Below are 55,081 nucleotides of genomic sequence, written 5' to 3'. Positions count from 1 at the left end.
GTCTTGTCGTCGTCCATCAGGCCCTTGGTCTCCGCCTTGAAGATCCGCAGGGCACGGCCGCTCCCCCGGGCCAGCTCGGGGAGCTTGGAGGCGCCGAAGAGGAGGACGATGACAGCCAGGATGAGCAGCAGCTCGGTCGGGCCGAGACCGGCGATCTGCGGGTTCAGGTTCATGTCATTCCTCGTGGGTGCGGGTGCGACCTTGCCATGCTACTGCTCGGGGCGTCGTACAGGGCGAGGGCGTCCCCCGCCGCCTGTCGACATGTCCAAACCAGGTCGGGCGGCCCCAGCACGTCGGCGTGCGGTGCGAGGCGCAGCGCGAGCCGCACCAGCCACCGCGGGTCGCCCACGCGGAGGTCGACCTCGAGCAGACCCTCCCCGACGTGGCGCACCTCCTCGACGGGGTAGTACTCCGGGACCCAGTGGGCACCGGGGCGCAGCCGCAGGGTGGCCAGCCTGCCCTCGCGGGCGTGGGCGAAGAGCGCCTCGGAGAGGTCGGTGGGCGCCTCGTCGTGGGCATCGGCGGGCTCCTCGAGGACCTCGAGCGCGTGGATCCGGTCGAGGCGGAAGACGCGTCGGCCCTCGGCCGAGCGGCACCACGCCTCGAGGTAGTCGAAGCCGCCCTGCGTCCAGAGCCGGACCGGGTCCACCACCCGTTCGCCCGCCTCGTCCCGGGTGGGGACCCAGTAGGTGAGCCGGACCTGGCGGCCCTCGGCCACGGCCCGCTCGAGCGTCGTCCGCACCTCGGCCGCCTCGGGGTCGGTCCCGTCGAGCTCGACCTGGCGGTGGGCGCTGCCGTCGGCCGCCGCCTGCTCCAGCTTGGCGAGGGTCCGGTCGACGACCTCGCGGGTCGCGCCGGGCGAGCTGTCCCGGACGGCGCGCAGCGCCACGATCAGCGCCGTGGCCTCGGTGGGGGTCAGGCGCAGCGGACGGGAGAGGTAGTCGGCGTTGGAGACCCGGATGACGCCGTCGGCGTCCTCGCCCTCGAGGGCGTCGAGGTCGACGTCGATGAGGTCGTCGGGGTAGCCGCCGGGGAGCCCGCACATGAGCAGCACCTTGAGGTCGCGCACCACCTGCTGCGTGGTGGTGCCCAGCGCCTCGGCGGCGTCCTCGAGGCGGACCGAGCCCCTCGCGTGGAGCAGCGGGACCAGGGTGAGGAGGCGCGCCACCTGCTCACGGGCGCCGGTGCCGGCCGAGCTCATGGCGTCCCCTCCCCAGCGCCGGCCAGCGCGGTGAGCCTGTCCCGGACGTCGTCCACCAGCGCCGCCGGGGCCTCGACGAAGGCGTCGGCGCCGCAGGTCAGGACCTCGTCGGCCACCGTCCGACCGTGCCCGTGCACGGTGAGCCGGTCCCACGTCGTACGACGGTCGGGGCCCGGCACGTCCGCCTCGACCTGGACGGCCATCCGGCGCAGGGCGTGCCCGGCGCCGGCCCGGACCAGCAGCGTGGCCACCTCGTGGTCGGGCGGGGAGACGAGCCGCAGGGCGACGGCCCGGATGTCGGTGCCGTCAGGGACCTCGTAGGCCCCGGGCTCCCCGACGAGTCGCGCGGCCCCCTCGACGCGGGAGAGACGAAAGACGCGCTCCTCGCCGCGGTCGGTGTCGAACCCGACGGCGTACCAGCGCCCGGAGTGCCGGACCACCCCCCAGGGCTGCAGGTGGCGGGTCGTCGCGGAGCCCTCGCCCGGCCGGCGGTAGCCGAAGACCACCGGACGCCGCTCCTGGGTCGCCAGCCAGAACGTGTCGAAGGCCGGCTCGTCGGCGCCGATGCGCGGCTCCACCACGTCCAGGGCGCCCACGTCGACCGGGACGTCGGCCGCGGCCAGCTTGCGGAGCGCCTCGGTGGTGGCGTCGGCGAGCGTGGCGTGCTGCCAGACCTTGCCGGCCAGGCCGACGACCGCGGCCTCGTCGGCGTCGAGGCTGATCTCGGGCAGCGCGAGCTCGTCGGGACGGATGCGGTAGCCCACCTCGTCGACGAAGTAGGCGTCCAGGGTGCCGACCTCGACCGGCACGCCGAGGCTGCGCAGCTCCTCCTTGTCACGGTCGAACATCCGCTCGAACGCTTCCTCCCCCTGGTCGGGGTAGAGGATCTCGCGGATCCGGGACTTGGGGACGAAGCGCTGCTGCACCAGCAGCATGATGAGCAGGTTGAGCAGGCGCTCGCTCTTCCGGCCGGCCAACGTCGTCCCGTCCCCTCAGGCCCCGGTCAGACGGCCGCGAGGATGTCGACGACGAAGTAGAGGGTGTCGGTCCCCTTGATCCCCGCGTCGGGGTTGCCCTTCTTCCCGTAACCCAGGGCCGGCGGGATCGCCACGACCACGCGCGACCCGACGGTCTCGCCGACCAGGGACTGGTCCCAGCCGTCGACGACGGCGCCGACGCCGATCTCGAACGACGTGGGCTCGCCGCGCGAGTAGGACTCGTCGAACGGCTCGTCGCCCCCGTAGACCTGGCCCAGGTAGTTGACGTAGATGGTCTGGCCCTTCTCGACGACCGGGCCGTCGCCCTTGACCGTCTTGGTCACCCAGAGCTTGCCGTTGTTCTCGGGCGTGCCCTCGAAGTCGAAGCCGGTGACCTTGCCGCCCTCTTCGACGATCGCGGGGGCCCACTTGGCGGGCTCCCGCTCCTCGCCCTGGGGGCCGGTGGGGACCTTGCTGAGGAGCTCGGTCACGAAGAGCACGCTGTCCTTGTTGCCGATGCCCAGCTGGGGGTTGCCGCCCTCGCCGTAGGCGTCCTCGGCCGAGGCCGCGACCGCCACCGTGGAACCGACCTTCTGGCCCAGCAGGCCGGCCTGCAGGCCGGGCAGCAGGGTGTCGTTGAGCGAGATGACCTGCGGCTGCTCCATCTCGTAGGAGTTGTAGACCTCCTTCTCGTCGTAGCCGTTGCCGATCCAGATGTGGGCCAGGACGCTGTCGCCGGTCTTCGTCTCGTCGCCCTCGCCGTCCACGAGGACCTCGGTCTCGACCTCGTCGGGGTCCAGCTGGCCCTCCCACTCGACCTTCGGGGCCTTCCCCGAATCGGCCGAGATGCTCACCGACTCGATGCCGGCACCGGAGCCGCCCTCCTCGCCGGAGTCACTGCCGCAGGCAGCGAGGGTGAGCAGGCTGAGGGCGACCGTGGAGGCGGCCAGGGCACGACGAGGCACGAGGTTCAACTTTCGCGTGGGGACGACGGAGCGCGGCCACCCTATCCGGGGGACCTGAGAATTCCCCGCCGCCACTCACATGCCGTCGATGAGCCGCTGCACCCGCTCGTCGTGGGCGCGGAACGGGTCCTTGCAGAGCACCGTCCGCTGCGCCTGGTCGTTGAGCTTGAGGTGCACCCAGTCCACGGTGAAGTCGCGGCGGCGCTCCTGCGCGGTCCGGATGAACTCGCCGCGCAGCCGCGCCCGCGTGTTCTGCGGCGGGACCGACTTCGCCTCGAAGATCTTCAGGTCGTTGGTGACCCGCGCGACGGCTCCGCGCTTCTCCAGCAGGTAGTAGAGGCCCCGGCCGCGGTGGATGTCGTGGTACGCCAGGTCGAGCTGGGCCACCCGGGCGTGCCCCAGGGGCAGCCCGTGCTTGTGCCGGTAGCGGTCGATCAGCTTCCACTTGATCACCCAGTCGAGCTCGCGGTCGACGAGGCCCAGGTCCTCCGACTCCACGGCCTTCAGGCCCCGCTCCCACAGGTCGAGCGTCCGCTCGATCAGCGGCGTCGAGATGCCGCGCCTGTCCACGAACTCGCGCGCCTTGCCGAGGTACTCCGCCTGGATCTCCAGGGCGCTGGCCTCCCGGCCGTTGGCCAGGCGCACCTTGCGGCGGCCGGTCATGTCGTGGGAGATCTCGCGGATGGCCCGGATCGGGTTCTCCATGGTGAGGTCGCGCATCACCACGCCCTCCTCGATCATCCGCAGGACGAGGTCGCAGGAGGCCACCTTGAGCATCGTGGTGGTCTCGCTCATGTTGGAGTCGCCGACGATCACGTGGAGGCGCCGGTACTTCTCGGCGTCGGCGTGGGGTTCGTCGCGGGTGTTGATGATGGGCCGGCTCCGCGTGGTCGCGCTGGAGACGCCCTCCCAGATGTGCTCGGCGCGCTGGGAGACGGAGTACGACGCCCCCCGCGGGGTCTGGCTGACCTTGCCCGCCCCGACGAGGATCTGGCGGGTCACCAGGAACGGGATCAGCACGTCGGCGAGGCGGGAGAACTCGCCCGCACGCCCGACGAGGTAGTTCTCGTGGCAGCCGTAGGAGTTGCCGGCGGAGTCGGTGTTGTTCTTGAACAGGTAGATGTCGCCGGAGATGCCCTCGTCGTGCAACCGCTGCTCGGCGTCCAGGAGGAGCCCCTCGAGCACCCGCTCCCCCGCCTTGTCGTGGGTGACGAGCTCGGTGACGTCGTCGCACTCGGGCGTGGCGTACTCGGGGTGGCTGCCCACGTCGAGGTAGAGCCGGGCGCCGTTGCGCAGGAAGACGTTGCTGCTGCGACCCCAGGAGACCACCTTGCGGAAGAGGTAGCGGGCGACCTCGTCGGGGCTGAGGCGGCGCTGGCCCTTGAACGTGCACGTGACGCCGTACTCGTTCTCGATCCCGAAGATCCGACGGTCCATGGACCCACCCTAGGGCCCACCCGGTGGAGCGAGGGGCGAACGCGCGGGGTGGCTCAGGGTCCGTCGAGGGAGCCGAGCACCTGGTGGAGCTCGCGCACCCGCTCCTCGGGGACGTCCTCGGGCAGGCCGGCGTAGAACGACAGGACGTAGGTGACGGTGTCGTCGGGGGCGTAGTAGAAGTAGCTGACGCTCAGCTCCCCGGCGTCGGCGCGCACGACCTGTGCCGGCAGGGTGCGCCCACCCACGACGACCTCGCCGTCCTGGACGACCTCGTCCGCCTCCTCGCTGCGCTCGGCCATCAGCTCCTCGGGCGAGCGTCCGGCCTCGCCCTGGACGGCGAGGTCGAAGCCGGCGTCCTCGGTCTCGCTGACCGCCTGGACGGGTGCGACCATCTCGTAGGACCGCGGCACCCGCCACGTGAGCCGACCCGGGACCCCCTCGAGCCGGACCCGCTGCGGGGGGCCGAGCAGGTCGTCGCCGGGGTCGTCCGGCGAACCCGGCCACGGCCAGGCGACGGCCGTGCCGGACGCCGTCTCCGGCGCGGACCCGTCGGCCCCGCCCCCCTGCGCGGGGGCGGTGGCCTCGCCGGACGCCGTGCCCCCGCCCTCGTCCGAGGACCCGCCGCACCCGGCGAGCACACCCAGCACCGCGCACAGCAGCAGCGGGACGGCCCCGCGTCCGTGGCGTCCTGCGGTCATCTTCGTCCTCCTCGGTGTCACGGCTCGACCGACGTCTCCGCGCGGGCGGTCCGCCCCGGTCCGAGCTCGGCATCGCCACAGGCCGCACCCAGCCTGCTGATCGTCCTGTTGGTGGCGGGGTCCTCGGGGTCGATGCAGACCGCGTGGGTCGTGTCCCCCGGCTTCCAGTCGCGGTCGTTCACGAACCCCGTGCTCTCCCACCACCGTCCGTCGGCGGAGTAGCGGAAGGTGATCTCGTGGCCCCGGGTGCTGCCGACCGCGCTGCGCCGGGAGTCCACCACGAACCCGGTGACCTCCTGGGTCAGCCCCGAGTCGTCGCCGGTCTCACCGCCCCCGCGGGCGAGGAGGGCGACGGCCCCGAGGGCGATGCCGAAGGTCACCGCGAGGACGACGGCGAAGGCCAGGCAGCCCTTCACGGCTCCTGCCCGGCACGGACCTCGATGCTGCCGAGCACCGCACGCTCGGTGTCGCGTCCGGCGTCGGAGTCGTCGACGGTGAGCTGGAGGACGTGCATCAGGGCGCCGTCCGTGGTGACCACGACGGTGGTGCGGACGTCGAGGCCGTGCACGGTCCCGGTGACCCGACCGGCGCGGTGGGCGCGGGCACCCGCCACCGGCACGAGCAGGTCCCGTTCCACCTCGTGGTCGGCCTCCCCGTCCAGCCGTCCCACCGCCTGGGCGAGCTCCCAGGTCAGGTGGTGGCTGACCCCGGTGGCGTCCCCCAGCTGCGTCGTCCGGGCTGCCACGGAGAGGTTGAGCAGGGGCTGGCCGTCCCCGACCCACTGCCACATCCGTCCGTGCCGGCCCGAGAACCGGCGCATCCCCTCCGCGGGGGCCGCCAGCCTCACGGGCCCCAGGTCGACCGGGACCACGACGGGGGCGACGGGGCCGACGTGATGCCCGGTCATCGCAGCTCCTTCGGGTCCATGCGGATCACGAAGTCCTGGTCGTAGGGTCGCACCCACACCTGCTGCGCCGTCTCCACGGAGCCGCCGTACCGCACCTCGGCCTCGGCGATCTTCAGGTCGACCTCGTGTTCTCCGCTGGCGATGTCGACGGTGCCCGTGGTCCGCACGATCACCTGCCCGTGGTCGAGCGCCAGGCCGGCGGCCCGGTCGAGGTCGCCGCCCCGCATGGCCGCGTCGAACTCGTCGAAGTGCCGGCTGTCACGGCTCATCTTGACCTCGACGTCCACGCCTCCGCCGGTGGTGGAGTTCTGCACCGGGATCCCCAGCTTCTCGGTGGCGTAGCCGGCACCGACCTTGCCCGAGAGCGTCACGTCCTGGGTGGCCCCGTGCCGGTCGATCCGCGCCTCGGCCGCGAGCTCGGCGCTCGCGCTCCAGTCGGTGCCCTTGCGCCCGACCTCCGCCTCGACGCTGGCGGCGAACTTCACGCCGTACTCCTCCTTCACCCAGTCGTAGTACCCGTCGACGCGACCGCTGCCCTCGCCCCGGGCCCACTCCGCGTCGAACTCGAGCTCGCCCTTGGCGTACATCCCCGTCTTGAAGCTGGTGACGTCCTGCTCCTGGATGTAGTCGGCGACGTTCTTGGCCACGGCGTAGGGCGCCTTCGGCAGGTCGGTCCACCCGAGGTCGAGGGCCCGGTCGTCGAGCCCGTCGAGGAACGCCCGTGCCTCCTCGGCCGACCCGAAGGTCAGCTCGAGGTCGGTGGTGAGACCGGCGGACGCGTCCACCTCGGCGCCGCCGATCTCGATCTCGCGGCCGAGGCCGCCCTCCAGCTGCAGGACCATGACGACCTTGCCGTCCGCCATCACGCGGTAGGTCGCGCGCGCCGCCCCCTCGAGCTCCCAGGAGGCCAGCTCCCCCTCGGCCTCGAGGAAGAACTGGAGGGTCTCCAGCGCCACGTCCTGGCCGTAGCGCTCCGCGATCTCGCGGGGCGTCAGGTGCTCCAGCGCGCTGGGCAGCTGGCTGACCGCGTCGTCGAGCGACCCGCTGCCGCCCTCCACCTCTCCCGCGACGGCGGCGTCGAGGGCTCGCGCGAGGTCCGCATCGGCGGTCGCCGCCTTGTCCAGGGCGGCACTGATGTCGTCCGCGATCACCTGCATCGCGCCCTCCGCCGCGGTCACGTCGGCGGGGGTGTCGTAGGTCGCCGGGTCGGTGATGCGCCCCGACTGCCGGTCGACCTTGAACCCCTTCGCCTCGGCCGCGTCCAGCGCCTGGCGCAGCGCGCTCCTGGCAGCCTCGATCTCGTTCTGCGCGAAGTCCACCGAGGCGGCCACCTTGCTGACCTCGGCGACGAGGTCCAGCAGCCGCAGCCGGAGCTTCTCGTGGGAGTCGCGGGCCGACTCGCCCGCCTGGCCCATCCACGAGTAGGGGGGTCGGGAGTCCCAGACCTCGTCCTGCAGGTCGGTCAGCTCGCGGCGTTGCCCGACGAGCGAGGTGACGACGCCGTCGAGCCTTCCCGGCTGCCACGACAGGAGCCTGGCGATGGTGACCACGACTACCTCATCTCCGGCTCGAAGCGACGGCGGGCCATCCGGTACTGCTGGTCCGCCAGGTGGTCCGCCTGGTCGTAGTCGGCGGCGCTGGTGTCCAGCGCCGTGCGCTGTGCCTCCGCGTCGTCGCTCCAGCGCTTGAACCGCCGACGCCAGGTCGACTGGAGCGTCGCGGCCGACGCCGCGCTGCGGCTGTCGGGCAGGGCATCGGCGATCCCCTTGACGTCGGCGCTGGGGTCGGCCCCCCGCACCCCGGACGCGACCTCGGCGAGCTTCTTCGCCGAGTCGCGGATGTCCTGCTGCACCACTTCGAACCCCATGCCGGTGTCCCCCTCACCTTCCGTCCACCCGCCCGCTCGCAGCGGCGGGTGGTGCCTGCACCCGGGCATACCCCGGGTGCGGCGGGTCAAACACCCGGCGAGGGATCAGCCCCGGTCGGGGTCGGCGGGCGGTGCCACGGGGGGCGCCACCGGAGGTGCGACGGGAGGTGCGACGGGGGGCGCGACGGGCGCGTCCTGCGACCCGGGGGGTGTGGCCTCGCCCGGCTGTTCCTGCTGGCCCGGCTGCCGGTCTCCCAGCAGCTCGGCGAGCCGGCTCTCGCGCAGCCGCACGAACTTGCGCGGCTGGGTGCGGGTGCGGTCGAGGGCGGCGACCTCGAGGTCGCCCACCGGGATGACGCGGTCACCGTTCTCGGAGTGGCCCAGGGCCGCCACGGCGACGCCGAGCGCGCCCGCGAGGTCCAGACCGTCCCGGTAGTGCTCCTTCAGGTGGTCCGCGACCACGTCGGCCGCGCCACCCATCACGGCGAAGCCGTGCTCGTCGGCCACCTGGCCGTCGTAGGTCAGCCGGTAGACCTGGTCCTGCTCGGCGGAGTCCCCGATCTCGGCGACGAAGAGCTCGACCTCGTAGGGCTTCTCCCCTCCGCTGCTGAAGATGGCGCCCAGCGTCTGGGCGTAGGCGTTGGCCAGGGCTCGGCAGGTGACGTCGCGGCGGTCGTAGGAGTAGCCCCGCACGTCGGCCAGGCGCACGCCGGCGATCCGCAGGTTCTCGAACTCGTTGTAGCGACCCACGGCGGCGAAGGCGATGCGGTCGTAGATCTCGGAGACCTTGTGCAGCGCCTGGGACGGGTTCTCGGAGACGAAGAGGACGCCGTCGGCGTACTGCACCACCGCCACGGAACGACCGCGGGCGATGCCCTTGCGGGCGAAGTCGGCCCGGTCCTTCATCTGCTGCTCGGGCGAGACGTAGAACGGCATGCTCATCGGGCTGGGTCCTCCTGGACGGGTGCGGGGCGGCGGGTCACGTGAGCTCGGCCGACGGGCCGTCGGGGCGGACCATCCGGCTCGCCAGGATGCGGTCGGCGATCCGCGCGACCTCGTCGTCGGGCATGCGGCGCCCCCCGTCGGCGGTGATCACGTGCACCACCGGGAAGATCCGACGCGTGAGGTCGGGCCCGCCCGTGGCGGAGTCGTCGTCGGCCGCGTCGTAGAGCGCCTGCACGACGGCCGTGACGCACCCGTCGGGGTCCAGGTCGTCGCGGTAGAGCTTCTTCAGCGAGCCCCGGGCGAAGAGCGAGCCCGAGCCGACGGCGTGGAACGCCGTCTCCTCGTAGCGGCCGCCGGTGACGTCGTAGGAGAAGATGCGTCCCTGGTCGGCGGCCAGGTCGAAGCCGGCGAAGAGCGGCACGACGGCCAGCCCCTGCATGGCCATGCCGAGGTTCGCCCGGATCAGGGCGGCGAGCCGGTTGGCCTTGCCGTCCATGGAGAGGGTGGTCCCCTCGATCTTCTCGTAGTGCTCGAGCTCCACCTGGAAGAGCCGGACCATCTCCACGGCCAGCCCGGCCGTGCCGGCGATCCCCACGCAGGAGAACTCGTCGGCGGGGAAGACCTTCTCGATGTCGCGCTGGGCGATGATGTTGCCCATGGTCGCCCGGCGGTCGCCGGCCATGACGACGCCGCCGGGGAAGGTCGCCGCGACGATCGTCGTCCCGTGCGGGGCCAGCTGGGCCGCGTCGCCGGGGGGCAGCGGACGGCGGGAGGGCAGCAGGTCGGGTGCCTCGGCCGCCAGGAAGTCGGCGAACGACGACGTGCCGGGCTGCAGGTAGCCCGGACGCAGGCGCGGGGTCGCGTCCGTCACTACTCGCCGCCCTTCTGGATGAACGACTTCACGAAGTCCTCGGCGTTGGTCTCCAGGACTTCGTCGATCTCGTCGAGGATCGCGTCGACGTCGTCGTCGAGGGCGTCCTTGCGCTCGGCGACGTCGGTCTCGACGACCTCCTCGCCGAGCTCCTCGTCCTGCGTGGACTTCCGGGGCTGCTTCTGCTCCTGGGCCATGCCGCCGACTCTATAGCCCAGGACCACCGCGCCGGCCGGTTTGGAACCGCCGTCGAGCGGGCAAGCCCCGTCCGACGTCCACGACCCGAGGAGCACCACCGATGAAGCGCACGTCCCTGACCGCCGTCCTGCTCGTCCCCGCGCTGCTCCTGGGCGCCTGCGGGGGCGACGACCCGGACCAGGAGGTGCCGGAGGGGACGCGCGCCTCGGGTGCGGCGGAGTCGGGCGACGACGGGTCCGACGCCGAGGCTGCAGCCGGGGCCGGGTCCGGGGAGACGGTCGAGCTGCCCGAGGACGTGTCGGAGTGGACGGACGAGCAGCTCGTCGAGCTCTACGACGTGGCCTTCACCAACCTCGGCGCGGTGAGCAGCGTCGAGCTGCGCGGCGAGTTCGAGGACCCCGAGACCGCCGGTGCCGAGCTCGTGGTGATGGAGCTGGACCTGGCTCGCAGGCGCTGCGCCATCTCGGCGGTCAACGGGGAGGGGCGGCTCCGGACCGTCCTGCTCGAGGAGGAGAAGGACGCCTACCGGCTGGCGAACCGTGCCTACTACGGGGCGGACGGCAGGCTCTCCCCCACCGACAGGGCCCAGTCGGGCATCTGGGTGAAGATGCTGGACAAGAACGCGGCCACCCTGCGGTGCACCAAGGTCGGCAAGGAGCCCAACCCCGACGTCGAGGTCGAGCTGGTGGGCGAGGAGACGCTCGACGGCGTCGAGACCGTGCGCGTCTCGAGCAACGAGTTCCCGGCCGTGTGGATCGCCCACCGCGACCCCGTCCCGCGGGTCGTCGGCTTCGACAACCAGGCGGGCACCATCCGCTACGGGCGGTTCGACGAGGACTTCGCGCTCGAGCCCCCCGCCGACTTCCTCGACGCCCAGGCGCAGGTCGACGCCATGGACCGGCAGCTCGAGCAGGTCGACGGGATGCTGGCCAAGATCGAGGAGGCCAAGGAGCAGCTCGAGGAGCTCGAGCAGCTGGAGAAGACGCCCTGACCCGCCGGGTCAGGGCCGCGCGGTGAGGGCGCGGAAGAGGTCCTCGGCGGTGTCGCAGCGGTCGAGCAGCTCGCCCACGTGGGCCCTGGTCCCACGCAACGGGTCGCCGGTGGGGACCCGCTGCAGCGACTCCCGGCCGGCGACGTCGAAGACCACCGAGTCCCACGACGCCGCAGCCACGTCGGCGGCGTACTTCTCCAGGCAGCGGCCCCGGAAGTAGGCCCGCGTGTCGGTGGGCGGTTCGTGCATCGCCCGCTCCACCTCGTCGTCGCCGAGCAGGCGCTCGATCCGGCCCGCCCGGACGAGCCGCTGGTAGAGGCCCTTCTCGGGGCGGATGTCGGAGTACTGCAGGTCGATGAGGTGGAGCTTGGCGTCGTCCCAGTCCAGCCCGTCGCGGTCGCGGTACTGCGTGAGCAGCTTGAGCTTGGCCACCCAGTCGAGCTCGGCGGCACACAGGAAGGGGTCGCGACCGAGCCGGTCGAGGACGGACTCCCAGCGCGCCAGCACGTCGGCCGTCTGCGGGTCGGGGTCGCCGCCCGCGGTGACCTCGACGTACTTGCGGGCCAGCTCGAGGTACTCCCACTGCAGCTGGACGGCCGTCATCCGCCGGCCGTCGGCGAGCGTGAGCAGGTGGGCCAGCCCGGGGTCGTGCGAGACGGCGCGCAGGGACGCCACGGGGTTCTGCACGGCCAGGTCGCCGGCGAGGAACCCGTCCTCGACCATCGCCAGGACCAGCGACGTGGTGCCGACCTTGAGGTACGTCGACACCTCCGCGAGGTTGGCGTCCCCGATGATCACGTGGAGCCGGCGGTACTTCTCCGGGTCGGCGTGCGGCTCGTCGCGAGTGTTGATGATCGGGCGCTTGAGGGTCGTCTCGAGGCCGACCTCCACCTCGAAGAAGTCCGCCCGCTGGCTGACCTGGAAGCCGTGGCCGCGGCCGTCCTGCCCGATCCCCACCCGGCCGGCGCCGCAGACCACCTGGCGGCTGACGAAGAAGGGGATGAGGTGGCGCACGATGTCGGCGAAGGGTGTGGAGCGCCGCATGAGGTAGTTCTCGTGCGCCCCGTAGGAGGCGCCCTTGTTGTCGGTGTTGTTCTTGTACAGGAGGATCTCGGGCGCGCCGGGCAGCTGGCGGGCACGCAGGGCGGCGTCCAGCATCACCTGCTCGCCCGCCTTGTCCCAGCGGACGACGTCGAGCGGGGTCGTGACCTCGGGCGTGGAGTACTCCGGGTGCGCGTGGTCGACGTAGAGCCGCGCTCCGTTGGTGAGGATGACGTTGGCCAGCCCCATGTCCTCGTCGGTGAGCTGGCTGGCGTCGGCGACCTGCCGCGACATGTCGAAGCCGCGCGCGTCGCGCAGGGGCGACTCCTCCTCGAAGTCCCACCGGGCACGCCGCGCCTTCAGGGTCGACGTCGCGTAGGCGTTGACCACCTGCGAGGACGCCACCATCGGGTTGGCCTGGGGGTGCCCGGCCACCGAGATGCCGTACTCCACCTCGGTGCCCATCACCCGTCGTACGCTCATGAGCCCACCGTACGTCTCAGGAGGGACGGCTCTGCCAGGCGTGGGCGAGGTTGACCGCCACGATCGCGGCCAGGGTGACCAGGAGGGCGAAGCCTTCCCCGTTGACGCCCAGCGTGATGCCGAGGGGGATGAACGAGACCAGCGAGACGATCGCCAGGGCCAGCTGGCGCGGGCCGGCCGCGGCCGCCCGCCGGGCCACGTCGTCGTGGCGCCGGCGCTCCGCCTCGGCCCGCTCCCGCACGACCCGCTCGATCCGCTCCGCGAAGCCGTCCACCAGCTCGGCCTCGAAGCCGGGGCCCAGCTCGGCGCGGGCGCTCAGCAGTGCCTCGCCCTCGCTGCGCTCCAGCTCCTCCTCCCCGGCCACGGTCACAGGTACTGCCCGGTGTTGGAGACGGTGTCGATCGAGCGACCGGGCTCGGTCCCCTGCTTGCCGGTGATGAGCGTGCGGATGAAGACGATCCGCTCGCCCTTCTTGCCGGAGATCCGCGCCCAGTCGTCGGGGTTGGTGGTGTTGGGCAGGTCCTCGTTCTCCTTGAACTCGTCCACGCACGCCTGCAGCAGGTGCTGGACGCGCAGGCCGCGCTGGTCGTGGTCCAGCAGGTCCTTGATCGCCATCTTCTTGGCCCGGTCCACGATGTTCTGGATCATCGCGCCGGAGTTGAAGTCCTTGAAGTACAGGACCTCCTTGTCGCCGTTGGCGTAGGTGACCTCGAGGAAGCGGTTCTCCTCCGACTCGGTGTACATCCGCTCCACCGTGGCGCGGATCATCCCGTTGACGCAGGCCTCCCGGTCGCCGGCGAACTCGGCGAGGTCGTCGGCGTGCAGCGGCAGGTCGGGCGTGAGGTACTTGGAGAAGATGTCGCGCGCCGACTCGGCGTCGGGGCGCTCGATCTTGATCTTCACGTCGAGGCGCCCCGGCCGCAGGATGGCGGGGTCGATCATGTCCTCCCGGTTGGAGGCGCCGATGACGAGCACGTTCTCCAGGGTCTCCACGCCGTCGATCTCGCTCAGCAGCTGGGGGACGATGGTGTTCTCCACGTCGGAGGAGACGCCGGAGCCGCGGGTGCGGAACAGCGAGTCCATCTCGTCGAAGAAGACGATGACCGGGGTGCCCATGCTCGCCTTCTCGCGGGCCCGCTGGAAGACCAGCCGGATGTGGCGCTCGGTCTCGCCGACGTACTTGTTGAGGAGCTCGGGACCCTTGATGTTGAGGAAGTAGGACTTCCCCTCGGCGCCCGTCCGCGCCGCCACCTTCTTGGCCAGCGAGTTGGCCACCGCCTTGGCGATCAGCGTCTTGCCGCAGCCGGGCGGGCCGTACAGCAGCACGCCCTTCGGGGGCTTGAGCTTGTGCTCCAGGAAGAGCTCGGGGTGCAGGTAGGGCAGCTCGACGGCGTCCCGGATCGCGTCGATCTGGGCGACCAGCCCGCCGATGGACTCGTAGGCGATGTCGGGCACCTCCTCGAGGACGAGCTCCTCGACCTCGGACTTCGGCACCTTCTCGTAGGCGTAGCCCGACCGGCTGTCCAGCAGCAGGGAGTCGCCCGCGCGCAGGTGCATCTCGAGCAGAGGCTGAGCGAGGCGCACGACGCGCTCCTCGTCGGCGTTGGCGATGACCAGGGCGCGCGCGCCGTCCTCGAGGAGCTCCTTGAGCATCACCACCTCGCCGACCTTCTCGAAGCCGTGGGCACCGACCACGTTGAGGGCCTCGTTGAGCATCACCTCCTGGCCGCGCACCAGCTCCTCCACCGGCACCGCCGGGCTGACGTTGACACGGAGCTTGCGACCGCCGGTGAAGACGTCCACCGTGTCGTCCTCGTTGCGCTGCAGGAAGGTGCCGAAGCCGGCCGGGGGCTGGGCCAGCCGGTCGACCTCGTCCTTGAGCTTGAGGATCTGGTCGCGCGCCTCGCGCAGCGTCTGGGCGAGGCGCTCGTTCTGGCTCGTCACCGCCGCCAGCGAGCGCTCGGTCTCGGCCAGCCGCAGCTCGAGGCCGCGGGCCGGGCCGTGGCCGGGGGTCTCGGCCAGCCTGCGCCGCAGGTCGGCGACCTCCTGCTCGAGCGCTCGCGCGTGCCGGGCCAGCTCGTCGGGGCCGGGCCCCGCCACACCTTCCGAGAACGACATGTGCGTCACCTCCTGCTTCGTGACACTACCCATGGCGCCACGGATCGGAAGTCCTTATCCAGATGTGTCGGTCACGATCCGGGCACGGGCGCCCCCGGCGCGACCACGCGCCCGCGTGGGCGTGTCACGGGTCGAGCGGCTCCTCGGCGACCTGGGGCGGCAGGTCGGCCGGGCGCGGCCCGGTGTAGTCGACCCCGTAGGCACCCGGCGCCGGCCTGCGCTTCTTCTTGGGCGGGCGCTCCCCGGGGGCCATCCGTCGCGCGGTGACGAGGAAGGCCGTGTGGCCGATCATCTTGTGGCCGGGGCGGACCGCGAGGCCCTCCACGTGCCAGTCGCGGACCAGGCTCTCCCACGCCTGCGGCTCGGTGAACTCGCCGTGCGCGCGCAGCGTCTCCACGACGCGGGAGAGCTGGGTGGTGGTCGCGACGTAGACGCAGACGATGCCGCCGGGCACCAGCGCGCCCGCGACCGCGTCCACGCACTCCCAGGGCGCCAGCATGTCGAGGATGACGCGGTCGACCTTCTCGTCGGGCGCCGAGGTGGCGGCCGGCAGCTCCTCGGCCAGGTCGCCGAGGCGCAGGTCCCAGGCGGGGTGGGCGCCCCCGAAGAACTGCTCGACGTTGCGGCGGGCGACGTCGGCGAACTCCTCGCGCCGCTCCCAGCTGGTGACCCGGCCGTGCGGGCCGACGGCGCGGAGCAGCGAGCACGTGAGCGCGCCCGAGCCGGCGCCCGCCTCCACCACCCGGGCCCCGGGGAAGACGTCGGCCGACGAGACGATCTGGGCGGCGTCCTTGGGGTAGACGACGGCCGCCCCGCGCGGCATCGAGACGACGAACTCCGAGAGCAGGGGGCGGAACACGAGGTACTCGCCGCCCGCGGAGGAGGCGATGGTGAACCCCTCCTCGCGTCCGATCAGGTCGTCGTGGTCGAGGTGGCCCCGGTTGGAGAAGAACCTCTTGCCCGGGACCAGCTCGAAGTTGTGACGACGACCCTTCTGGTCGAGCAGCCGCACCCACTCGCCGGCCCGGAGCGGACCGCGGTGCACGCCCGACCAGGCTTCGGCGGGGACGTCGGGAGCGTGGGAGGGGTGAGTCTCGGGCATGGCCGGAACCCTAGTGGGCGACGCTCCGGAAGGCGCGATCGACGTCGGCGGTGGCGAGGACGCCGTGGACGGCGCCGGAGGCGTCGACGAGGAGGTACTCCGGGGCGGGGTGCCGGCTGATCGCCTCCACCAGTTGCTCCCCCGCGATGTCGACCGGGAGCGTGGTCTCAGCGGTCAGCTCCCGGGTCAGGTCGGCGACGGGGATCCAGGGTCGTCGCTCCTCGGGAGTGGCCAGCAGGGCCGCCTCGCTCACGATGCCGAGCGGCCGTCCGTCGGGCGCCACCGTCACGATGCCGCCGGCTCGCGCCTCCTGGGCCTGTCGGACCGCCTCGGCCAGCGGCAGGCCCGGTGGCACCGTCACGGCGCGTCGGGCCAGCGGTCGGGCCACCAGGGCCGGCAGCCGGCGGCGCAGCCGCGCCTGGATCAGCGACGCCGTCGCCCCCGCCCACAGGAAGCCGCCGAGCAGGAGGACCAGGAGGTAGTCGAGGAGGTCGGGGCGCACGCCCAGGAGCTCGGACTGCCAGACGGGCCACGACAGGACGAGCACCGCCACGACGCGGCCGCCCCACCCGGCGGCGACCGCCCCGGTGTGGACGCTGCCGCTCGCCCGCCAGACCACGGCCTTGAGGACCCGGCCCCCGTCGAGCGGCATGCCGGGCACGAGGTTCAGCACGCCCAGGAGCAGGTTCGCCCCGGCCAGCCCCTCGACCGCGACCCGGAGCAGGCCGTCGGGGGTGACGAACCACAGGCCGAGCGCGGCCCCGCCCACGGCCAGCGAGGCCAGGGGCCCGACGACCGCGATCCAGAACTCCTCGCGGGCGGAGCGGGACTCGCCCTCGATCTCGGTCATGCCGCCCAGGAAGTGGAGCGTGATCGAGCCGACCCCCAGTCCGAACCGTCGCGCGACGAGGGCGTGGGAGGCCTCGTGCAGGAGGATGGACAGGTAGAAGACGACCGCGAACGCCAGCCCGGCGACGTACTTCCACGGCCCGAGCCCGGGCTCGACCTGCTCGACGCGTGGGGAGACGAGGACGGCGATCATGGCGGCCACGACGAACCACGAGGAGCCCACGAGGACGTCGGCGCCGGCCACCCGCCCGATCCGCACGGTGCCGGGCCGCCGCCGCCCAGGCGTCGGGGACGCGGGACGGATCGGGGGCTCGCTCACGTCCAGACCCTAGCCGAGCGGGCCGCGCGGCCAGGTCCTGTCGGCGGCGGAGCCTAGGGTCGACGGCATGGAGAGCACCGTGACCGGCACCCTGTCGCCCAGCCGCGCCGCCGACTTCACCTCCTGCCCCCTGCGCTACCGCTTTCGGGTGGTCGACGGGCTCCCCGACGAGCCCACGCCCGAGGCGACGCGCGGGACCCTGGTGCACCGCGTGCTGGAGCTCCTCTTCGACGATCCGGCGGCCGCCCGGACCCCCGCCCGTGCCGAGGAGCTGCTCACCCCGGCCTGGAGCTGGCTCGTCGAGCAGGACCGTCGCCTGGCCGACCTCTTCGGACCGGACGCGAGCGCCTTCGACGCGTGGTGGCGCACCTGCGTCGACGCGGTGCACGCCTGGTTCCGCCTGGAGGACCCGGTCCGGCTGGAGCCCGCGGAGCGCGAGGCCTACCTCGAGGCGCCGCTCGACTCGGGCCTGGTGCTGCGCGGGATCGTCGACCGGCTCGACGTCGCCGCCGACGGCCGGGTCCGGGTGGTCGACTACAAGACCGGCCGCGCCCCGCACCCCGGGTTCGAGGCGGCGGCGCTCTTCCAGCTGCGCTTCTACGCGCTCCTTCTCTGGCGGGCGCGGGGAGTCGTCCCGAGCGTGCTCCAGCTCGTCTACCTCGGCAGCGGCGAGATCCTGCGGCACGCACCCGACGAGGCCGAGCTGCTGGCCACGGAGCGCCGGGCGCTCGCGATCTGGGCGGCGATCGACCAGGCCACGCGGACGGGCGACTGGCGCCCACGGCGCAGCGCGCTGTGCTCGTGGTGCAGCCACCAGTCGCTCTGCCCCGAGTTCGGCGGCACTCCCCCGCCGCTGCCCGACCCCGGGAGACGGCCGCCCGCCTGACGACGTCGGCACCCGAGGTGCCGCAGCCGGAGGAGCCTCAGGAGGCCGCCTCCTCGGGGGTCACCTCGCGGGGGGTGATCCGCCCCGAGGCGATCTCCTCTGCGTAGTGGCACGCCACGCGGTGGCCGGCCTCCGAGCCCTCGACCACGCGCAGCAGCGGGCGCTCGGTGTCGCAGCGGGTCTCCTGGCGGAACGGACACCTGGTGTGGAAGCGGCAGCCGGTCGGGGGGTCCGCCGGGGACGGCAGGTCCCCCTGGAGCAGGATCCGTTCCCGCGTGGCCTCGACGTGCGGGTCGGGGACGGGGACCGCCGACATCAGCGCCTTGGTGTAGGGGTGCAGCGGGTTCCGGTAGAGGTCGTCGGAGGACGCCTGCTCGACGATCCCCCCGAGGTACATGACGGCCACCTCGTCGGAGACGTGCCGCACCACGGCGAGGTCGTGGGCGATGACGAGGTAGGTCAGCCCGAGCTGCTCCTGGAGGTCCTCCAGCAGGTTGAGCACCTGGGCCTGGATGGAGACGTCGAGCGCCGAGACCGGCTCGTCGGCGATCACCAGGCGCGGCTCGAGCGCGACCGCCCGGGCGATCCCGATGCGCTGTCGCTGTCCGCCGGAGAACTCGTGCGGGTACTTGCGTGCGGCGCTGGCCGGCAGCCCGACCTGCTCGAGCAGCTCGCGGACGCGGGTGCGCCGGTCGAACGCGATCCCGTGGGCCCGGAGCGGCTCGGTGAGGATGGTCTCGACTGACTGCCTCGGGTTGAGGCTCGCCAGGGGGTCCTGGAAGACCATCTGCATGTCCTGGCGCATCCGCCGCAGCTCCTCGCCCTTGAGCGAGGCCACGTCGGTGCCGTCGAAGTCCACCCTGCCCTCGGTGACCGGGGCGAGGCGGAGGACCGCGCGCCCGAGGGTCGACTTGCCGCACCCCGACTCCCCGACGAGCCCCAGCGTGCGACCGGCGCCGATCTCGAGGTCGACCCCGTCGACGGCCTTCACCGCACCGACCTGGCGGTTGAGGAGCAGCCCGTCGCGGATCGGGAAGTGGACCTTGAGCCCCTCCACACGGAGCAGCGGCTCGGTCATGGGGTCGCCTCCTCGGCGGTCGTGGACGGCCCGGTCGAGGACGGCCCGGTCGAGGACAGGGGGTTGTAGCAGCGCAGGAGCCGGTCCTCGCCCGCGAGCAGCGCGGGCGGCTCGGCCGTGCAGCGCTCGACCCGGTTCTGGCACCGCGGCGCGAAGGCACACCCCTCGGACCACGGGATCGTCTGCGTGGGCGAGCCCGGGATCGGCGTCAGCCGCGAGCCGCGCGGGGAGTCCAGGCGCGGGATGCTGTCCAGCAGTCCGCCGGTGTACGGGTGGCGCGGGGTCGCGAAGAGCGGTCCGCGCTCGGCCGACTCCACGATCCGGCCGGAGTACATGACGTTGACCTGGTCGCAGAGGCCGGCCACGACGCCGAGGTCGTGCGTGATCATCAGCAGCGCGGCGTCGGTCTCGGCCACGAGCTCCTTGAGGACCTCCAGGACCTGGGCCTGGATGGTCACGTCGAGCGCCGTGGTCGGTTCGTCGGCGATGAGCAGCTTGGGTCCGCAGGCCAGGGCGATGGCGATGAGGACGCGCTGCCGCATCCCGCCGGAGAGCTGGTGGGGGTACTCCCCCACGCGGCGGGCGGGGTCGGGGATGCCGACCTGGTCCAGCAGCTCGACGGCCCGCCTCTGGGCCGCCTTGCGGCTCACGTCCTGGTGCCGGCGGATCACCTCGGTCAGCTGCAGGCCGACCGGGATCACGGGGTTGAGGGAGGTCATCGGGTCCTGGAAGACCATGGCGATCTCGCGGCCGCGCAGCCGCGACAGCTGCTTGGGCGACTGCTCCAGCAGGTTCTGCCCGCGGTAGAGCACCTCGCCGCTCACGTGGACGCCGCGGCTGGGCAGCAGGCCCATCACCGCCAGCGAGGTCACCGACTTGCCGCTGCCCGACTCGCCCACGAGGCCGACGTGCTCGCCGGCGTGGATGTCGAAGGAGACCTCGTCGACGGCGCGGACGCGCTTCTGGCCCTTGAGGCCGAACTCGACGCTGAGGTTGCGCACCTGCAGCAGCGGCTGGTCACCCGCGGCCCGACGGGCGCCCGCGGGACGGGGCGTGGTGGTCGTGGTCATCGACGGCTCCTGGGGTCGAGGGCCTCACGGAGCGCCTCGCCGAAGAGGGTGAAGCCCAGCGCCGTGATCGCGATGGCGGCTCCGGGCAGGATGGCCAGCAGCGGCGCCACCTGGAACCTGTCCTGGGCAGCCACGAGCATCCGGCCCCACTCCGCGACGGCGGGGTCGGGCTGGCCGAGGCCGAGGAACGAGAGCGCGGCGACCTCGATGATCGCCGTGGCGAGGTTGAGGGTCGCCTGGACGATCGTCGGGCCGAGGGAGTTGGGGAGCACGTGGCCCATCACGATGCGCCGGCGGCGCAGCCCGAGCGCAGAGGCCGCGAGCACGTAGTCGGAGCGTCCCTGGGCCAGCATCGAGCCCCGCAGCAGGCGCGCGAAGATCGGCACCTGGGCGACGCCGATGGCGATCATCACGGCGTACGGGTTCTGGCCGAGGACCGCCGCGATGCTCACCGCGAGCAGCAGGCTCGGGACCGACAGCATGATGTCGACCAGCCGCATCACCAGGTTGTCGATCCAGCCCCCGACCCGGCCCCCGACCGACGCAGCGCCGCCGGCCAGGACGCCCAGGGCGGTGCCGAGGACGAGGCCGATCGCGGTCGCGACGATGCCGTACAGCAGCGACTGGCGGGCGCCGTACAGCATCTGCGTCGCGAGGTCGGAGCCGAACCGGTCCAGGCCCAGCCAGTGGGCGTCGCTCGGCCCGGGGACGCTCGAGGGCGTGACCTGCCCCGACCACTGGGCGGTGCCCGGCTGGTACGGCGTGAGGAGCGGGGCGGCGATCGCGACGAGGACGAAGAGCCCGACGATCGCCGCGCCGACGATGGCGGTCGGGTTGCGGCGCAGCCGGCGCCAGGCGGCACGCCACAAGCCGACGCCGGGCTCGTCGTCGAGCGGGACGAGGAGGTCGCCGGTCGGCTCGGCGGGAGGCAGGGGGATGGTCACTGGACACGCACCCGGGGGTCGATGACGCCGTAGGCCACGTCCACGGCGAGGTTGATCAGCGCGTAGATCACGGCGATGAAGAGGATGTAGCCCTGCAGGACCGGGTAGTCGCGCTGGCCGATCGCCTCGAAGAGGTACTTCCCGATGCCGTTCCAGGCGAAGACGGTCTCGGTGAGGACGGCGCCGGAGAAGAGCAGCCCGGCCTGGAGGCCGATCGTCGTCACCACCGGGAGCAGGGCGTTGCGCAGCACGTGCCGCCGCGAGACGACCTGGGACGCCAGGCCCTTGCTGGCCGCCGTGCGGACGTAGTCCTCGTTGAGGACGTCGGCGACCGCGGCGCGGGTGATCCGCACGATGATCGCGAGCGGGATGGTGCCGAGCGCGACCGCGGGCAGGACGAGGTGGACGGCGGCGTTCCACGCGGCGTCCCACTCCTGCGTCATGATCCCGTCGAGCACGTAGAAGTTGGTGATGTGGGTCGCGTCCATCCGGGCGTCCTGGCGCAGGCTGGTCGGCAGCACGTCGAGCCAGTCGGCGAAGACGAGCTTGAGCAGGATGGCGAGGAAGAACACCGGCGTCACGACCCCGACCAGCGATCCCGACACGATGAACGTGTCCAGGGTCCGGCCCTGGTGGCGCGCGGCGTAGTAGCCCAGCGGCACGCCCACCACCACGGCGAGGAGCAGGGCCGTCAGGCCCAGCTCGACGGTGCCGGGGAACTTCTCGATGAAGCTCTCCACGACCGGCTGGCCGGTCTTGATCGACCGGCCGAAGTCTCCGGTCAGCAACGCCTTGACGTAGGTCAGGTACTGCTGGAGCAGCGGCTCCTCGAAGCCGTACAGCTCGTTGACGCGCGCGATGCCCTCCGGCGTTGCTCGTTGGCCGAGCAGCGCTCGCGCGGGGTCACCGGGCAGGGCCCGGACCCACGCGAACAGCAGGATCGAGAGTCCGACGAGCACCGGCACCATGAGGGCCAGCCGCCGGAGGACAAAGCGCAGCATCAGTCAGCCTTCCACCCCGCGGACGGGGAAGAGGTAGGGGTCGGAGGGGACGGTCAGCCGACCGTCACCTGGTTCCAGACCTCGTCGTTCACGGGGCTCTGCTGGTAGCCCTCCACGTCCGCACCGAACGCCAGCGAGGGCGCCGGGTGGGCCAGGGGGACGGCCGGCAGGAACTCCATCACGTCGGCGTTGATCTCCTCGTAGAGCGGGGTCTGCTCCTCGAGGGTCGGGACGCCGCGCGCCTCGGTCAGCTTGTCGAAGAGCTCCTGGTTGGTGAACCCGAACTCGTCGGTCTCGCCGCCGAAGAAGACGCCGACGAAGTTGTCGGAGTCGTTGTAGTCACCCGTCCAGCCCAGCAGGTGCAGGCCGTGGTCGGCGCTGCCGGTGACCTTGTCGAGGTAGTCCGGCGTCCAGACGTCCGCGACCGGCTTGACCTTCAGGCCGACGGCCTCGAGCTGCGAGCGCAGCACGTTGAAGGTGTCCTCGGGTGCGGGCATGTAGGGCCGCGAGACGCCCGTCGGGTAGTTGAACTCGACGGTGGTGCCGGCCACGCCGGCCTCCTCGAGGAGCTGCTTGGCCCGGTCGGGGTCGTACTCGTACTCGGTGACCTCGTCGTTCCAGCCGTTGACGCTCTGCGGCATGAACTGGGTCGCGATCTCGGTGCCCTCGGGCAGCGAGGCGGCCGCGACGGCCTCCTTGTCGATCGCGTGCGCGATCGCCTGGCGGACCTTGATGTCGTCGAACGGCTTCTGCTTCTGGTTCATGCCCAGGTACAGCACCGTGAAGGGGTCGCGCGGGATCACCTGCATGCCGGCGTCCTCGAGGCCCGGGATGTCGGCCGGGCCGATCAGGTCGGCACCGTCCACGTCGCCGTTCTGGACCGCGGTGGCCCGGGCGGCGGGGTCGCTGATCGCGACGACCTGCACCGTGTCGACCTTGGCGACCTCGCCCCAGTAGTCGTCGTTGCGCTTGAGGGTCACGCGGTTGCCGCGGTCCCAGGAGTCGAAGACGAAGGGGCCGGTGCCCGTCGGGTGGGCCGTGGAGTACTCCGTGGTGTTGACGTTGGGAGCAGCGTCGTCCTGGTACTTCTCCAGGGCGGTGGGGCTCTGCATCGACAGCGCGGGCAGCGACAGGGCGGCGATGAAGCCGGCGAACGGCTCGTTCAGCCTGATCGTGGCCTCGAGGTCCCCGGAGGCCTCGCAGGCGTCGTAGATCCCCTTGCCCTTCTTCTCACCGGTCGCGAAGCCGCGGAAGAGCTTGCCGTAGTAGTAGGCGAAGTCGTCGCTCTGGACCGACTCGGGGAAGTTGTACCAGCGGTCGAAGTTGGCGCAGACGGCCTCGGCGTCGAAGTCGGTGCCGTCGTGGAACTTCACGCCCTCGCGCAGCTGGAAGGTGTACTCGAGTCCGTCCTCGGAGTTCTCCCAGCTCTCGGCCAGCAGCGGGGCCGGGTCGGGGGTGCCGGGCTCGGTGCCCACCAGGCCCTCGAAGATCTGTCGCGCCACGCGGAAGGTCTCGCCGTCGGAGGCGAAGGCCGGGTCGAGGAGCTCGGGCTCGGCCGCTCCCGCGAAGACGAACGTGCCGCCGCCGGCGCCCTCGTTGCCCTCACCGTCGTCGGACCGCTCGCTCTCGGCGCAGCCGGCCAGCACCAGGGCTGCCGCCGCCAGCCCGGCAGTGGCCAGGCGCATCCGTCCCTTGGATCTCATCTGCAACTCATCACCCTTCGCAAGTCGCGTCCGGCCGAGCGGCCGGACAGACCCGCGACATTACTCAGGAGGCCGCATGCCGTCACGCGCTGAAACACGCAGCTCGCGCAACGTTTCCAAACCGATATCGACCAGTGAGTCGGCGAAGACCCGACCGGGTCCCGCGAGGACCGGGACGTGGTGGGGGACGCACAGGACGGGGCACCCGGCGGCGACCGCCGACCGGGCCCCGGTGTTGGAGTCCTCGATGGCGAGGCACTCCCCCGGCGCGACCCCGAGGTCGGCGGCGGCCCGTCGGTAGGGCTCCGGGTGCGGCTTCCCCTGGGTGACGACGTCGCCCGTGACGACGGCCGCGAAGGTGTCGCGCGGGAGCCGCCTCAGCACGGGGTCGACGAACCTCCGGTAGGACATCGTGACCAGCGCGCAGGGCACCCCGGCCTCGGAGAGCTCGAGCAGCAGCTCGCGCGCCCCGGGGCGCCAGGGCACCTCGTGCTCGACCCGGGCGACCACGCCGTCGAGCAGCTCCTCGACGATCTCCGCGGGCTCGAGGTCGATGCCCATGTGCTCGCGGATGTAGCGCCCCGACTCCAGCAGGTCGTTGCCGACGAGGTTGAGGGCGTGCTCCTGCGACCAGGTCCCCCCGTGCCGCTCGGCGAGCTCGAACTCGGTCGCGATCCAGTACGGCTCGGTGTCGACCAGCGTGCCGTCCATGTCCATCAGTACTGCCGCAAGGGTCACGGGAGGATGGTTCCACGAGGGCGTGCACGAGGCCCGGGTGGGTCGGCAGACCCCCGATCCGGGGGATCCCCAACGTCCTGCGAGGTCCTTGCAGTCGACGGCATGGACGCAGCCACGATGAGCACGAACGCGGTCATCCACGGCGCCGTGCGCCGGGACCTCGACAGGTTCGTCGAGGCGCTCGACTCCTTCCGCGTGGGTGACCGGCCGCGCGCGGCGGAGCTGCGGACGGCCTGGACGAACTTCCGCGAGCAGCTGCACGACCACCACACGGGCGAGCACGAGATCGCGTGGCCGGCGCTCGAGCGGGTGGGGGTGAGCCGTGACCTGCTCGCCACGATGGACGAGGAGCACGACGCGATGGCCAGTGCCCTGGCGGCGGCCGACGAGGCGCTGGCCGTCCTCGTGCGCACGCCCGACATGGCCACGGCCACGCGGGCGCAGGCCGCGGTGGTGCGGCTGCGGGAGGTCACGACGACCCACCTCGACCACGAGGAGGCGGAGATCGAACCCGTCTACCTCGCCCACCACGACCACCCGGCGATCGTCGGGATGACGCAGGAGTTCCGCAGGCAGGGCAGCGCCGCCTGGAGCGGCCGCTTCCTCGCCTGGCTGCTCGACGGCGCCACGCCGCAGCAGCGCGCCGCTCTCGACCGGACGGTCCCGAAGCCGGTCCGGGCGGTGCTGGTCGGGATCTTCGGACGTGGCTACCGCAGGACGGTCGCGCCGGTCTGGACCAGGTGACCCGCCGCCGACAGGGGGCCGGGGCCCGGGCGGGCTCCGTCGCCGGGCTCCGTCGCCGAGCTCAGTCCTCCGGGTCGTAGCCGAGGTTCGGGGAGAGCCAGCGCTCGGCCTCGGCCAGCGTCCAGCCCCGCCGCTCGGCGTAGTCGGCGACCTGGTCGCGGCCGAGCCGCCCGACGACGAAGTACTGCGACTGCGGGTGGGAGAAGTACCAGCCCGAGACCGCGGCGCCGGGCCACATCGCCATCGACTCCGTGAGCGTGATCCCCGTCGCCGCCTCCACGTCGAGCAGGCGCCACAGCTCCGCCTTCTCGGTGTGGTCGGGGCAGGCCGGGTAGCCCGGGGCCGGCCGGATCCCGGCGTACCGCTCGGCGATCAGGTCCTCGTTGGTCAGCTGCTCCCCGACGGCGTGCCCCCAGGCCTCGGTGCGGACCCGCTGGTGCAGCCGCTCCGCGAACGCCTCGGCGAGCCGGTCGGCCAGCGCCTCGAGCATGATCGCCGAGTAGTCGTCCAGCTCGGCCTTGAAGGCGAGGATCCGCTCCTGGGTCCCGTGACCCGCGGTGACCGCGAAGGCCCCGACGTGGTCGCGGAGACCGGTCTCGCGCGGGGCGACGAAGTCCGACAGCGCCCGGTTGGGCACCCCGGCGCGGTGCTCCCCCTGCTGGCGCAGGTGGTGGAGCCGGGTGAGCACCTCGGTGCGGGAGTCGTCGGTGTAGAGCTCGAGGTCGTCGCCGACCGCGTTGGCAGGGAAGAACCCGTAGACGCCGCGCGCAGTCAGCCACTTCTCGGCCACGACACGGTCCAGCATCGCCTGCGCGTCGTCGTACAGCTTGCGGGCCGCCTCGCCGGTCGTGGGGTTGTTGAGGATGTCGGGGAACTTGCCCTTCATCTCCCACGCGTTGAAGAACGGCTGCCAGTCGATGTACTCGCGCAGCTCGCCCAGGTCGTAGTCCTCCAGGACGTGGATCCCGGGCCGGGCCGGGACCGGCGGGGCGTAGCCCTCCCAGTCGATCGGCGTCCGGTTGGCGCGGGCGGCCTCGAGGGTCACCATCGGCCGCTCGTGCTTGGTGGCGTGCCGGGCACGCAGCGAGTCGTAGTCGGCCTGCACGTCGGCCAGGAGCTTCTCGCGCTGCTGGGGGTGCAGCAGCGCGGCGGCCGTCGGCACCGACTTCGAGGCGTCCTTGACCCAGACCACGGGGCCGTCGTACTTCTTGTCCACCTTGACCGCGGTGTGGGCCCGCGAGGTCGTGGCGCCGCCGATCATCAGGGGCACGGTGAAGCCGCGGCGCTGCATCTCGGCCGCCACCGAGACCATCTCGTCGAGCGAGGGGGTGATCAGTCCGGAGAGCCCGACCATGTCGGCGCCGATCTCCTCGGCCGTGTCGAGGATCTTCTGCGCCGGCACCATGACGCCGAGGTCGACCACCTCGTAGTTGTTGCACTGGAGCACGACGCCCACGATGTTCTTGCCGATGTCGTGCACGTCGCCCTTCACGGTCGCCATGACGATGGTGCCGTTCGTGTCCTTGGCCGTGGCGAGCTCGGGCCGGTCGAGCTTCTCCTGCTCGATGAAGGGGATCAGGTAGGCGACCGCCTTCTTCATCACGCGCGCCGACTTCACCACCTGCGGCAGGAACATCTTGCCCGCGCCGAAGAGGTCGCCCACGACGTTCATGCCGTCCATCAGCGGGCCCTCGATCACCTCGATCGGTCGCCCGCCCCGCGCCGCGATCTCGGCGCGGAGCTCTTCGGTGTCGCTCTCGGCGAAGGCGTCGATCCCCTTCACCAGGGCGTGGGTGATCCGCTCGGCGACGGGGAGGGTGCGCCACTCCTCGGCGGCCGCCTCGGCCTGGCCGCCCTGCTTGTTGTGCGCCTCTGCGATCTCCAGCAGCCGCTCGGCGGCATCGGGGCGGCGGTTGAGCACGACGTCCTCGATCCGCTCGCGCAGCTCGGGCTCGACCTGGTCGTAGACCACCAGGGCCCCGGCGTTGACGATGCCCATGTCGAGGCCGGCCTCGATGGCGTGGAAGAGGAAGACGGCGTGGATCGCCTCGCGGACCGGGTTGTTGCCGCGGAAGGAGAACGAGACGTTGGAGATGCCGCCCGAGACGAGGGCGCCCGGGAGGTTCTGCTTGATCCAGCGGGTCGCCTCGATGAAGTCCAGCCCGTAGGAGGCGTGCTCCTCGATGCCGGTGGCCACCGCGAAGACGTTGGGGTCGAAGATGATGTCCTCGGCGGGGAAGCCGACCTCGTCGACGAGGATCCGGTAGGCCCGCTCGCAGATCGCCTTGCGACGCTCGAGGTTGTCGGCCTGCCCGTCCTCGTCGAAGGCCATGACGACGACCGCGGCGCCGTACTTGCGGCACAGCCGGGCCTGGGCCACGAACGCCTCGACGCCCTCCTTCATGGAGATCGAGTTGACGATCGGCTTGCCCTGCACGCACTTGAGCCCGGCCTCGATCACCTCCCACTTGGAGGAGTCGACCATCAGGGGCACCCGGCTGATGTCGGGCTCGGCGGCGACGAGCTTGAGGAAGCGGTCCATCGCCGCGACCCCGTCGATCATCCCCTCGTCCATGTTGACGTCGATGACCTGGGCGCCGTTCTCCACCTGCTGCAGCGCCACCGACAGGGCCGTGTCGTAGTCGCCGTCCTTGATCAGCGTCCGGAAGCGCGCGGACCCGGTGATGTTGGTCCGCTCCCCCACGTTGACGAAGAGGCTCTCGTCGGTGACGGTGAAGGGCTCCAGGCCGGACAGGCGCAGGGCGGGCGCCACCTGCGGCACGACCCGCGGGGCCACCCCCTCGACCGCGCGCGCGACGGCGGCGATGTGCTCGGGCGTGGTGCCGCAGCAGCCGCCGACGAGGTTGACCAGCCCGGCCGCGGCGAACTCGCCGACGACCTCCGCGGTCTCGGCGGCCGCCTCGTCGTACTCGCCGAAGGCGTTGGGCAGCCCGGCGTTGGGGTAGGCGGAGACGAAGGTGTCGGCCAGCCGGCTGAGCTCGGCGACGTAGGGACGCATCTCCTTGGCGCCCAGGGCGCAGTTGAGCCCCACGAGCAGCGGACGGGCGTGCCGCACGGAGTTCCAGAACGCCTCGGTGGTCTGGCCGGTCAGGGTGCGCCCGGAGGCGTCGGTGATGGTGCCGGAGACCACGACCGGCCAGCGTCGGCCCTGCTCCTCGAACAGGGTCTCGACGGCGAAGATGGCGGCCTTGGCGTTGAGGGTGTCGAAGATCGTCTCGATGAAGAGCAGGTCGGCTCCGCCGTCCACGAGGCCCCGCGCGGCGGTGGTGTACGCCGCCACGAGGTCGTCGAAGCCGATGTTGCGGGCGCCGGGGTCGTTGACGTCGGGCGAGATCGAGGCGGTGCGGGTCGTCGGGCCCAGCGCGCCGGCGACGTAGCGCGGCCGGCTGGGGTCGGCCGCGGCCACCGCGTCGGCCTCGCGCCGGGCGAGCGCCGCGGCGGCGTGGTTGAGCTCGTAGGCGAGCTCCTCCATGCCGTAGTCGCCGAGCGAGACCGCGTTGGCGTTGAACGTGTTGGTCTCGATGATGTCCGCGCCGGCCTCGAGGTACTCGCGGTGGATGCCCGCGACCAGCTCGGGCTGCGTGAGGGTGAGCAGGTCGTTGTTGCCCTGCACGTCGCAGTGCCAGTCGGCGAAGCGCTCGCCCCGGTAGCCGGCCTCGTCGGGGCGGTCCCGCTGGATGGCGGTGCCCATGGCACCGTCCACGACGAGGATCCGCTCCTGCATCGACGCCCGGAGCTCCTCGGTGCAGTCGGGACGGTGCTGGACGACGAGGTCTGCGACCACGGTTCTCCTCGAGGCTGGCGGTGCCGGTCGGTCGATCCACACTACGGCGCGGTCCGGTGGCCGGACAGGTGTTCCGCATCGTGACACCTCTCGTCAGGACGGGTGAAATCAGCGGGACCGCCTAGGCTGGAGCGCGTGATCGAGATCGACACCCTGACCGACCTGGTCGACCCCGTGGTGATCGCCGCCTTCGAGGGGTGGAACGACGCCGGCGAGGCCGCCTCCGCCGTCGTGGCCCACCTCATCGAGGCCTGGGACGCCACCGTCGTCGGCGCGATCGATCCGGAGGACTTCTACGACTTCCAGGTCAACCGCCCGGTCGTCGGCACCGACGACCAGGGGATGCGGCAGCTGACCTGGCCGACCACCCGCATCGCGGTCGCGTCGCCGCCCGACCTGGAGCGCGACGTGATCCTGGTCCACGGGATCGAGCCCAACATGCGCTGGCGCCAGTTCTGCGCCGAGCTGCTGGCCGCGTGCGACGACCTGGGGGGCCAGCTCGTGGTCACCCTGGGCGCGCTGCTGGCCGACACCCCCCACACGCGGCCGATCCCCGTCACCGGGACGGCGACGGAGCCGGAGCTGGTGGACCGGCTGCGGCTCGAGCAGTCGACCTACGAGGGGCCCACGGGGATCGTCGGCGTCTTCCAGGACGCCTGCGCCCGCCTCGACATCCCCTCGGTCTCCTACTGGGCCGCGGTCCCGCACTACGTCGCCCAGCCGCCGTGCCCCAAGGCGACGCTGGCGCTGGTCGGCCAGCTCGAGGAGCTGCTCGAGACCAGGATCCCGCTCGGCGACCTCCCCGAGGACGCCCGCGCCTGGGAGCGCGGCGTCGACGAGCTCGCCGAGGAGGACGAGGACATCGCCGACTACGTGCGGGCGCTCGAGGAGACGCGGGACACCACGGACCTCCCCGAGGCCTCCGGCGAGGCGATCGCGCGCGAGTTCGAGCGCTACCTCAAGCGGCGCGACGACACGGGCTGACCGACGCGGCCCCGGGGGGCACGAGCACGGTCAGAGCGAGAGGCCGAGCGCGGCGTCGAGCAGCTGGTGCACCGTGGCCGCCGCGGAGTCGTCGGAGGTGTCCGCGAGCCCCGCCGTCCCCAGGGTGGCCGCGACCCACTCGTCGACGAGCCGCACGGCCGTCGGGGCGTCGAGGTCCCGGGCGAGGGCGGCGAGGACGCCCTCGACGACCGGCAGGGCCGGGGCGCCCGCGCCGAGCGCCAGCGCCCGCCGCCAGCGGGCCAGGGTGTCCACGGCGTCCCACAGCTCGGCGTCGGTCCACTCCCAGTCGCTGCGGTAGTGGTGGCGCAGCAGCACCAGCCGGATCGCCATCGGGTCGACGTCGCTGTGCCGCAGGTGGGAGACGAAGACCAGGTTGCCCCGCGACTTCGACATCTTCTCGCCGTCGTAGGCGACCATGCCGGCGTGGGCGTAGACCTGGGCGAACGGCGCGCCGGTCGCCAGGTGGGCGTGGCCGGCGCTCATCTCGTGGTGCGGGAAGACGAGGTCGGACCCGCCGCCCTGCACGTCGAACTGCTCCCCGAGGTGGCCCTGCGCGATGGCGGTGCACTCGATGTGCCAGCCGGGACGTCCGGGCCCGAACGGGCTCTCCCAGGCGGGCTCGCCGGGCCGCTGAGCGAGCCAGACCACGCAGTCGAGGGGGTCCTTCTTGCCCGGGCGCTCGGGGTCGCCGCCCCGCTCCGCGAAGAGCCGGACCATCTCGTCGCGCTCCAGCCTCGACACGGCGCCGAAGGCCGGGTCGGAGGTCACGGAGAAGTAGAGGTCGTCGTCGACCTGGTAGACCGTGCCGGCCCGCCGGAGCCGCTCGATGTAGTCGATCACCGCGGGGATCGACTCGACCGCGCCCACGTAGTGCGCCGGCGGCAGCACCCGCAGCGCCTCCATGTCGTGGCGGAACAGCTCGGTCTCGCGCTCGGCGAGGGCCCGCCAGTCGACCTTGACCTTGTCGGCCCGCTCGAGGAGCGGGTCGTCGACGTCGGTGACGTTCTGGACGTAGGTGACCGGGTGGCCCGCCGACCGCCAGGCGCGGTTGAGCAGGTCGAAGCCGACGTACGTCGCCGCGTGGCCCATGTGGGTCGCGTCGTAGGGGGTGATCCCGCAGACGTAAAGCCGGGCGGGGCCGTCGGGCGCAGTGGTGACCAGGCCCCCGGTGGCCGTGTCGTGCACCTGCACCGGCGGACCCGTGACGGGCAGGACGGGGACCTCGGGAGCTGACCAGGCGCGCATGGGCCGCAGCCTACCTAGAAGGGCGGCCAGGGGATCGTGGGCCACCCGTCGTGCGGCAGCGGCATCCGGCCGGCGGCCAGCAGGCGGCGGACCCGCCGACGGGTGGCCGCCACCTCCTCCTCGGTGAGCAGGGCGCGCAGGCGCTCCCCCAGGCCCGCGCCCAGCGCCTCCTCCAGCCGGGACACCGCCTCCCGCTCCTCGTCGTCGAGGGGTTGCCCCGCCCAGCCCCAGAGCACGGTGCGCAGCTTGGTCTCGACGTGGAAGGTCACGCCGTGGTCGACCCCGTAGCGGTGGCCGTCGGCCATCGCCAGCACGTGGCCCCCCTTGCGGTCGGCGTTGTTGACCACGACGTCCAGCACGGCCATCCGGCGCAGCGCCGGCGTGTCCTCGTGGACGAGGGAGACCGGCCGGTCCCGGGAGTCCACCCCGTCGAAGACGTGCAGGAAGCCCGGGGGCACCTCGCCCTGCGGCACGATGTCGACCGCCTGCTGGACCGGGTCCGGCTCCTGCCAGCGCTGGACCATGCCCGGCCCGTGCGGGCCCTCGCGCAGCACGGTGTGCGGCACCACGTCCCAGCCGAGCACCTCGGAGACGGCGTACGTCGCGACCTCGCGGGCGGCCAGCGTGCCGTCGGGGAAGTCCCACAGCGGCCGCTCCCCCGCGACCGGCTTGTAGACGACGCGGGCACCGGCGAGCTCGCCGACGAAGGTGGCGTTGGAGGCCGGCATGACCCGGCCGTGCAGGGCGAGCTCCCCCGCCGGGGGGACCCGCTCCGGGACCCGGTCGCCGAGCGGCTGGGGCCCGCTCACGACTCGCGTCGGCGGAACCCGTTGGCCCGCACGCACAGGTGGCCCTGCGGGTCCACCGGGTTGCCGCAGAAGGGGCACGGCGGCCGGCCGGCCTCCACCACGTGGAGGGCGCGGGCGCAGAACGCCCGCGCGACGCCGGCGGTCAGCCGCACGACGAGCAGCTCCTCGGGGTCGGGCTCCTCGAAGGTCTCCTGGCCGAGCTCGTCGAGCTGGTCGGGCGAGACGACGGCCGCCTCCGTGAACGGGAAGACCTCGACCACGATCCGCTCGTCCCCGGGGTCCCAGGAGAGCGTCATGGTGCCGGCCCGGAACTCCTCGTCGATCGGCTGCTCGAGCGGCTCGTTGTCCTCCAGGTCGACGGGCGCCACCGCGGGGATCAGGGTGCTCGCCGCGGAGCCCGCCATGAGCTCGTCGAGGAGCTCGTCGATCCGCTCGACCAGCGCGACGAGCTGCTGCTTCTCCAGCGAGACGCTGACGAGCCGGGTGCCGTCGCGGGCCTGGAGGAAGAACGTCCGCTGGCCCGGCTCGCCGACGGTACCGGCGACGAAGCGCTCGGGGGGGTCGAAGGAGTGCACGACTGGCATGGCTCCACCCTAGGGGCGGGGACCAGCCGGGTCGTCCGGGCCCGCCCCGGCACCGGAGCCGCCGCCGGGCACCGCGTCGCCCGCCGGCACGTCCTCGGCCGGGGCCTGGGCCAACCAGGAGAGGTCCCCGGCATGCGTGTTGAGGCCCAGCACGAAGGGCCGCCCGGTCGTGTAGCGGACCACGCTGACCGAGGCGGGGTCGGCCACGATCCGCTGGAAGTGGTCGAGGTGGGTGCCCAGCGCGTCGGCCAGCACCGCCTTGATCACGTCGCCGTGGCTGACCGCCACCCAGACCGCGTGGGGCCCGTGCGCGGCCTCGAGCTCCGCGTCGAGCTCGCGCACGGCCGCGACCCCGCGCGCCGACATCGCGGCCAGCGACTCCCCGCCCGGGAAGATCGCGGCCGACGGCTGCCGCTGCACGGTTCCCCAGAGGTCCTCGCCCGCGAGCTCGGAGATCGCCCGCCCCTGCCACTCGCCGTAGTCGCACTCGGTGAGCCGTTCCTCCACCCGGAGGCGCGCGGCTGCGGCGGCGGCCCCCGGCTGCGCCCCGGCGACCAGCTCGGCGGTCTGCACGCAGCGCTCCAACGGGCTCGTCACCACCGCCACCAGCGGGACCGCGGCGATCCGCTCGGCGGCGGCCCGGGCCTGGCGCTCGCCCTCCTCGTCGAGCCGGACGCCGGCCTGGCGCCCGGCCAGGACGCGGGAGACGTTCGCGGTGGAGCGGCCGTGCCGCACCAGGATCACCGTGGCCATGGCAGAGGAGCCTAGTGCGGGGGTGCACGCCGTGGCCGGCGCGCGGTGCGGGGCGCCGGGGTCGTCCGGCGGCTAGCCTCGCGCTGTGATCGTCGACAACGCGGTGTACCGGGAGGGACGGCGGGTCCCCCACGACCTCGAGGTGCACGACATCCTGGGCGTGGGCGCCACGCGGCGGCCCGGGGACTTCCAGTGGGTCGGCCTGCACGAGCCGGACCCGCGGGAGATGCAGGAGGTCGCGGAGGCGTTCGGGCTGCACCCGCTCGCCGTGGAGGACGCGGTCAACGCCCACCAGCGACCCAAGCTCGAGCTCTACGACGACATGCTCTTCCTGGTGCTCAAGACGCTCTGGTACGTCGACGCCGAGGACGCGGTGGAGACGGGAGAGATCGGCGTCTTCGTCGGCCGTGACTACGTCGTGACGGTCCGGCACGGCGAGGGTGCCGAGCTCCAGGCCTCGCGCCGGGAGCTCGAGGCGCGCGCCAAGGTGCTGGCCCACGGGCCGACGGCGGTGCTGTACGCCGTCTGCGACAAGGTCGTGGACGACTACGAGTCCGTCGGCGCCGAGCTCGAGATCGACGTCGACGAGGTCGAGGCCTCGGTCTTCGCCGAGGGACGCGCCTCCGGGTCCCAGCACTCGGCGCGGATCTACACGCTCAAGCGCGAGGCCGCCGAGGTCCGGCGGGCCGTGCTCCCGCTCCGGGAGCCCCTGCGGCTGCTGGCCTCGGGCATGGTGCCCGGGCTGCCCGAGGACACCACGCACTACTTCCGCGACGTCCACGACCACCTCACCCGCGTCGGCGAGGTGGTGGACACCCTCGACACGCTGCTCGCGAGCGCCTTCGAGTCCTACGTGGCCCGGATCTCGATGCAGCAGAACGAGGACATGCGCAAGATCTCCGCGGGGGCCGCGCTGGTCGTCGTCCCGACCCTGGTGGCGGGCGTCTACGGGATGAACTTCGACCACATGCCCGAGCTCGGGTGGCGGTACGGCTACCCGTTCGCCCTCGCCCTCATGGTCGCCGTGGCGGGTGGGCTGCTCGCCTGGTTCAAGCGGTCGGGCTGGCTATGAGCAGCCCCGGGGGCTGTCAGGCGGTCAGCACGCCGGTGGTCAGGAGGAGCAGGGTCGCGACGCCGAGGACCACCCGGTAGAGGACGAACGGGGTGTAGGAACGGGTCGAGACGTAGCGCAGCAGCCACGCGATGGCGGCGTACCCCACCACGAAGGAGACGACCGTGGCCAGGATCGTGGGGCCCCAGCCGTAGCTGTTGTCCCCGTGCGGGATCTCCTTGAGCTCGAAGATGCCGGCACCGACCACTGCCGGGATCGCCAGCAGGAAGGCGAACCGGGTGGCGGCCTCACGCTCGAAGCCGAGGAACCGGCCCATGGAGATCGTCGCGCCCGACCGGGAGACGCCCGGGATCAGGGCGAGCGCCTGGGCCCCGCCCATGAGGAGCGAGTCGCGCAGGGTGAGGTGCTTGATCTTCTTGTCGTCGCTGCTGGTCCGGTCGGCGATGCCGAGGACCACGCCCATGACGACGAGGGCGACCCCGACGATCCACAGGTTGCGGAAATCGCGCTCGATGACGTCCTTGAGCAGGACGCCGAGGACGACGATGGGCAGGGAGCCGACGATGATGAACCAGCCCATCCTCGTCTCGAGCGTGCCGCGGTGCTCTGGCTGGAAGATGGAGCGCACCCAGCTGCTCCCGATGGTCCAGATGTCCTTGCGGAAGTAGATGAGGACGGCCAGCTCGGTGCCGATCTGGATCACGGCCGTGAAGGCGGCGCCCGGGTCGCCCCAGCCGAAGAGCTCGGGGAAGATGCGCAGGTGAGCGCTGCTCGAGATGGGGAGGAACTCGGTCAGCCCCTGGATGGTCCCGAGGACGACGGCCTTGAACAGATCCCACATGGGGGCACAGCCTAGGGCCGCCTCCGCAGGCGGACCGCATCGAGTCCGGCGAGCCGCGACAGCCGCCTCACGGAGGTCTGACTAGCCTGTGCGCCATGCAGCAGCGCGCGGTCGGTCGCACCGGCCTCAGGGTCTCCCGCCTCGGCCTCGGCACCATGACGTGGGGCCGGGACACCGACGAGCACGAGGCCCGCGACCAGCTCGTCGCCTTCGCCGAGGCGGGCGGCACCCTGGTCGACACGGCCGCCGGCTACGGCGACGGCGCCTCCGAGACGCTGCTGGGCACCCTGCTGGACGACGTCGTCCGTCGGGACGACCTGGTGCTCGCGACCAAGGCCGGCGTGTCGCGGCGCCACGGCGAGCGGCACGTGGACACCTCCCGGGGCGCCCTGCTGCGCACCCTGGACGCCTCCCTGCGACGGCTCGGCGTCGACCACGTCGACCTCTGGCAGGTCCACGTCTGGAGCGACGCCACCCCGCTGGAGGAGACGCTCTCGGCGCTGGACACCGCCGTCTCCTCCGGGCGCGCCGCCTACGCCGGCATCTCCAACTACAACGGGTGGCAGAGCGCCCAGGCCGTCACCTGGCAGCGGGCCTGGCCCGGCCGGGCACCCGTCGTCTCGACCCAGGTGGAGTACTCCCTGCTCAACCGCGACGTCGAGTTCGAGGTGCTGCCTGCCGCCGAGGCGCTGGGACTGGGGGTCTTCCCCTGGTCGCCGCTGGGTCGCGGGGTGCTCACCGGCAAGTACCGCACCGGCATCCCGGCGGACTCCGCCGGCGCGACCCCGCACTTCGCCGATCGGGTGGGCTCCTACCTCGACGACCGCGGCCGGGGCATCGTCGAGGCGCTCGTCCGGGCCGGCGAGGGCCTGGGCTGGAGCCCCCTGGAGGTGGCGCTGGTCTGGGTCCGGGACCGCCCGGGCGTGACGGCACCCCTGGTGGGGGCCCGGACCGCCGCGCAGCTGCACGACGTGCTGGGTACCGAGGAGCTCGTCCTGCCGCCCGAGATCGTGGCCGCCCTCGACGACGTCTCGGCCGACTGATGAGCCGCGCGCTGCGTCGTCCGCCCCGGCCCGGGGTCGAGTGGGAGTTCGACACGATCACCTACCCGCCGGAGGTCTCCCGGAGCGCGGTGCGCCGGCTCCTGGTGGAGCGGGCCGAGCACGGCGGCTGGGAGCTGGTGCGGGTCCGGATGACGCCCGACGGCACCCGCCGGGTGCTGCTGCGGCGCAAGATCATCCGGCAGTCGAGGCCGTTCCTGGGCTACGTCTGAGGCTCGCAGGCCTCGTCGAGGAACCGGTCGAAGACCCGCGCCCCGAACTCCAGTGCGTCGACCGGGACCCGCTCGTCCACGCCGTGGAAGAGCGACCCGAAGTCGAGGTCCGCCGGGAGCCGCAGCGGTGCGAACCCGTACGACGACATCCCGAGCCGGCGGAAGTGCTTGGCGTCGGTGCCCCCGCTCATCAGGTAGGGAGCGACGATCCCGTCGGGGTCCTCGGCGAGGATCGAGCGCGTCATCGCGTCCATCAGCCGGCCCTCGGTGGCGGACTCCCAGGGCTGCTGGTGGCTGACGAACTCCCGGGTCACGTGCGGGCCGCAGAGCTCGTCGAGGGTGGCGAAGAACTCGTCCTCGTAGCCGGGCAGGAAGCGTCCGTCCACGTGGGCCTCCGCCTCCGTGGGGATGACGTTCACCTTGTAGCCGGCCTGCAGCATCGTGGGGTTCACGGTGTTGCGGATGACTGCCCCCAGCATCCGCGTGGAGCTCTCGAACTCCTCCACCAGCGCCTCGGCGTTCTCGGGCGTCGCCTCGGTCCCCGCGATCTTCCCGACCGCGGCGAGCAGCACCTCCATCGCGGGGGTGAGCCGTACGGGCCAGCGGTGGGCGCCGATCCTCGCCACGGCGGCTGCGAGCTCGGTGACGGCGTTGTCGCCGTTGATCATCGACCCGTGGCCGGCGGTGCCCCGGGCGCGCAGGCGCATCCAGGCCATCCCCTTCTCCGCGGCCTCGACGAGGTAGATCCGCTGGCCCCGCACGGTGGTGGTGAAGCCGCCCACCTCGCCGACGGCCTCGGTGCATCCCTCGAACAGGTCCGCGTGGTCGCGGACGAGGACCTCGGCACCCTGGTGGCCGCCGGCCTCCTCGTCGGCGGTGAAGGCCAGCACGACCGGCCGCCGCGGCACCCGCCCCGCCCGCGCCCGGGCGCGCACGACCGAGAGCAGCATGGCGTCGAAGTCCTTCATGTCGACCGTGCCGCGACCCCACAGGTAGCCGTCGGCGATCTCCCCGGCGAACGGGTCGTGGGTCCAGTCCTCGGCCGCGGCCGGGACGACGTCGAGGTGTCCGTGGAGGAGCAGCGCGTCGCCCTCCGTGCCGCCCCACCGCGCCACCAGCGAGGTGCGTCCGGGCGCGGGCTCCACGACCTCGCACTCGATCCCGACCTCGTCGAGCAGCGCCGCGACGTGCTCGGCGGCCTTCCGCTCCCCCGGCCCCGAGGCGTCGCCGTAGTTCGACGTGTCGATCCGGACCAGGTCCCGGCAGAGCTCCACCACCTCCGCGGCGGGGTCGTGGCGGGGGTCCTCGTGGGCGTGCTCGTGGGCGTGCGCGGTACCGCGCTCCGTGGGCCTGTCCATGGGGCCATCCTGACCGGCGGGCGGTGAGGAACGAAACGCCGTGACCCCGATTGCGCCGTTCGGTGCGGGTGTTGCTACTGTTTCCCCGCACTCGTCCGGGTGGCGGAATTGGCAGACGCGCTAGCTTGAGGTGCTAGTGCCCTTTATCGGGCGTGGGGGTTCAAGTCCCCCCTCGGACACCAGCAGGACCCCCGCACCGATCCGTCGGCGCGGGGGTCCTCCCCATTTCGGCGCTCCCTGTGGTGCAGGAATCCCCGCTCAGGCGGGGATCGCTGAGGTTCGTGCCCCGTGCATGCCCTGCCAACCCGCAGGAACCCGTGCCAAGTTCGTCGCGGACCCCTGAGCCCGGCGGGATCGGCACGCACGGTCGTCAGCGCGACCACGTTGGCCCCGAGAGTGGTCCCGGGAGTGGTCCGGGGGCTCCGAGTGGTCACGGGGTGCGCGAAGTGGTCACGGGAGTGGCTCTGGACCCACTCCCAGCACTCCCTGCGACCACTTGGAGAGTGAAGGTGTCGGAATCCCCGCTCAGGCGGTGATCGCTGAGCTTCATGCCCCTTGCATGCCCCGCCAAGCCACAGGAAGCCCAGCCAGGTCCGTGCGTCCGACCGTCCCGGAACGCGCAGCGGCCGGGCGTCGGGTCAGGGACGACGGGGGTCAGGGACAGCGCAGCAGGAACGGCGTCCCGCCGAGGGCCGCAGACCGGGCACGTCGACGTACGTCATCCCGAGGTAGCTGCCGTCGGGACGCACCCGCACCTCGTCGCGGACCCACGGCCAGGGGCGCCGCGAGGCGCGGGCGTAGGTGACGACGAGCGCGGGGCGACCGTCCGCGCGGGAGGGTCCGATCCGCGCGGTCATGGGCAGGGTCTCGACCAGGGCGCCGCCGGAGCGGACGAGGTTCTGGCCGGCGAGGTGGTCCTGCTCGGGCCGGAACCGCTTGCCGTACCAGCGGGGCAGCCCGATCAGGCCGAGCCCGGCGGGAGCGATCCGGCGCAGCGGCGCGACGAAGACCGCCTCGAGGTCGCCGGCCAGCTCGTGGGGCCCGGGGGCAGAGAGGCTGCCCCACTCGCGCCGCAGGGAGAGCAGGTGGGGCTGGCGTGGCACGGGGACCTCCGAGGACGAGCGGACGGGATGTCGGACGGGGCGCCGGACGGCGCCCCGGACACCGGTACGGCGACGGCGGGCGCCGCCGCAGCGGGCACCCTCGGCGGCCGGACGGGCGCCTCCGGCGCGGGGAACCGCGCCGCGAAGCGCTCGGCCAGGGCGGTGATCGTCAGCGACGGGTTCACCCCGAGGTTGGCGGGGATCACGCTGGCGTCGGCCACGTAGAGCCCCGGGTGCCCGAAGACCTCGTGGTCGGAGTCGACCACACCCTCCCCCGCGTGCCGGCCCATCACCGCACCCCCGAGGACGTCCGCGGTCACCGAGAGGCCGCCGAGGGTCTCCCCGAGCAGGTTGAGCGGGCGGTCTCCGGACGACTCGGCGAAGGCGCGGGTCACCCGGTTGGCCACCGGCAGGTGGCTGGGCGCGCCGGCCGTGGGTGACGCGCGACCGCTGCCGACCACGACGACGTCCGCGTCGAGGCCGCTGGTGTGCGTCTCGCCACGCGCCCTAGTGTCCCGCGTCCGACAGCGGGTCGCTTTCGGGCCGTGACAGGCTGACCCCGTGCCCTCCACCCCGCGCCGCAAGCAGGCGCAGCGTCCCTCCCCCGAGCCCGCCACCCCGACCGCCCCGCTCCGTGTGGCGTTCGTCCCCGGCGCCACCCCCGACAAGTGGGCCCGCGCGTGGCGCGATCGGAGCCCCGTCCGTCTCGTCCTCGTCCCCGTCGAGGAGGAGGAGCAGCGCGCGGTCCTGGACGACGGCCGCGCCGACATGGTGCTCGCGCGGCTGCCGATCGGCGGCCAGGACGCCGACCTCTTCTGCATCCCGCTCTACGAGGAGCTGCCCGTCGTCGTCGTGGGGCTCGACCACCCCGCCTCGGTGCTGGACGAGCTGACGGCCGCCGACCTGGCCGAGGAGCAGTTCGTCCTGGGACCTCCCGTCGGGCTCGAGCCGGCGGTCGACCAGCTCGACTTCCCGCCGATGACACCCCGGGAGGCCGTCGAGGTCGCTGCCAGCGGCACCGGCGTCGTGGTGCTCCCCATGTCGGTCGCCCGCCTGCACCACCGCAAGGACGTCGTGCACCGGGTCGTCACCGACCTGCCGACCACCCGGATGGCGCTGGCCTGGCACCGCGACCGGGACGACGAGACCACCCAGGCGTTCGTCGGCGTGGTGCGGGGTCGCACGGCCCGCAGCTCGCGGGGCTGATCACGGGCTGGGCGCGGGTCCGGCGGGCCCATGGGTGACCATGGGCCCATGACTGGAGAGACCGCGTCCCCCGGCACCCCCCGCTGGTTCACCGACACCAAGGAGTCGCACTCCGAGTGGTACGTCGAGCGGTTCCGCACGATGGCCGCGGAGGGAGCCGACCTCGACGGCGAGGCACGCATGGTCGACGCGATGCTCCCGCGCGGCGCGCGGGTGCTCGACGCCGGGTGCGGGCCGGGCCGGCTGGCCGGTGCCCTGGCCCGTCGCGGCCACGACGTCTGGGGCGTCGACGTCGACCCCGTCCTGGTCGAGGCGGCCGAGGTGGACCACCCCGGCCCGACCTACCGGGTCGCCGACCTGGCCACCCTGGACCTCGGCACCGACCCCTTCGACCTCGTCGTCTCGGCCGGGAACGTCATGCTCTTCCTCGCCCCGGACACCGAGCGCGCGGTGCTCGCCCGGCTGCGCGAGCACCTGCGCCCCGGCGGCCGTCTCGTGATCGGCTTCCGCCGCGACCCCGACGCCTACACCTGGGACCGGCTGGACGCCGACGCCCTCGCGCTGGGCCTCACCCGCGACCACCGGTTCGGCACCTGGGACCTCGAGCCCTGGACCGAGGAGTCCGACTTCGCCGTCACCGTCCTCCGCCGCGCCTGAGACCCCCGTCCGGGACGGCCGGCCGAGCCCGCGCCCGCGCCCGACGCCGGGGGGACGAGCCGGTCCGGTACGCCGTCAGGCGCGCGCCTTGATCGAGTGCGGCACCGCGAGGGTGCGGGCGATCCGCTCCTCGTCGAAGCGCTCCCCCAGCCAGTCGAAGAGGCCACGCAGCGCGCCCGGGTCGTCGCGGAAGTCGTCGTAGTGGACCCGGTACGCCGCGTCCCCCAGGTCGTCGGCGACCTGGAGGATCCGCTCCTCGATCACCTCCAGCCGCCCCAGGGGGTCGTCCTTGTGGCGCCAGAAGGCGCTCGCCGCGACGTCGGGCAGGTTGCGGGTGTTGACCACGAACCGCGCACCCGGGAAGACCTGGCGCAGGAAGTCGACGTACTTGGCGAGGTCCTGGTCGTACCACCGGATCTCCTTGAACCCCGTGACCCTGGTGCCGGGCTCGGGGCGCAGCAGCGTGTCGAGCACGAGCCGGCGCACCCCGCGCAGCGAGGCGTCCTCGTCGAAGCCGTGGATCCCGAACCACGGGTGCGTCGAGGCCTGGGCGTTGCGCGGGTTGACCCGCGCCTGCTCGACCAGGCCGCTGCGGTGGAACTCGTAGAGGTGGCGGACAGCGTGCCGGTTCTCGCCGCGGATGAGGTAGCCGGGGATCGAGTTGAGGATCCCCATCAGCAGGGTCGACCCCGACCGGCCGTAGGTCATCACGAAGACGTAGTCGAGCTCGTCGCCGTCGGCGACCCGTCTCCTCAGCCTCACCCGGCGATCCTATCCGTCGGTGCCGGAGCGTCCCGCGACGCGCTCCCCGACCCAGCGGCCCAGCACGCGGGCGCTGGCGTCCACGACGTCGGGCCAGTCCATCGCGGACTCGTCGGCGGTGTCCGAGACGTGCTTCGCCAGGCGGCAGGGCACCCCGAACGAGGCGGCCGTCCACGCGACGGCGTACCCCTCCATGTCGACGAGATGGGCGCGCTCGGCCAGCCGGTCCCGCACCGCCGGGTCGGTGACGAAGAGGTCGCCGGTGGCCAGCACGGTCTCCCCCTCCCCGACCACGAGGCGCTCCTGGGGGTCGTAGCCGAGCGCCCGCACGGCGTCGGCGTTGATCTCGTGGTTGAGCACGACCCCGGGCTCGTGCAGCCCCTCCAGGCCGGGACGCAGGGCCCCGGCCGTGCCGACGTTGAGCACCGTGAGCCCGTCGAGGTCGCCCCACCCGGCGAGCGCCCGCGCGGTGACGGCGGCGGCCGCCGTCTTGCCCAGCCCCGTCACCACCAGTGGGACGCCGGGGGGCAGGTGCGCCGCCTCGGCCGCCGTCGCGGCGACCACGAGGAACCGCTGGGGGGAGCCACCGTCCACCGTGGTCACCAGCTGCTCGACAGGGGTCGGCCCTCGTGGAACCCGGCCGCGGACTGGACACCGACCACCGCGCGCTCGTGCAGCTCCTCGAGCGTGCGCGCGCCGGCGTACGTGCACGCTGAGCGGACCCCGCTGCAGATCTCGTCGACCAGGTCCTCCACGCCCGGGCGGGCCGGGTCGAGGTACATCCGGGAGGAGGAGATCCCCTCCTCGTAGAGGCCCTTGCGGGCCCGGTCGAACGCGGACTCCTGCGAGGTCCGGCGGGCGACGGCCCGGGCGGAGGCCATCCCGAAGGACTGCTTGAAGGAGCGACCCTCGGCGTCCTGCAGCAGGTCGCCGGGCGACTCGTGGGTGCCGGCGAACCAGGAGCCGATCATCACCGACGAGGCCCCGGCCGCCAGCGCGAGCGCGACGTCGCGCGGGTGCCGCACGCCGCCGTCGGCCCAGACGTGGGCACCCCGGGCGCGGGCGACCTCGGCGCACTCGAGCACCGCCGAGAACTGCGGCCGGCCGACCCCCGTCATCATCCGGGTGGTGCACATGGCGCCCGGTCCGACCCCGACCTTGACGATGTCGGCACCGGCGTCCAGCAGCGCGGTGGTCCCCTCGGCCGAGACGACGTTCCCGGCGGCGACGGGGACGCCGGGCGAGAGGGAGCGGACGGCGCGGAGCGCGGCGGTCATCCGTTCCTGGTGGCCGTGGGCGGTGTCGACGACGAGGCAGTCGACGCCGGCCTCGAGCAGGCCGGCGGCCTTCTGCGCCACGTCGCCGTTGACGCCGACCGCGGCGGCGACCCGCAGTCGCCCGTCCGCGTCGGTGGCGGCGTCGTAGACGGTCGCCCGCAGCGCCCCGGCCTGGGTCAGCACGCCGACCAGGTCACCCGCCTCGTCCACGGCGACCGCCAGCGGCGCGCGGGAGTGCTCGAGCCGGTCGAAGACCTCGCGCGGGTCCGTCGCCTCCGCGACCAGGACCAGCTCGGGGTCCATCACCTCCCGGAGCTGGGTGAACCGGTCGACCCCGGCGCACGCCGCCTCGACGACGACGCCGACCGGCCGCCTGCCGTCCAGCACCACCGCGGCCCCGTGGGAGCGCTTGGGGATGAGCTGGAGCGCCTCGGCCACGGTCTGGTCGCCCGTGAGCTCGATCGCGGTGTCGAAGACCGTGTGGCGCGCCTTCACCCAGGCGACGACCTCCGCCACCACCGGCAGCGGGATGTCCTGGGGCAGCACGGTGAGGGCCCCGCGCCGGGCGGTGGTCTCGGCCATCCGCCGGCCGGCGATGGCGGTCATGTTGGAGACCACGAGCGGGACCGTCGCCCCGGTGCCGTCCCCCGTGGCCAGGTCGACGTCGAAGCGGCTCGCGACGTCGGAGCCACGCGGGACCATGAAGACGTCGCCGTAGGTCAGGTCGTGCGCCGGGGTGCGGTCGTGGAGGAATCTCACGTCGGCCAACGTACCGGTGACTAGGCTCCGTCCGTGCTCGAGACAGTCGTCGACCTCGACGCGGCCGTGCGCGAGGGCTTCCTCCGTCTGGCCGGCCGCGAGCCTGCCGTCGTGGCGCGGGCGCCGGGGCGGGTCAACCTCGTCGGGGAGCACGTCGACTACCTCGGGGGCAGCTGCCTGCCGATCGCGCTACCGCTGGCCACGTGGGTCGCGCTGGCCCCGCGGGACGACGGCGTCGTGCGGGTGGCGAGCACCGCCGAGCCCCTGCCGTGGACGGGGCCGGCTGGCGAGCAGGCGGTCGGCTGGGCGAGGTACGTGACCTCCGCCCTGGCCGCCGTGGGCCACCGCGGAGGCGCGGACCTCCTGGTCGACAGCACGGTCCCGCTCGGCTCCGGCCTCTCCAGCTCGGCCGCCCTGGTCTGCGCCGTGGCCCGGGCGACGAGCACGGCCACGGCGGAGGCGCTCGTGGAGCCCTGCCTGCGCGCGGAGCGCGAGCGCGTGGGCGCACCGACGGGCGGGATGGACCAGACCGTCTGCCTGCTCGCCCGCCGCGGGCACGCGCTGCTCCTCGACTTCGGTGACGGCACCCGCCGGCACGTGCCGTGGCACCCCGAGGCCGACGGGCTCGAGCTCCTGGTCGTCGACACCCGCACCCGGCACGCCCACGCGGAGGGCGGCTACGGGTCCCGCCGCGCCGAGGGCGAGCGCGCGGTGGCGGCCGGACCGTCCGTCGCGGACCCGCTCCTGCGCCGACGCCTTCGGCACGTGGTCACGGAGGACGAGCGGGTACGCCGCGTGGTCGCGGCAGCCGGCGCGCGGGACTGGCCCGCGGTGGGGGCGGCGTTCACGGCGTCGCACACCAGCCTGCGAGACGACTACGAGGTCTCCTGCCCCGAGCTGGACGTGACGGTCGAGGCCGCCCTCGCGGCCGGCGCGCTGGGGGCGCGAATGACCGGCGGAGGCTTCGGCGGCTGCGCGATCGCGTTGGCGCCCCGCACCCGCCGCGAGACGCTGCTGGGGGCGGTCGGCACCGCGTACGCCCACCGCGGATGGGGGGCGCCGCGGGCCTGGGTGGTAGAGGCCTCCGGACCCGCCACCCTGCTCACCACGCCCTGAGCCCTCGGCCAGGACGCGCCCGACCCGGGCTCAGAGCTCCAGGACGAGGCGGCCGCGGACGCCGCCCTTCTCGAGCAGCCGGTGGGCCTCCGCGGCCTCGGCGGCGGGCAGGGTCCTGGCGACGCGCAGGGTGAGCACCCCGTCCTCCGCCTGCTGGCGGAGCCGGTCCAGCAGGGCCTGCTCCTCGGCGTACTCCACGATCCACACCTGGTGGCTGGTGATCCCCCGCGGCGGCTCGGTGCGCGAGCCCCGCACGGTGGCGAACCCCCCGCCGTCCCGGATCGCCGGGAAGAGCAGTGCGTCCTGCACCGACCCGTCGACGAGGCCGTCCACCCCGTCGGGGAACTCGGCCCGGATCCGGCGCGCGACGTCGTCGCCCCGCGGGACCACCACGTGCGCGCCCAGGTCGCGGACGAGCTGCTCGTCCTGCTCGGACGCGTCCGCCACGACCGTCAGCCCGTCGGCGCGGGCCAGCTGGACGAGGTAGCCGCCCAGGGCCCCCGCCGCACCGGTCACGGCGAGGACCTGCCCGGGCGCCAGGGCCAGCAGGTCGAGGGCGAGCCGGGCGGTGAGTCCGTTCATCGGCAGGGTCGAGGCCTCGGCGTGGCTGCTCCCGCGCGGCGCGCGGGCGACCGACCCCGCCGGCAGGGCCAGCCGCTCGGAGTAGGCGCCGTGGTGCCCGTGGGGCACCACCACCGCCATCACCCGGTCCCCGACCTCCAGCGTCGTCTCCGTGCCGGGGCCGACCGCCTCCAGCACGCCGGCGACGTCCATCCCCGGGACGTACGGCGGCGGCGACTGCCGCGCCTGGGCGCGGGCGCGGTCGCCGTTGCGGACGTAGATGTCGGTGGGGTTGACCGCCGCCGCGTGCACGCGGACGAGCAGCTCACCCGGGCCCGGCACCGGGTCGGGCAGCTCGACCTCCTCCAGCACCTCGGGTCCGCCGTACGTCCTCGCTCCGATCGCTCGCCTCACCCGAGCGTGTCACAGCAGGCCTGAGAGCGCCTGCCAGGTGCGGTCCACGTCGGCGTCCGTGGTGCGCCACCCACCCACCGCGACGCGGACGGCGGTCCGGCCCTCCACGACGGTGTGGCTCAGGTAGGCCTCCCCGGAGTCGTTCAGCGCGTGCATGAGCCGCAGGGTCTCCTCGTCGCCGGCACGCGCCCGCAGGACCACGAGGCCCAGGACGGGCTCGGTGACCAGCTCGAACCTGTCGTCGGCCTCCACCAGGTCGGCGAACCGGCGGGCCAGCCGCACGCCGTCCCGCACGTGGGCCTGCAGCCCCTCGAGCCCGTAGGTGCGCATCACCGCCATCAGCTTGAGCGCGCGGAACCGCCGCCCGAGCTGGGGGTGCCAGTCGCGCAGGTCGGCCACCGCCCCGGTCTCCGTGGCGGGGTTGCGGAGGTACTCGGGGAGCAGGCTCAGGGCACCCAGCAGCGGCGTCCGGTCCCGCACCCAGAACGCGCTGCAGTCGAAGGTGGTGAGCAGCCACTTGTGCGGGTTGGTCACGTAGGAGTCGGCGTGCTCGGCCACGCCGCGGTGGATCCAGCGGTGCTCGGGGCAGACGGCGGCGACCCCGGCCCACGCGGCGTCCACGTGCACCCAGGCGCCGTGCGGACGGGCGACCTCGCCGATCCGCGCCACGTCGTCCACCGCCCCGGTCGAGGTGGTGCCGACGGCCGCCTGGACCAGGACCGGCACCAGCCCGGCGGCGACGTCGTCGGCCAGGAGCCGCCCGAGCTCGTCGACGTCCATCGCCTGGGTCACCGGGTCGACCCCCACCAGCCGCAGCGACGACTCGCCGAGCCCGCTCATCACCACCGCCTTCTGCAGCGACGAGTGGGCCTGGGTGGAGGCGTAGACCCGCAGCCGGCCGTCCACCCCCTCGGCCCGGGCGGCGCCCCCGGTGGCCCGCTGGAGGGCGGCGAGCAGCGCGGTGAAGGTCGCGGTCGACGCGGTGTCCTGGATGACGCCCCCGCCGGGACCGTCGGAGCGGAACGCGTCGGGCAGGCCCAGCGCCCCGGCCAGCCGGTCGAGCACCACCTGCTCGACCTCGGTGAGCGCCGGGCTGGTCGCCCAGAGCATCCCCTGCGCCCCGATGCCGCTGGAGAGCAGGTCGCCGAGCACGGCCGCGGGCGAGGAGTTGGCCGGGAAGTAGGCGAGGAAGCGGGGGTGCTGCCAGTGGGTCAGGCCCGGCACCAGCACCCTGTCCAGGTCCTCCAGCACGGTGGCGAAGTCCTGTCCGGTCGCGGGCAGGACCTCGGGCAGGGCGGCCGCCACCTCGCCGGGGGCGACCTGCGAGCGGACCGGCCGGTCGTCGAGCCCGGCCCAGTAGTCGGCGATCCAGTCGACCACTGCGTGGCCGTGCCGGCGGAACTCCTCGGGGGTCATGTGCGGGGCGCTCACCCCGGCAACCTAGCCCGCGCCCTGGCCCGTCGGCGGCAGGCGCAGCCCCGACCGCCTCAGCTCGAGCTCGGCGAGGCGGCGTACGACGTCCGGCTCACGGCGACGCCACGCCCCGGCGGGGTCGTCGTCGACCCGCGCGAGCACGTGCATGGGCTGGTGGGCGAGCGCCCGCAGCGCGAAGAGGTCGAGGTCCTCGGTGGCGTCGACGAACCGGGCGCCCGCGGTGGCCTCGCGGGCGAAGCGGACGCGACGCGGCACCCGCAGGGCCAGGGCCAGCAGGGCGGGGACGGTCCCCGTCGCGGTGCCCAGCCAGAAGGCGAGGCGCTCCACCGCGTGGACGGTCGCCTCCCCCGCCTCGGCCAGCCGGTCCGACGCGGTCGCCGCGCGGTCGAAGGGAGAGGCCACCTCGTCCCCCACGAGCGGCAGGTCGTCGAGCCGGCCGCCCGCGTCGCGCAACCCCGACGCGAGCCCGCTCGCCGACTCGGCGGTCTGCTCCCCCGGCCCGGCCAGTCCCATCACCTGGTCGTGGACGGCCTGCCCCAACCAGGCGCAGGCCACCAGCCAGACCACCAGCAGGAGGTCCCCCGTGACCTGTCGCGCGCGCAGCGCCGGGAGGTCGGCGTACATCTTGGGGAGTCGGACAGGGAGTCGGACGGGGGGCTCGGGACGGGTACGCGTACTCACCCGAGACGAGTACCCACCACGATCCCGGCGACCCCCGCGGGGAGCGAAGCTCGATGCCATGAGCAACCACACGAACACGCCCCTGAAGAACACCAACGCCTTCTTCGTGCAGTCCGGCCTCGCGTTCGGCGTGGCCCTCTGCACGCTGGTGGGGGCGATCCTCTACCTGCCGGTGGACCCCTGGATCCGCGCGTTCCTCTGGATGGCCACGATGTTCCTCACGACCTCGTCGTTCACGCTCGCCAAGTGCGTGCGCGACGCCCAGGAGTCGCAGAGCGTGGCGAGCCGGATCGACCAGGCCCGCGTCGAGCGGATCCTCGCGGAGCACGACCCCTTCCGGGCCGTCGGCTGAGCGCCCCGCCGCGCCCCCTGACCCGCCTCCGGGGCGCTACCTGAGCTCGGCGCTGGAGAGGCCCAGGACGCGCCGCGCCACGATCAGCTGCTGGATCTGCTGGGTCCCCTCGAAGATGTCGAGGATCTTGGAGTCGCGCGACCACTTCTCCAGCAGCTCGGCCTCGCTGTAGCCCAGCGTCCCGGCCAGCTCCACGCAGGAGAGCGTGACGTCGGAGCCCACCCGGCCGGCCTTCGCCTTGGCCATCGAGGCCTCCAGCGAGTTGGGCTTGCGGTTGTCGGCCATCCAGGCCGCCTGCATGGCCAGCAGCCGGGCGCCCTCGAGGTCGGCCTCCAGCTGCAGGAACTTCGCGGCGGCGGCACTCTGCACCTGGGCGGGCCGGTCGTAGTCCACGGTGACGCCGGCCTGCTCGAGCAGGTCACGGGTGAGGTCGAGGGAGGCCCGGGCACAGCCGATGGCCATGGCGGCCACCATGGGGCGGGTGTTGTCGAACGTCGCCATCGCACCGCCGAAGCCGGCCTTCACGTCGATCTCGGGAGAGCCCAGGAGGTTCTCCGCGGGGACCCGGCAGTCGGTGAAGGTGATCACCGCGGTGTCGGACGCGCGGATCCCGAGCTTGTGCTCGAGCCGCTCCACCTTCATCCCGGGGGTCCCCTTCTCCACCACGAACGACTTGATCGCGGCGCGGCCCAGGCTCTTGTCCAGCGTCGCCCACACGACCACCGCGCCGGCCCGCTCGCCCGAGGTCACGAAGATCTTCTCGCCGTTGATGACGTAGTGGTCGCCGTCGAGCGTGGCGGTGGTGGTGAGGGCCGCGGAGTCGGAGCCCATCCCGGGCTCGGTGATCGCCATGGCCGCCCAGACGCCCTTGAACCGCTCCTGCTGCTCGGGGCTGGCCACCGACGCGATGGCGGCGTTGCCCAGGCCCTGGCGGGGCATCGAGAGGAGCAGGCCCGTGTCGCCCCAGCACATCTCGGCGATGGAGAGGATCGACGCCAGGTTGGCGCCGTTGCGCACGCCCCCGTCGTCGGCCTTCCTGGTGGGCTTCTGCTCGGCGCTCACGCCGGTGGCGCCGGCGCCCTCGGCGGTCCCGGACTCCGACAGCCCGTCGATCATCGCGGCCAGCATGTCGAGCTCCTTGGGGTAGGAGTGCTCGGCCGCGTCGTACTTGCGGGAGATGGGACGCAGCATGTTCATCGCGACCTGGTGGGCCTGGTCGATCAGCATGCGGTGCTTGCGGGGGGTCTCGAGGTTGATCATCGTGGGTGCCCCGTCCTCAGACGAGGACGCCTCCTTCCATCACGCCGAGGGCCCTCAGGTCGCGGTACCACCGCTCCACCGGGTGCTCCTTGACGAAGCCGTGTCCGCCGAGCAGCTGCACGCCGTCCAGCCCGATCTTCATGCCCTTGTCGGCGCAGAGCCGCCGAGCGAGCGCCACCTCGCGGGCGAACTCCTTGCCCTGGGCGGCCCGCGAGGCCGCGCGCCACGTGACGAGACGCATCGCCTGCAGCTCGATCGCCATGTCGGCGACCATGAAGGCGACCGCCTGGCGGTGGGCCACGGGCTCGCCGAACGCCTCCCGCTCCTTGACGTAGGGGATGACGTAGTCGAGGACGGCCTGACCGGTCCCGACGGCGAGGGCGCACCAGGCCAGGCGCGAGAGCCGCACGCACTCGGCGTACGTCGTGCCGTCGGCCTCGCCGAGCAGCTCGGCCGGCACGTCGGTGAGCTCGAGCCGGGTGAGGCCGGCGGCCCGCACCCCCATCGACGGGTCGGCGACGACCTCGATGCCGGCGGCGTCGGACTCGACGAGGAAGAGGGCGGGCTTGCCGTCGAGCTCCGCCCCGACCACGAACAGCTCCGCCTCGGCCCCGCGCGGCACCGCGGACTTGGTGCCGGTCAGCCGGAAGCCCGAGCCCTCGCGTCGTGCCGACGTGCGCGGCGCCATGGCGTCGAAGAGCACCTGCGGCTCGGCGAGCGCCAGCGCCGCGGCGGGGACCTCGTCGCCGGTGAACGCGGGCAGGTAGGTCTGCTGCTGCTCGTCGGTGCCCCACAGCGAGAGCGCGGTCGCGACCGCGCCGGGCGCCAGGGCGGCGACGGCGATGCCCATGTCCCCCTTGGCCAGCGCCTCGGCGACCAGCGTCCCGGCCATGGCCGAGCGCTCCTCGGTGATCCCGCCCAGCGACTCGGGCACGCCCAGGATCGGCACCCCGATCTCGAGGCTCGCCCGCAGCACCTCCTCGGGGGCCGCGCAGGCGTCGTCGGCCTCGCCGGCGGCAGGCCGCACCACCTCGGCGGCATACTCGGAGACCACGTCGACGAGCATCTGCTCGTCCTCGGTCGGGGTGAGGTCGAAGCGCCCGGTGGCGGTCGCGCTGGGCACCCGCACGCCCGTCTCGCGGCGCCCCTTGCGGGCGAAGGTGCGACCGGCGGCCGCGGCGGTGCGGAAGCCGCTGCGAGTGGCGGTGTAGACGGCCTGCTCTGCGGTGCGACGGAGACCGACGCGGTCGAGGAGGTCGCTCTGCGCGAGCCTGCTGAGGGCCGCCACGGCATAGCCGAGCGGAGCGCGCGTCTCGCCGGACGCCACCCCGTTCCTGCCGCCAGGGCCGAGGAGCTGAGTCAGGGCCATGGCGCAAACTGTAACTCGCAGTTACACACCGCGCCACAGGACACGGCGTGTCGCAGGTCACATGCTGGACGTCGTTACGATGCCTGCCATGTCGCAGGAGCCCCTCGCCCCGTTCGGACCCCTCCCCACCGGTGGACGCGTCCGTCCGATCACCCGCTGGGGGACCGACGTGATGCACCGTCCCCAGGCGCGCGTGCAGGAGTTCGACGCAGCGCTGGCAGAGCTGGCAGCCGACATGGTCGCCACCATGTACGCCGCCGACGGCGTGGGCCTCGCCGCCTGCCAGGTCGGCGAGGACGTCGCCATGTTCGTGTTCGACTGCCCCGACGCCTCCGGCGTGCGCACGGTCGGTCTCGTGTGCAACCCCGTGCTGACGCTCCCCGAGGGGCGCGACCGCCAGCTCGACGAGGACGACGAGGGCTGCCTCTCCTTCCCCGGTGCCTTCGTCCCGTGCGCCCGACCCGACTGGGCGCGCGTCGACGGGCAGGGCCTCGACGGCGCACCGGTGACCTTCGAGGGGGACGGGCTGCTCGCCCGTTGCCTCCAGCACGAGACCGACCACACCCTCGGCACCGTCTTCGGCGACCGGCTCCCGACGAAGCAGCGCAAGAAGCTGCAGAAGGCCCACGACAAGGCGGTCGAGGAGTACCCCGCGGGCTGGCCCGCCGACACGGACTGACGCATTCGCCAGCGCCCGGGTCGCCTCCGCGGTGATCATGGCCGCATGGAGCTGAGGGGCCGGGTCTTCGCCCGGATGTGGGCGGTGGCCGCCCTGGCCCACCTCGCCGGCAACTTCCGCCAGGGCGAGCTGCTGCCGTCCCCCGACGTCCTCGGCGTCGGCCTGGCCGCGCTCGGGGTGGTCGCGACCGCCGTCCTGCTCGACCCGCGCCCGCGCCGCGTGCTGGTCCTGGCAGCCCTCGTCACGGTCACGGCCGTCCTCGAGGCCCCCGTGCTCGGCAACCACTGGCTGCTCGCCGCGCTCGTCTCCGCCGGCTACCTGCTGACCGGCGGCCGGTGGGCGCGCTTCGAGCCCCTGGCGCGGACCGTCCTGGTCGGCTTCTACTCCTTCGCCGCCTTCGCCAAGCTGAACACCGGTTTCCTCGACCCGGCGACGAGCTGCGGCACCTTCCACCTCGACCAGGCGCTGGGGCAGCTCGGGCTGCCGGGCGCGGGCACCTCCGGCCTCCTGCCCCTCCTCGCCGTCTGGGGGCCCGCCGCGGTCGAGCTCGCCGTCCCGGCGCTGCTGCTCCTCCCCCGCACCCGGCGCGCGGGGGTGCTCCTGGCGATGGCCTTCCACACGTTCCTCTCCCTCGACCTGGGGCAGCACTTCTACGACTTCACCGCCGTGCTGCTACCTCTCTTCGCGCTCTTCCTCGCCGACCCCTTCTTTGCCCGCCTCGACTCGCTCGGCGGCGTGGTCGGCAGGCGCGGGCGTCGCCTCCTGCGGACCGGGGTCGTCGTCGTGGGAGCCACGGTGACGGCCGCCAACGTGCTGCCGCTGACGGTCGGCTCGGCCGCCTGGCTCGAGTCGGGCTCCTTCCTCTGGTGGCTGCCCTACGTCGGCCTCGTCGCCTGGGCCGTGCGCCGCCCCGGCCCCCGGGCCCGGCTCACCTGGCGCCTCGGACCGGCCGGCGTCGCGCTGGCCGCGCTCGTGGTCGCCAACGGGCTGACGCCCTACCTCGAGCTCAAGTCGGCGTACGGGTGGCACATGTACGCCAACCTCGTGCTGGTGGACGGCGAGTCCAACCACCTCGTGGTGCGCGACAGCCTCCCGCTGCGGGACGGCCACGAGGACCTGGTCCGGGTCGTGGCCAGCAGCGACGCCGGGCTCGAGGCGTACGCCGACACCGCCTACCGGCTGCCCTGGCCCTCCTTCCGGTCCTACCTGCACCAGCACCCGGAGGCCTCGGTGACCTACGAGCGCGCCGGCACCACCGTGTCGGTGGACCGCGCCGCCGACTCCGGCCTCGCCGACCCGGTGCCGTGGTGGTGGCGGTGGATGCCGCTGCGGTCGGTCGACGTGGAGACCCCCGACACCTGCCAGGACTCGTTCCTGCCCGCCCTCTGAGCGGGCCGGTCAGCGCTGGGCGGCGACGTAGCAGCCAACCGCGCTGGCCGCGGCGACGTTGAGGGAGTCGATCCCGCCCTGCATCGGGATGACCGCCCGGCGGTCGGCGCTCCGCTGCCACCGCTCGGACAGCCCCGGCCCCTCGGAGCCGAGGACGAGGGCGATCCGGTCCACCCCCGCCACGGCCTCGGGCACGGGCACCGCGTCGTCGGCCAGCGTCAGGGCCACGGTGGTGAAGCCGCGCGCCGACAGCGCGGGCAGCGCGTCGTACCAGTCGTCGAGGCGCGTCCACGGCAGCGCGAAGACCGCGCCCATGGCGACCTTGACGGCCCGGCGGTAGAGCGGGTCGGCGCAGCGCGGGGAGAGCAGCACGGCGTCGAAGCCCATCGCCGCCCCCGACCGGAAGACCGCGCCCACGTTGGTGTGGTCGACCAGGTCCTCCAGCACCAGCACCGAGCGGACCCCGTCCAGCACGGTGTCCAGGTCCGGCAGCGGGCGCCGGTGCAGGGACGCCAGGGCGCCGCGGTGGACGTGGAACCCCGTGACCTCCTCGGCCAGCTCCTCGGAGACGACGTAGCAGGGCGCGTCGGTGCCGTCCAGGACGTCGGCCAGGCCGTCGAGCCAGCGCGGCGCCATGAGGAACGAGCGCGGCTCGAAGCCCGCCGCCACGGCCCGGCGGACGACTTTCGCCCCCTCGGCGAGGAAGAGCCCGTGCTCGGCCTCCAGGCTGCGGCGCAGCTGGACGTCGCGGAGGTCGCGGTAGTCCGCCAGCCGGGGGTCGTCGGCGGAGTCGATCTCCTGGAGGGTGGCCACGGGCCTACTCTGCCGTGCCCTCCCCTGCGGCGGCCCGGTCGGGGGCGGCGTACCGGTCGGGGTGGGCGACCCGGACGACGTCCCCCACGACGATGATGGCGGGCGGCCGGACGTCGTGGGCGACGAGGTCGGCGGCCAGCTCGCCGAGCGTGCTCAGCACGGTCCGCTCCCCCGGCATCGTCCCCTCCATCACCACCGCGACCGGCGTGCCGGCCGGACGGCCGCCCGCGACCAGGGCCTCCGCGATCGCCGGCGCGTTCTCCACTGCCATGAGCAGGACCACGGTCCCGCGGAGCCCGGCGACGGCCGGCCACTCGACGAGGGACTGGGGGTGGCCGGGCGGGAGGTGGCCGCTGATCACGGTGAACTCGTGCGCCACGCCCCGGTGGGTGACGGGGATCTGGGAGGCGCCGGGCACCGTGACGGACGACGAGAGGCCGGGGATGACGGTGACGGGGACCCCCGCCTCCCGGCACGCCAGCACCTCCTCGAAGCCGCGGCCGAAGACGAAGCTGTCGCCCCCCTTGAACCGGACGACCCGCTTGCCCTGTCGGGCCCGGTCGACCAGCAGCTCGTTGATCTGCTCCTGCCGCGCGCTGCGCCCGCGGGGCAGCTTGGCCACGTCGACCAGCTCGACGCCGGGGCCCAGCTCGTCGAGGAGCGCCCGCGGGGCCAGCCGGTCGGCGACGACGACGTCGGCCGACGCCAGGGCGTGCCGCGCGGCCACGGTGACCAGCTCGGGGTCGCCGGGACCGCCACCGACCAGCACCACGCCGGGCGTGCGGTCCAGCGCCCCCGTCGTGGTGAGGTGGCCGTCGCGCAGGGCGTTGAGGATGTCGTCGCGCAGCGCCGCGGACTGGTGGGGCTCGCGGTTGCCCAGCACCGCCACCGTGACCGTGCCGTGTCGTCCGGTCGCGGGGGTCCAGGCGGTGGCGGCGGAGGCGTCGTCGCTGCGGACGCAGAAGATCCGCCGTTCCTCGGCCGCCGCGGACACCTGTTCGTTGGCGTGCGGGTCGTTGGTCGCGGCGACGACGTACCAGGCGTCGTCGAGGTCCTCGGGCCGGAAGCGGCGCAGCTCGAGGTGGATCTCCGCGGCCATGCCCTCGATCGCGGGGGTCACCTGCGGCGAGACCACGGTGACCCGCGCGCCCGCCGCCAGGAGGGACGGCACCCGGCGCTGGGCCACGTGGCCGCCGCCGACGACGACGACCTTGCGGTCGGCAAGACGGAGGCCGGAGGGGTAAGGGGAGAAGTCGGTCACCGGACCATTCTCCCCGTGTGGGACGGACGCACTCTGGCTACAGTCCGAGGCATGAGCATCGAGCGTCCGACCGCCCCGAACCCCTACGACTACCTGCCCCCCGTGCCGTC

General features: G+C 73.2%; 57 protein-coding genes, 1 tRNA gene and 1 pseudogene (2 of these 59 only partly in view). 16 read left to right on the top strand and 43 right to left on the bottom strand.

Going from position 1 to position 55,081, the window contains the following annotated elements; all coding sequences use genetic code 11:
• From tatA to DNK53_RS16570, 13 genes are all read right to left on the bottom strand, one after another.
• Window positions 1-173, bottom strand: partial view of a twin-arginine translocase TatA/TatE family subunit gene (gene tatA / locus DNK53_RS18425; protein ID WP_110183430.1) — the 5' portion only. 73 nt of this gene lie to the left of the window's left edge; only the first 173 of its 246 coding nucleotides appear in the window; it begins with the start codon at window positions 171-173; its stop codon lies beyond the left edge, outside the window.
• Window positions 170-1,201, bottom strand: a complete 1,032-nt coding sequence (locus tag DNK53_RS16625) for a helix-turn-helix transcriptional regulator (protein ID WP_110183429.1) — start codon at window positions 1,199-1,201, stop codon at window positions 170-172. The genes tatA and DNK53_RS16625 overlap by 4 nt, the downstream gene beginning before the upstream one ends.
• Window positions 1,198-2,178, bottom strand: coding sequence for a helix-turn-helix transcriptional regulator (locus tag DNK53_RS16620; RefSeq protein WP_110183428.1), 981 nt, complete (start codon window positions 2,176-2,178; stop codon window positions 1,198-1,200). Before DNK53_RS16620 ends, DNK53_RS16625 begins: the two co-directional genes overlap by 4 nt.
• A 26-nt stretch (window positions 2,179-2,204) precedes the next feature.
• Window positions 2,205-3,143: an FKBP-type peptidyl-prolyl cis-trans isomerase gene (locus DNK53_RS16615; protein WP_162599991.1), complete on the bottom strand. Its 939-nt coding sequence runs from the start codon at window positions 3,141-3,143 to the stop codon at window positions 2,205-2,207.
• A gap of 75 nt (window positions 3,144-3,218) precedes the next feature.
• Window positions 3,219-4,580 (bottom strand): Pup--protein ligase, encoded by a 1,362-nt coding sequence (pafA, locus tag DNK53_RS16610; protein WP_110183426.1) that lies wholly within the window; start codon window positions 4,578-4,580, stop codon window positions 3,219-3,221.
• A gap of 53 nt (window positions 4,581-4,633) precedes the next feature.
• A complete protein-coding gene (locus DNK53_RS16605; protein ID WP_110183425.1) occupies window positions 4,634-5,278 on the bottom strand; it encodes a hypothetical protein in 645 nt (214 codons plus the stop codon).
• Between the two features lie 17 nt (window positions 5,279-5,295).
• The gene (locus DNK53_RS16600; RefSeq protein ID WP_110183424.1) at window positions 5,296-5,694 is read right to left on the bottom strand and encodes a hypothetical protein; all 399 of its coding nucleotides are present in this window, start codon (window positions 5,692-5,694) and stop codon (window positions 5,296-5,298) included.
• Window positions 5,691-6,185 carry a hypothetical protein gene (locus DNK53_RS16595; protein ID WP_110183423.1) on the bottom strand — a complete coding sequence of 165 codons (495 nt, stop codon included), beginning with the start codon at window positions 6,183-6,185 and terminating at the stop codon, window positions 5,691-5,693. Before DNK53_RS16595 ends, DNK53_RS16600 begins: the two co-directional genes overlap by 4 nt.
• Window positions 6,182-7,735 (bottom strand): hypothetical protein, encoded by a 1,554-nt coding sequence (locus DNK53_RS16590; protein ID WP_110183422.1) that lies wholly within the window; start codon window positions 7,733-7,735, stop codon window positions 6,182-6,184. Before DNK53_RS16590 ends, DNK53_RS16595 begins: the two co-directional genes overlap by 4 nt.
• A gap of 2 nt (window positions 7,736-7,737) precedes the next feature.
• Complete coding sequence (locus DNK53_RS16585) at window positions 7,738-8,052, bottom strand: hypothetical protein (protein ID WP_110183421.1); 315 nt, start codon at window positions 8,050-8,052, stop codon at window positions 7,738-7,740.
• Between the two features lie 105 nt (window positions 8,053-8,157).
• Window positions 8,158-8,994 carry a proteasome subunit alpha gene (gene prcA, locus DNK53_RS16580; RefSeq protein ID WP_110183420.1) on the bottom strand — a complete coding sequence of 279 codons (837 nt, stop codon included), beginning with the start codon at window positions 8,992-8,994 and terminating at the stop codon, window positions 8,158-8,160.
• Between the two features lie 37 nt (window positions 8,995-9,031).
• Window positions 9,032-9,868, bottom strand: coding sequence for a proteasome subunit beta (gene prcB / locus DNK53_RS16575; RefSeq protein WP_110183419.1), 837 nt, complete (start codon window positions 9,866-9,868; stop codon window positions 9,032-9,034).
• Window positions 9,868-10,065 carry a ubiquitin-like protein Pup gene (locus DNK53_RS16570; protein ID WP_110183418.1) on the bottom strand — a complete coding sequence of 66 codons (198 nt, stop codon included), beginning with the start codon at window positions 10,063-10,065 and terminating at the stop codon, window positions 9,868-9,870. The genes prcB and DNK53_RS16570 overlap by 1 nt, the downstream gene beginning before the upstream one ends.
• A gap of 101 nt (window positions 10,066-10,166) precedes the next feature.
• On the opposite strand from DNK53_RS16570, the gene DNK53_RS16565 reads away from it, so the two are divergent.
• Window positions 10,167-11,057: a hypothetical protein gene (locus tag DNK53_RS16565; RefSeq protein WP_110183417.1), complete on the top strand. Its 891-nt coding sequence runs from the start codon at window positions 10,167-10,169 to the stop codon at window positions 11,055-11,057.
• A 9-nt stretch (window positions 11,058-11,066) separates the two neighbouring features.
• On the opposite strand, the gene dop is transcribed toward DNK53_RS16565, so the two are convergent.
• From dop to DNK53_RS16540, 5 genes are all read right to left on the bottom strand, one after another.
• A complete protein-coding gene (gene dop / locus DNK53_RS16560) occupies window positions 11,067-12,581 on the bottom strand; it encodes a depupylase/deamidase Dop (protein WP_110183416.1) in 1,515 nt (504 codons plus the stop codon).
• Window positions 12,582-12,597: 16 nt separating this feature from the next.
• Window positions 12,598-12,945, bottom strand: coding sequence for a hypothetical protein (locus tag DNK53_RS16555; RefSeq protein ID WP_162599990.1), 348 nt, complete (start codon window positions 12,943-12,945; stop codon window positions 12,598-12,600).
• 2 nt (window positions 12,946-12,947) lie between these two features.
• A complete protein-coding gene (arc, locus tag DNK53_RS16550) occupies window positions 12,948-14,699 on the bottom strand; it encodes a proteasome ATPase (RefSeq protein ID WP_110183414.1) in 1,752 nt (583 codons plus the stop codon).
• A 124-nt stretch (window positions 14,700-14,823) separates the two neighbouring features.
• Window positions 14,824-15,801: a tRNA (adenine-N1)-methyltransferase gene (locus tag DNK53_RS16545; protein WP_110183413.1), complete on the bottom strand. Its 978-nt coding sequence runs from the start codon at window positions 15,799-15,801 to the stop codon at window positions 14,824-14,826.
• Window positions 15,802-15,811: 10 nt separating this feature from the next.
• Window positions 15,812-16,969, bottom strand: coding sequence for a site-2 protease family protein (locus DNK53_RS16540; RefSeq protein ID WP_239456607.1), 1,158 nt, complete (start codon window positions 16,967-16,969; stop codon window positions 15,812-15,814).
• 67 nt (window positions 16,970-17,036) lie between these two features.
• Here DNK53_RS16540 and DNK53_RS16535 point away from each other — a divergent pair, with 67 nt between their 5' ends.
• Entirely contained in the window at window positions 17,037-17,855 is an 819-nt protein-coding gene (locus tag DNK53_RS16535) for a RecB family exonuclease (RefSeq protein WP_110183412.1), read from the top strand.
• Window positions 17,856-17,892: 37 nt separating this feature from the next.
• Here DNK53_RS16535 and DNK53_RS16530 read toward each other — a convergent pair whose 3' ends face one another.
• From DNK53_RS16530 to DNK53_RS16505, 6 genes are read right to left on the bottom strand one after another with little or no spacing between them, the layout of a single operon-like run.
• Window positions 17,893-18,933 (bottom strand): ABC transporter ATP-binding protein, encoded by a 1,041-nt coding sequence (locus DNK53_RS16530; protein WP_110183411.1) that lies wholly within the window; start codon window positions 18,931-18,933, stop codon window positions 17,893-17,895.
• Entirely contained in the window at window positions 18,930-20,003 is a 1,074-nt protein-coding gene (locus DNK53_RS16525; RefSeq protein WP_110183410.1) for an ABC transporter ATP-binding protein, read from the bottom strand. The genes DNK53_RS16530 and DNK53_RS16525 overlap by 4 nt, the downstream gene beginning before the upstream one ends.
• On the bottom strand, window positions 20,000-20,947 hold the full coding sequence (locus tag DNK53_RS16520; RefSeq protein ID WP_110183409.1) for an ABC transporter permease: 948 nt from the start codon (window positions 20,945-20,947) through the stop codon (window positions 20,000-20,002). The genes DNK53_RS16525 and DNK53_RS16520 overlap by 4 nt, the downstream gene beginning before the upstream one ends.
• Window positions 20,944-21,948, bottom strand: coding sequence for an ABC transporter permease (locus DNK53_RS16515; protein WP_110183408.1), 1,005 nt, complete (start codon window positions 21,946-21,948; stop codon window positions 20,944-20,946). Before DNK53_RS16515 ends, DNK53_RS16520 begins: the two co-directional genes overlap by 4 nt.
• A 53-nt stretch (window positions 21,949-22,001) precedes the next feature.
• Window positions 22,002-23,651 (bottom strand): ABC transporter substrate-binding protein, encoded by a 1,650-nt coding sequence (locus DNK53_RS16510; RefSeq protein ID WP_110183407.1) that lies wholly within the window; start codon window positions 23,649-23,651, stop codon window positions 22,002-22,004.
• A 60-nt stretch (window positions 23,652-23,711) separates the two neighbouring features.
• The gene (locus tag DNK53_RS16505; protein ID WP_239456606.1) at window positions 23,712-24,389 is read right to left on the bottom strand and encodes an HAD family hydrolase; all 678 of its coding nucleotides are present in this window, start codon (window positions 24,387-24,389) and stop codon (window positions 23,712-23,714) included.
• 102 nt (window positions 24,390-24,491) lie between these two features.
• On the opposite strand from DNK53_RS16505, the gene DNK53_RS16500 reads away from it, so the two are divergent.
• Entirely contained in the window at window positions 24,492-25,133 is a 642-nt protein-coding gene (locus tag DNK53_RS16500; RefSeq protein WP_162599989.1) for a hemerythrin domain-containing protein, read from the top strand.
• A 61-nt stretch (window positions 25,134-25,194) separates the two neighbouring features.
• On the opposite strand, the gene metH is transcribed toward DNK53_RS16500, so the two are convergent.
• A complete protein-coding gene (metH, locus tag DNK53_RS16495; protein WP_275425766.1) occupies window positions 25,195-28,938 on the bottom strand; it encodes a methionine synthase in 3,744 nt (1,247 codons plus the stop codon).
• A 135-nt stretch (window positions 28,939-29,073) separates the two neighbouring features.
• Here metH and DNK53_RS16490 point away from each other — a divergent pair, with 135 nt between their 5' ends.
• Window positions 29,074-29,922 carry a PAC2 family protein gene (locus tag DNK53_RS16490; RefSeq protein ID WP_110183404.1) on the top strand — a complete coding sequence of 283 codons (849 nt, stop codon included), beginning with the start codon at window positions 29,074-29,076 and terminating at the stop codon, window positions 29,920-29,922.
• Window positions 29,923-29,952: 30 nt separating this feature from the next.
• Here the strand turns inward: DNK53_RS16490 and mshC are convergent, their stop codons facing one another.
• From mshC to DNK53_RS16470, 4 genes are read right to left on the bottom strand one after another with little or no spacing between them, the layout of a single operon-like run.
• On the bottom strand, window positions 29,953-31,188 hold the full coding sequence (gene mshC / locus DNK53_RS16485) for a cysteine--1-D-myo-inosityl 2-amino-2-deoxy-alpha-D-glucopyranoside ligase (protein ID WP_110183403.1): 1,236 nt from the start codon (window positions 31,186-31,188) through the stop codon (window positions 29,953-29,955).
• A gap of 14 nt (window positions 31,189-31,202) precedes the next feature.
• Window positions 31,203-31,997, bottom strand: a complete 795-nt coding sequence (locus DNK53_RS16480) for an SCO1664 family protein (RefSeq protein ID WP_275425765.1) — start codon at window positions 31,995-31,997, stop codon at window positions 31,203-31,205.
• The gene (locus DNK53_RS16475) at window positions 31,994-32,581 is read right to left on the bottom strand and encodes a DUF3090 domain-containing protein (protein ID WP_110183402.1); all 588 of its coding nucleotides are present in this window, start codon (window positions 32,579-32,581) and stop codon (window positions 31,994-31,996) included. The genes DNK53_RS16480 and DNK53_RS16475 overlap by 4 nt, the downstream gene beginning before the upstream one ends.
• 9 nt (window positions 32,582-32,590) lie before the next feature.
• Window positions 32,591-33,334 carry an MSMEG_4193 family putative phosphomutase gene (locus DNK53_RS16470; RefSeq protein ID WP_204163987.1) on the bottom strand — a complete coding sequence of 248 codons (744 nt, stop codon included), beginning with the start codon at window positions 33,332-33,334 and terminating at the stop codon, window positions 32,591-32,593.
• Window positions 33,335-33,419: 85 nt separating this feature from the next.
• Here DNK53_RS16470 and corA point away from each other — a divergent pair, with 85 nt between their 5' ends.
• Window positions 33,420-34,406, top strand: coding sequence for a magnesium/cobalt transporter CorA (gene corA, locus DNK53_RS16465; RefSeq protein ID WP_110183401.1), 987 nt, complete (start codon window positions 33,420-33,422; stop codon window positions 34,404-34,406).
• A gap of 16 nt (window positions 34,407-34,422) precedes the next feature.
• Here corA and DNK53_RS16460 read toward each other — a convergent pair whose 3' ends face one another.
• Window positions 34,423-35,247 (bottom strand): undecaprenyl-diphosphate phosphatase, encoded by an 825-nt coding sequence (locus DNK53_RS16460; RefSeq protein WP_110183400.1) that lies wholly within the window; start codon window positions 35,245-35,247, stop codon window positions 34,423-34,425.
• 95 nt (window positions 35,248-35,342) lie between these two features.
• On the opposite strand from DNK53_RS16460, the gene DNK53_RS16455 reads away from it, so the two are divergent.
• A complete protein-coding gene (locus tag DNK53_RS16455) occupies window positions 35,343-36,290 on the top strand; it encodes an aldo/keto reductase (RefSeq protein WP_110183399.1) in 948 nt (315 codons plus the stop codon).
• Window positions 36,290-36,520: a DUF5703 family protein gene (locus tag DNK53_RS16450; protein WP_110183398.1), complete on the top strand. Its 231-nt coding sequence runs from the start codon at window positions 36,290-36,292 to the stop codon at window positions 36,518-36,520. Before DNK53_RS16455 ends, DNK53_RS16450 begins: the two co-directional genes overlap by 1 nt.
• Here the strand turns inward: DNK53_RS16450 and DNK53_RS16445 are convergent.
• A complete protein-coding gene (locus DNK53_RS16445; RefSeq protein WP_110183397.1) occupies window positions 36,511-37,878 on the bottom strand; it encodes a M20/M25/M40 family metallo-hydrolase in 1,368 nt (455 codons plus the stop codon). The two genes, DNK53_RS16450 and DNK53_RS16445, sit on opposite strands and share 10 nt — an antisense overlap.
• Before the next feature lie 93 nt (window positions 37,879-37,971).
• On the opposite strand from DNK53_RS16445, the gene DNK53_RS16440 reads away from it, so the two are divergent.
• Window positions 37,972-38,060 (top strand) — tRNA-Leu (locus DNK53_RS16440).
• Window positions 38,061-38,516: 456 nt separating this feature from the next.
• Here DNK53_RS16440 and DNK53_RS18225 read toward each other — a convergent pair.
• Window positions 38,517-38,981: a hypothetical protein gene (locus DNK53_RS18225; RefSeq protein ID WP_239456605.1), complete on the bottom strand. Its 465-nt coding sequence runs from the start codon at window positions 38,979-38,981 to the stop codon at window positions 38,517-38,519.
• Window positions 38,982-39,008: 27 nt separating this feature from the next.
• Here DNK53_RS18225 and DNK53_RS18220 point away from each other — a divergent pair, with 27 nt between their 5' ends.
• A complete protein-coding gene (locus DNK53_RS18220) occupies window positions 39,009-39,206 on the top strand; it encodes a hypothetical protein (protein WP_239456604.1) in 198 nt (65 codons plus the stop codon).
• Here DNK53_RS18220 and DNK53_RS18525 read toward each other — a convergent pair.
• Window positions 39,194-39,271 (bottom strand): annotated as a pseudogene (locus DNK53_RS18525) (GMC oxidoreductase); the annotation flags it as partial. The gene DNK53_RS18220 and the pseudogene DNK53_RS18525 sit on opposite strands and share 13 nt — an antisense overlap.
• 271 nt (window positions 39,272-39,542) lie before the next feature.
• On the opposite strand from DNK53_RS18525, the gene DNK53_RS16430 reads away from it, so the two are divergent.
• On the top strand, window positions 39,543-40,187 hold the full coding sequence (locus tag DNK53_RS16430) for a LysR substrate-binding domain-containing protein (protein WP_110183396.1): 645 nt from the start codon (window positions 39,543-39,545) through the stop codon (window positions 40,185-40,187).
• Window positions 40,188-40,235: 48 nt separating this feature from the next.
• Window positions 40,236-40,844, top strand: coding sequence for a class I SAM-dependent methyltransferase (locus DNK53_RS16425; protein WP_110183395.1), 609 nt, complete (start codon window positions 40,236-40,238; stop codon window positions 40,842-40,844).
• Window positions 40,845-40,919: 75 nt separating this feature from the next.
• Here the strand turns inward: DNK53_RS16425 and DNK53_RS16420 are convergent, their stop codons facing one another.
• Genes DNK53_RS16420 through DNK53_RS16410 form a run of 3 tightly spaced genes read right to left on the bottom strand, consistent with a single transcriptional unit; the run spans window position 40,920 to window position 43,642 of the window.
• Window positions 40,920-41,606, bottom strand: coding sequence for a sulfotransferase (locus DNK53_RS16420; protein ID WP_110183394.1), 687 nt, complete (start codon window positions 41,604-41,606; stop codon window positions 40,920-40,922).
• A gap of 9 nt (window positions 41,607-41,615) precedes the next feature.
• Window positions 41,616-42,209, bottom strand: coding sequence for a nucleosidase (locus tag DNK53_RS16415; RefSeq protein ID WP_239456603.1), 594 nt, complete (start codon window positions 42,207-42,209; stop codon window positions 41,616-41,618).
• The gene (locus DNK53_RS16410; protein WP_110183393.1) at window positions 42,206-43,642 is read right to left on the bottom strand and encodes a GuaB1 family IMP dehydrogenase-related protein; all 1,437 of its coding nucleotides are present in this window, start codon (window positions 43,640-43,642) and stop codon (window positions 42,206-42,208) included. Before DNK53_RS16410 ends, DNK53_RS16415 begins: the two co-directional genes overlap by 4 nt.
• Before the next feature lie 33 nt (window positions 43,643-43,675).
• On the opposite strand from DNK53_RS16410, the gene DNK53_RS16405 reads away from it, so the two are divergent.
• Window positions 43,676-44,758 (top strand): galactokinase, encoded by a 1,083-nt coding sequence (locus DNK53_RS16405; protein WP_110183392.1) that lies wholly within the window; start codon window positions 43,676-43,678, stop codon window positions 44,756-44,758.
• A gap of 30 nt (window positions 44,759-44,788) precedes the next feature.
• On the opposite strand, the gene DNK53_RS16400 is transcribed toward DNK53_RS16405, so the two are convergent.
• Genes DNK53_RS16400 through DNK53_RS16390 form a run of 3 tightly spaced genes read right to left on the bottom strand, consistent with a single transcriptional unit; the run spans window position 44,789 to window position 47,791 of the window.
• Window positions 44,789-45,733, bottom strand: coding sequence for an NADP-dependent oxidoreductase (locus DNK53_RS16400; RefSeq protein ID WP_204163985.1), 945 nt, complete (start codon window positions 45,731-45,733; stop codon window positions 44,789-44,791).
• Window positions 45,734-45,742: 9 nt separating this feature from the next.
• On the bottom strand, window positions 45,743-47,164 hold the full coding sequence (locus DNK53_RS16395; RefSeq protein ID WP_204163984.1) for a pyridoxal phosphate-dependent decarboxylase family protein: 1,422 nt from the start codon (window positions 47,162-47,164) through the stop codon (window positions 45,743-45,745).
• Between the two features lie 9 nt (window positions 47,165-47,173).
• Window positions 47,174-47,791, bottom strand: coding sequence for a hypothetical protein (locus DNK53_RS16390; RefSeq protein WP_110183390.1), 618 nt, complete (start codon window positions 47,789-47,791; stop codon window positions 47,174-47,176).
• 115 nt (window positions 47,792-47,906) lie between these two features.
• On the opposite strand from DNK53_RS16390, the gene DNK53_RS16385 reads away from it, so the two are divergent.
• Complete coding sequence (locus tag DNK53_RS16385; protein ID WP_110183389.1) at window positions 47,907-48,200, top strand: YiaA/YiaB family inner membrane protein; 294 nt, start codon at window positions 47,907-47,909, stop codon at window positions 48,198-48,200.
• A 36-nt stretch (window positions 48,201-48,236) separates the two neighbouring features.
• Here the strand turns inward: DNK53_RS16385 and DNK53_RS16380 are convergent, their stop codons facing one another.
• Together DNK53_RS16380 and DNK53_RS16375 are read right to left on the bottom strand one after the other, a co-directional pair.
• On the bottom strand, window positions 48,237-49,460 hold the full coding sequence (locus tag DNK53_RS16380) for an acyl-CoA dehydrogenase family protein (protein ID WP_110183388.1): 1,224 nt from the start codon (window positions 49,458-49,460) through the stop codon (window positions 48,237-48,239).
• 16 nt (window positions 49,461-49,476) lie between these two features.
• Window positions 49,477-50,829: an acyl-CoA dehydrogenase family protein gene (locus tag DNK53_RS16375; RefSeq protein ID WP_110183387.1), complete on the bottom strand. Its 1,353-nt coding sequence runs from the start codon at window positions 50,827-50,829 to the stop codon at window positions 49,477-49,479.
• Between the two features lie 88 nt (window positions 50,830-50,917).
• Between DNK53_RS16375 and def the strand changes: the two genes are divergently transcribed.
• The gene (gene def / locus DNK53_RS16370; protein WP_239456602.1) at window positions 50,918-51,508 is read left to right on the top strand and encodes a peptide deformylase; all 591 of its coding nucleotides are present in this window, start codon (window positions 50,918-50,920) and stop codon (window positions 51,506-51,508) included.
• Between the two features lie 45 nt (window positions 51,509-51,553).
• A complete protein-coding gene (locus tag DNK53_RS16365) occupies window positions 51,554-52,897 on the top strand; it encodes a hypothetical protein (RefSeq protein WP_110183386.1) in 1,344 nt (447 codons plus the stop codon).
• Window positions 52,898-52,906: 9 nt separating this feature from the next.
• Here the strand turns inward: DNK53_RS16365 and DNK53_RS16360 are convergent, their stop codons facing one another.
• Both DNK53_RS16360 and cobA read right to left on the bottom strand, forming a co-directional pair.
• On the bottom strand, window positions 52,907-53,710 hold the full coding sequence (locus DNK53_RS16360) for a TrmH family RNA methyltransferase (RefSeq protein ID WP_110183385.1): 804 nt from the start codon (window positions 53,708-53,710) through the stop codon (window positions 52,907-52,909).
• Window positions 53,711-53,714: 4 nt separating this feature from the next.
• Window positions 53,715-54,971 carry a uroporphyrinogen-III C-methyltransferase gene (cobA, locus tag DNK53_RS16355; protein ID WP_110183384.1) on the bottom strand — a complete coding sequence of 419 codons (1,257 nt, stop codon included), beginning with the start codon at window positions 54,969-54,971 and terminating at the stop codon, window positions 53,715-53,717.
• A 51-nt stretch (window positions 54,972-55,022) separates the two neighbouring features.
• Here cobA and DNK53_RS16350 point away from each other — a divergent pair, with 51 nt between their 5' ends.
• On the top strand, window positions 55,023-55,081 hold the start of the coding sequence (locus DNK53_RS16350; protein ID WP_110183383.1) for a YbhB/YbcL family Raf kinase inhibitor-like protein. The gene runs 463 nt beyond the window's last position; 59 of the gene's 522 nt are visible here — the first part of the coding sequence; the start codon lies at window positions 55,023-55,025; the stop codon falls past the right edge of the window.

The organism is Nocardioides solisilvae (assembly GCF_003194625.1).
Lineage (GTDB): Bacteria > Actinomycetota > Actinomycetes > Propionibacteriales > Nocardioidaceae > Nocardioides > Nocardioides solisilvae.
The sequence above is the reverse complement of the archived record's forward strand: the minus strand, read 5'-3'. Positions and strand labels throughout refer to the sequence as shown.

Bases quoted from the DNA above. Each gene is read 5' to 3' on its own strand.
- DNK53_RS16455 (WP_110183399.1), top strand. From the start codon at position 35,343: ATGCAGCAGCGCGCGGTCGGTCGCACCGGCCTCAGGGTCTCCCGCCTC.
- arc (WP_110183414.1), bottom strand. From the start codon at position 14,699: ATGTCGTTCTCGGAAGGTGTGGCGGGGCCCGGCCCCGACGAGCTGGCC.
- DNK53_RS16375 (WP_110183387.1), bottom strand. From the start codon at position 50,829: ATGGCCCTGACTCAGCTCCTCGGCCCTGGCGGCAGGAACGGGGTGGCG.
- prcA (WP_110183420.1), bottom strand. From the start codon at position 8,994: ATGAGCATGCCGTTCTACGTCTCGCCCGAGCAGCAGATGAAGGACCGG.
- DNK53_RS16445 (WP_110183397.1), bottom strand. From the start codon at position 37,878: ATGGACAGGCCCACGGAGCGCGGTACCGCGCACGCCCACGAGCACGCC.
- DNK53_RS16525 (WP_110183410.1), bottom strand. From the start codon at position 20,003: ATGACCACGACCACCACGCCCCGTCCCGCGGGCGCCCGTCGGGCCGCG.
- DNK53_RS16380 (WP_110183388.1), bottom strand. From the start codon at position 49,460: ATGATCAACCTCGAGACCCCCCGCAAGCACCGCATGCTGATCGACCAG.
- def (WP_239456602.1), top strand. From the start codon at position 50,918: ATGTCGCAGGAGCCCCTCGCCCCGTTCGGACCCCTCCCCACCGGTGGA.
- DNK53_RS16570 (WP_110183418.1), bottom strand. From the start codon at position 10,065: ATGGCCCAGGAGCAGAAGCAGCCCCGGAAGTCCACGCAGGACGAGGAG.
- DNK53_RS16585 (WP_110183421.1), bottom strand. From the start codon at position 8,052: ATGGGGTTCGAAGTGGTGCAGCAGGACATCCGCGACTCGGCGAAGAAG.
- DNK53_RS16605 (WP_110183425.1), bottom strand. From the start codon at position 5,278: ATGACCGCAGGACGCCACGGACGCGGGGCCGTCCCGCTGCTGCTGTGC.
- DNK53_RS16475 (WP_110183402.1), bottom strand. From the start codon at position 32,581: ATGCCAGTCGTGCACTCCTTCGACCCCCCCGAGCGCTTCGTCGCCGGT.
- DNK53_RS18220 (WP_239456604.1), top strand. From the start codon at position 39,009: ATGTCGGACGGGGCGCCGGACGGCGCCCCGGACACCGGTACGGCGACG.
- DNK53_RS16510 (WP_110183407.1), bottom strand. From the start codon at position 23,651: ATGAGATCCAAGGGACGGATGCGCCTGGCCACTGCCGGGCTGGCGGCG.
- DNK53_RS16515 (WP_110183408.1), bottom strand. From the start codon at position 21,948: ATGCTGCGCTTTGTCCTCCGGCGGCTGGCCCTCATGGTGCCGGTGCTC.
- DNK53_RS16545 (WP_110183413.1), bottom strand. From the start codon at position 15,801: ATGCCCGAGACTCACCCCTCCCACGCTCCCGACGTCCCCGCCGAAGCC.
- DNK53_RS16565 (WP_110183417.1), top strand. From the start codon at position 10,167: ATGAAGCGCACGTCCCTGACCGCCGTCCTGCTCGTCCCCGCGCTGCTC.
- DNK53_RS16390 (WP_110183390.1), bottom strand. From the start codon at position 47,791: ATGTACGCCGACCTCCCGGCGCTGCGCGCGCGACAGGTCACGGGGGAC.
- mshC (WP_110183403.1), bottom strand. From the start codon at position 31,188: ATGCGCGCCTGGTCAGCTCCCGAGGTCCCCGTCCTGCCCGTCACGGGT.
- DNK53_RS16450 (WP_110183398.1), top strand. From the start codon at position 36,290: ATGAGCCGCGCGCTGCGTCGTCCGCCCCGGCCCGGGGTCGAGTGGGAG.
- DNK53_RS16530 (WP_110183411.1), bottom strand. From the start codon at position 18,933: ATGACCGAGCCGCTGCTCCGTGTGGAGGGGCTCAAGGTCCACTTCCCG.
- pafA (WP_110183426.1), bottom strand. From the start codon at position 4,580: ATGGACCGTCGGATCTTCGGGATCGAGAACGAGTACGGCGTCACGTGC.
- DNK53_RS16595 (WP_110183423.1), bottom strand. From the start codon at position 6,185: ATGACCGGGCATCACGTCGGCCCCGTCGCCCCCGTCGTGGTCCCGGTC.
- dop (WP_110183416.1), bottom strand. From the start codon at position 12,581: ATGAGCGTACGACGGGTGATGGGCACCGAGGTGGAGTACGGCATCTCG.
- DNK53_RS16470 (WP_204163987.1), bottom strand. From the start codon at position 33,334: ATGGCCACGGTGATCCTGGTGCGGCACGGCCGCTCCACCGCGAACGTC.
- DNK53_RS16500 (WP_162599989.1), top strand. From the start codon at position 24,492: ATGGACGCAGCCACGATGAGCACGAACGCGGTCATCCACGGCGCCGTG.
- DNK53_RS16365 (WP_110183386.1), top strand. From the start codon at position 51,554: ATGGAGCTGAGGGGCCGGGTCTTCGCCCGGATGTGGGCGGTGGCCGCC.
- DNK53_RS16385 (WP_110183389.1), top strand. From the start codon at position 47,907: ATGAGCAACCACACGAACACGCCCCTGAAGAACACCAACGCCTTCTTC.
- DNK53_RS16425 (WP_110183395.1), top strand. From the start codon at position 40,236: ATGACTGGAGAGACCGCGTCCCCCGGCACCCCCCGCTGGTTCACCGAC.
- DNK53_RS16625 (WP_110183429.1), bottom strand. From the start codon at position 1,201: ATGAGCTCGGCCGGCACCGGCGCCCGTGAGCAGGTGGCGCGCCTCCTC.
- DNK53_RS16535 (WP_110183412.1), top strand. From the start codon at position 17,037: ATGGAGAGCACCGTGACCGGCACCCTGTCGCCCAGCCGCGCCGCCGAC.
- DNK53_RS16460 (WP_110183400.1), bottom strand. From the start codon at position 35,247: ATGTGGGATCTGTTCAAGGCCGTCGTCCTCGGGACCATCCAGGGGCTG.